This window comes from Chroococcidiopsis sp. [FACHB-1243], assembly GCF_014696895.1.
Taxonomy (GTDB): Bacteria; Cyanobacteriota; Cyanobacteriia; order Cyanobacteriales; family Chroococcidiopsidaceae; genus Chroococcidiopsis.
Genome location: NZ_JACJQX010000011.1, coordinates 57,672 through 115,342, shown reverse-complemented (window position 1 = coordinate 115,342; position 57,671 = coordinate 57,672). Strand labels below are relative to the sequence as shown.

Below are 57,671 nucleotides of genomic sequence, written 5' to 3'. Positions count from 1 at the left end.
ATCGATGCTGAAATTTGGAGTCACTTAATGCGATTACTACACACAATGCTTCGCGTCGGTAACTTGGAAGCATCTCTCAAGTTTTACTGCGAACTTTTGGGCATGAAGTTGCTGCGCCAGAAAGACTATCCAGGTGGTAAGTTTACCCTGGCTTTTGTAGGCTATGGTGACGAGGCAGACCACACCGTTCTCGAACTCACCCACAATTGGGACACAGAGAAGTACAACTTAGGTGATGCTTACGGTCATATCGCGATCGGCGTTGATGACATTTACGGCACTTGTGAAGAAATTAAAGCCCGTGGCGGTAAAGTAGTACGAGAACCAGGACCAATGAAGCACGGTTCTACAGTTATCGCTTTTGTGGAAGACCCCGACGGCTATAAGGTAGAGCTGATCCAACTCAGTTCTAGAGAATCTGCTACTCCCCACAAGGAGTTAGTGTCACAGTAGGTTGATTCAAAACTCAAAATTGTGACAAGGAGGACAAGGGAGACAAGGGAGCAGAGGAGAAAAACATTCTAACTCCCACTCTCCCACTCCCACTCTCCCGACTCCCGACTCCCGACTCCCGACTCCCAAAATAGGATAGGCTAATAGCGATCGCACCATCAGCACTAGATGGTATTTTCTTTCTAAATCTAAAATCGCCAATCTAAAATCTAAAATCGTTAAGATGCAGCCCACCGACCCTAACAAGTTCACCGAAGAAGCCTGGGAAGCGATCGTCAATTCTCAGGATTTGATGGTTCAACGTTTTCAGCAACAACAACTGGAGGTCGAACACCTCGCGATCGCACTTTTAGAACAACCAAAAGGGCTGGCTAATCGGATTCTGACTAAAGCTGGTGTCGATCCCGCAGCAATGAATCAGCAGCTTGAAGCTTTTGCCAAGCGACAGCCGAAAGTGGGTAAAAGCAGTCAGCTTTATTTGGGTCGAAATTTGGATCTGATGCTCGACCGGACAGATGCGATTAGAACGGATTGGCAAGACCAACACGTTTCAGTCGAACATCTGCTGATAGCGTTTGGGGAGGACGAACGGATCGGGCGTAGGGTGTGTAAAGGCTTCAATCTCGATACGGCAAAGCTAGAAGCGGCAATTAAGGCGATTCGTGGCAATCAAAAGGTCATAGACCGAACCCCTGAAGCACGCTACGAAGCTTTAGAAAAATTTGGGCGCGACCTGACGGAACAGGCAAAAGTTGGCAAGCTCGATCCCGTCATTGGTAGAGACGATGAGGTGCGGCGCGTGATTCAGGTATTGTCTCGCCGCACGAAGAATAATCCTGTTTTAATTGGCGAACCTGGTGTCGGGAAAACCGCGATCGCGGAAGGGTTAGCGCAAAGAATTATCAAAGGCGATGTCCCTGAATCTCTCAAAAACAGGCAGCTCATTACTCTCGACATGGGTAGCTTGATTGCTGGGGCAAAATATCGCGGCGAATTTGAAGACCGTTTGCGGGCTGTGTTACGGGAAGTCACCGAATCTAACGGGCAAATCGTCTTATTTATTGACGAATTACACACCGTTGTCGGTGCGGGTGGCACGACTCAAGGCGCAATGGATGCGGGAAACTTGCTCAAACCAATGCTGGCGCGGGGAGAGTTACGCTGTATTGGCGCGACGACTTTAGATGAGTACCGCAAGTATATTGAAAAAGACGCAGCCTTAGAACGCCGCTTCCAACAAGTCTTTGTCGATCAACCCTCGGTAGAAACGACAATTTCGATTCTCCGAGGCTTAAAAGAACGATACGAAGCACATCACAGCGTCAAAATTACTGATTCTGCTTTGGTTGCAGCAGCGACGCTTTCCCACCGCTACATCACCGATCGCTTTTTACCCGATAAGGCGATCGATCTCGTCGATGAAGCTGCTGCCCAACTGAAAATGGAGATCACTTCTAAGCCGACAGAACTAGAAATCATCGATCGCCGTTTAATGCAGCTAGAGATGGAAAAACTCTCGATCGCAGGTGAAGACCAACGCGCCGCCATTACCAAAGAACGCTTGGAACGGATCGAGCAAGAAATTTCTACATTAACGCAAAAACAACAGGAATTAAACTCTCAGTGGCAGGGTGAAAAACAGATCCTCGACGCGATCGGGGCTTTGAAAAAAGAAGAAGAATCTTTGCGGGTACAGATCGAACAGGCAGAACGCGCCTACGATCTCAACACGGCAGCGCGGCTGAAATACGGGCAACTAGAAGGAGTACAGCGCGATCGCGAAGCGAAAGAAACTTTACTAATAGAAATTCAAAGCCAGGGTTCTACACTGTTACGAGAAGAAGTCTCTGAGGCTGATATTGCCGAGATCGTTGCTAAGTGGACGGGTATTCCAATCAATCGCCTGTTAGAGTCAGAACGCCAGAAATTACTCCAACTCGAAAGCCACCTGCACGCTAGAGTCGTCGGTCAATCTGAAGCTGTATCGGCTGTAGCAGCAGCTATCCGCAGCGCTAGGGCGGGAATGAAAGATCCTGGTCGTCCCATCGGCTCTTTCTTGTTCATGGGTCCAACAGGGGTGGGTAAAACAGAATTAGCGCGGGCATTGGCGCAGTTTTTATTTGATTCGGACGATGCAATGGTGCGACTGGATATGTCCGAGTATATGGATAAATCTTCTGTGATGCGGCTAGTAGGATCGCCTCCAGGCTACGTTGCCTATGAGGAAGGAGGACAACTCTCAGAAGCAATCCGCCGCCGTCCCTACTCCGTGTTGTTGTTAGATGAGGTGGAAAAAGCTCACCCAGATGTCTTCAACATATTCCTGCAAGTGCTAGATGACGGGCGGATTACAGATTCTCAGGGCAGAACTGTTGATTTTCGCAATACGGTGATCGTCATGACGAGTAATATCGGTAGCGATCGCATTCTCAATTTGTCTGGAGATGATGCGAACTACGAACAGATACAACGACAAGTTTTAGAGGTATTGCGATCGCATTTCCGCCCCGAATTTCTCAACCGCATTGATGACCTGATTATTTTCCATCCCCTCGATCGCAGCCAACTGCGGCAAATCGTTGGCATTCAACTCAAACAATTTGAAAGATTACTCGACGAACAAAAAATTAGCATCGTGCTATCGTCAGCAGCTCAAGATTACTTGGTAGATATTGGCTACGACCCCGTATACGGCGCTCGTCCGCTCAAACGAGCCATCCAACGCCACCTACGAAATCCTTTGGCGACTAAATTATTAGAGGGGACTTTTACCGAAGGCGACACCATTCAAGTCGATTGTCAGGATGACGCTCTTTCTTTCCAGCGTCAACGCTCAGTTGTCACCTATTCGCCAGCTCTTTCTAAGCCTGATACAAATTAAGTCATAAACAATACTGAAATTTTCTCGTTGTTTTTAGTTAGCAATTTAGTGGCGATCGCCTCAGTGAATGCTTTTTAAATCGGGTATTCACTAAAAATTTGCTAATTGAGAACGACTTTTTTATGGCAATCTATGTTATCAAATATACTCCGTATTGCTTGACTTTTCACAGGAGAGATCTATTCCTGTCCTCCTGACTCACTTCAACTAGGATAAAAAAATTACTAAATCCAGGGAAAATTTAGGTGATTTTCGCTCCTTTAGTCACAAAATCAGATTTCAGTGTAAATTAAGATTTGTAACTGCTAGAGCAATTAGGAGTTAGTCTATAATCTGAGGCAACACTCGGCTGGCTGGCAGATCTGTACTAACTATTTAGTATTAGTTCACATTCATACCCAAGACTGAGAAATTATGTTTTTAGAGTAGGTGTAATGAAATACAGGCGAGAGGTTGAGACGGAGTAATTTTTTATAGTTAAAGTTTGCGTAGCAGCTAGTTATTTTTGTAAAAAAATGTATCAGTTGAAACATCTGCTAGGAGGATTGCTGAATGACTGAATCCGTGACAATTTCTCGCCCGTTTCCCAAGTCAAGACTACAGCAAGTCCATTGGTCTCCCTATTTACTGATTGGTATATTGGCTAATGCTGCCATTTGGTGTTCGGCTTTAGCGTATTTAAAGCTTAAAGCTCCAACCTATACGAGTGGATGGGCTGTTAACGTGCCAGGAACTGCTGCTCAAGCTAGAGTATCCCTTCCAGAGATCGGACAGACTTCTTTAGACAGCTCCTCTCCCTACAGCATTAGTACTCAAGATCCCAGACAGAATTATAAATTTCTCGCGGAAAGCGATGCCGTAATTCAGATTGCTGCTACTCAAATGGATATGACTCCTCAAGAGTTTGGCAAACCTAAAGTCAAGATTGGCGACAGTACTAGCATTATCGAATTTCAAATGACAGGAGACAATCCTGAAGAAGCACGGGACAAATCTTACGCTGTTTACAGAGCAATCCAGGCAAGAGTCAACGAACTCAGAGTCCAAGAATTCATTCAACGCGATGCCAGTTTCCAATCTGCTTTAAGTTCTTCCCAGCGCAAGCTAGAAATGGCTCAAAAGCGGCTTTCCGACTACAAAGCAATCTCTGGCTTGAACTCTAGCGATCAGCTCAAAGCTCTCTCTGACAATATTGAAGCTTTACGCAAACAACGAGCTGAAATTGTCGCTCAACAACAACAATCGAGTTCTCGCTTACAACAACTGGCAGCTAATCTAAACCTTTCGGAACAGGATGCTGCTAATGCCTTCGTGTTGCAAACAGATCAAATATTTCAGCAAAACTTAAAAAACTACAGTGAAACTAGCGCCAATTTGGTGACGCTGAGCGCCAGATTTTTACCCGATCATCCTACGATTATTGCAGAGCAAAATAAGCGCGACGCAGCAGCTAAAGCAATGCTTGTCCGTAGCGAGTCGTTACTCGGACGACCAGTCAGCCAAGATCTCATTCAACAACTCAACCTTAATACTAGTAACGGTTCGGCGCGAGAAAACCTCTTCCAAGCGCTCGTCGATGCTCAAGCCGAGAATCGCGGCTTGCAATCTCAAGCCAAAGAAACCGAACAGCAAATCTTGCAATTAGAAAACCGCCTCCGTACTTTATCACAGAAAGAAACGACTTTAGAAGCTCTCAGGCGCGAACTACAGGTATCTGAAGCAGTGTTCTCTTCTACTCTTGCCAACTTAGATATCATTAGGTCAAACGCCTTTGGTTCCTATCCCTTACTACAAATTGTGGCAGAACCGAACTTACCAAGATCTCCGAGTTCGCCGAAAAGGATGTTTATTTTACTTGGCGCAACGGGTGGTTCTTTATTTGTCAGCGCAGGTATACTCGCATTCTGGCTGCGACAAAGACGGATGACAATGCTAGAACTAGAACGCAAGACTCATCATCGGATTGTGGAGGGGTAAAGGGGAATTCGGAATTCGGAATTCGGAATTCGGAATTTGGAATTCGCAAGTTGCAATTAATATCGCTCGCTCCCTGCTCCCTGCTCCCTTAAGGAAAATCCCATGAGTGTTAAACCTCAAAACTTTGAGGAAAAATTGGTCTGGTACACCATAATTTTGACGTATCCCATTTATTTTCTGGGAGCGCAACTCGTTTGGATTCCAGCACTAGGATTTATCTTGGCAGGGTGTGTCTTTAAAAGATGGTGGTTCCAAACAAAGGACACACCAGAGTCAGAAAAAATTAGCATTCCGCTATCTGTATGGATCTGGATTGTTGGCATGTTATTCATAGAGCTAACAATCTTTATGTCCCATATGGAATTCGATCTAGGGATACCAAAGTTTATTTTTACCACGGTCAACAACTGGGCGCGAAGTTGGGCTTTAATGGCATTATTTCCTTTAGCTGGATGCCTAAAAATTCGTCCGCAAGTCATTTATCGAGCTGCTTGTATTCTTTGCTTGCAGAGCTTAATTTTAGCGACGCTCTGTTATTTTATGTATTTATTACGGATACCGAGCTTTTCTTATGTTTCTCCCCTAGTTGCATTTCGCGGTTCTGCTAGTTTTTATACTGTTAATTTATTTGATGTTGGTGGAGACTTTGGTGAAGCTCGACAATTTCGTTTGCGTTTGTTTGCTAACTTTGCGAATAATTTAGGTATTATTGGAAATATTTATTTCTTTTTATCTAGTCAAGAAGCCAATAAAAAATGGCGTTGGATTGGCACGATCGGAGGTGCGGCAATGGTCGTAGGTTCTGGTTCGCGATCGACAATTGTTTGTCTGGTTGCCGTGCCGATCGCCTCTTGGTTGTTGACTAATTTTGGTTGGTACATTCAACTGCTCGTAGGTCTACTCAGCGTTGCGATCGGCATGATTGCGCCTCAACTGATCGAGCTAATGCAAACAGCTTGGGATCGGGTAATTAGTGGCGTTCGTCGGAGTTCTGAAGTTGTTAGAAAACGCCTAGCTGAAGTGACGATGAATCGTTGGATGGAAGCACCAATTTGGGGTCATGGAGTTGTAGAAGAGAAAGGACCAAAATATACAGAACATATGCCGATCGGGACTCACAATCATTGGCCCGATTTATTATATTTGCATGGAGTTGTAGGTTTTCTTGCCTTTACATTTGCGATCGTCTGGGGTTTTGTCGAGCTAACTCTGAAAGCTAGGAAAAGCGCGATCGCTAAAACTGCGTTAAATATTTATTTGGTCTTACTAATTGCCACAGCTGCTGTAGATATTCAGTTGGCTTCCTATCTTTATTGGCAAGGGTTAATTCTAACGGGAATAGCTTTTAAGGAAGACGTACCAATTTTTGCCGATCGCCAAACAAGAACCCTCTCATTCAAGAGTTAAGACATGCCTACAATCTCAGTTATTGTACCTGCATACAATTCCCAAAATACTATTCTAGAAACAATTGCTTCGATTCAAAAACAAACTTTTACAGATTTTGAGTTAATTGTTATTGACGATGGGTCTAGCGATCGCACGCTCGAATTAATCCAAACCGTTCGAGACCCTCGGATTCAAGTAGCTTCCTATGAAAACGGTGGCGTATCAGTTGCCCGCAATCGTGGTATTTCTCTGTCTACTGGCGAATATATCACCTTTATCGATGCTGACGATCTGTGGACACCAGATAAATTAGAACTTCAATTAGCAGCATTACAGCAACATCCAGCCGCAGGAGTTGCCTATAGTTGGACGTGCTTCATGGATCGGCAAGGCAAGTTTTTTCATGACGATCGCCCCATATATTTTGAGGGTAATGTCTATGCAGAATTATTGAAAACTAATTTTCTCTTAAGTGGTTCAAATCCTTTGATTCGCCGAACTGCTTTAGCAGATGTTGGCGAATTCGATCCAAGCCTAACCCATGCAGAAGAATGGGATTTGTATCTCCGTTTAGCAGCTAAGTACGATTTTGTAGTCGTTCCTAAAACTCAAATTTTTTACCGTCAAACCGCTGGTTCGGCTTCTGCCAAAATTGAGGTGATGGAGAAAGATGCAATTCGAGTTATCGACCGAGCATTTCAATTAGCTCCCGCTCAGTTACAATATCTAAAAAATCAAAGCTTGGCTAATCTTTATCGCTATTTAGCCCACTTATATCTAACTAAAATTCCGGGTGCAGCAGCAGCAGGAGTGGCTTGGCACAAGTTGCGAATGGCTATTCAGTTACAACCTCGAATATTATTAAATAGAAAAGTTCAAACACTACTCGTAAAATTACTGCTGATTCAACTACTATCGCCTAAACTTGCTAATTATTTACTATTGAAAATTACTCGAATTCGCGCTAGCTCCCTTCAAGATAACACCGCCGCATAATTATATATTTAAATATATTTAAATAATTATATGCTTACATAACTGCGTCGTTCAGTAACTGTGTTTGCATAGTGGCGCTGTAGCAACGTAAGTATAATTTGTAAATTCCGCTTTTGTCTACAATTAAACTTCTAGCTATAGCTGGGTAATAAATTACTAGCTTTCTTTAAGATTGATGATGTTAGTGTAGGAAATAATAGCTACATCAACTATATATTGAATAGGAGACTATCCAGCGATCGCCTGCCCTGAATCTGATTCGAGCTGGAATCATGAAAAACAATTTATAAACTCAATGCCTATCCTATCAGCTATTTTATCTAGGCTACCTCAAAAACTTTCCAATCGATTCGTTCGCAATCTTAGCTGGTTAGGTTCGGCAGAAATTATTTCTCGGATTTTTCGCCTCGGATTGACAGTAATTTTAGCTCGTTTTTTGACTCCTTATGACTACGGCTTAGCGGCAATTGTTTCTACAGTCAATGAGTTTATGCGAGTTTTTATGGAGATCGGGGTAAGTGCCAAAATTATTCAATGCGATCGCCAAGAATTAGAGACTATTTGTAACTCTGGTTATTGGTTAAACTGGAGTATCTTTACAGGCTTATTTTTTGCTCAATGCCTACTTGCTTTTCCTATTGCTTGGTTTTATCGCGATCGCCTGACTCGCGAAATCGATTTAATTCTACCCATTTGTATTGCTGGTATACCCTATTTAATGTGGCCTTTTGCCGCTATCCAGTCTGCTTTAATCGTTCGCGAAAATCGACTTAGAGTGTGCGCGATCGCTGCTGTCGTTAGAAATCTCGCTAGTTATATGTTATCTGCTTTATTTGCCGTTCGCGGCTGGGGAATCTGGGCGTTCGTTTTACCTTGGGTTTTGGTGACTCCGCTGGAAATCATAATTTATCGTAAAAGTTACGCTTGGCATCCTACTGCTAAATTTACGACAAAAGCTTGGCGATCGATTTTAGATTTTGGTAAAAATATCTGTGGCGTGCAATTTCTCAAGGTGCTGAGAAATAACTTAGATTATTTAATAGTTGGTAGGTTCTTAGGTATTAAAGAATTAGGAATTTATTTTTTTGGGTTCAATGCCGGACTGGGAATTAGCCTGAGTATAGTCACAGCAATCAATACAGCGATTTTGCCACATCTATGTAAAGCTAAAGCTAGCATGTTGGAGTTAAGTAAATCTTATTACAGCGCACTTAAAATTATTAGCCTAATTATTTTTCCCTTAGTTCTTCTACAATCTAGCCTAGCTTATTGGTACGTACCAATTATTTTTGGTAGTCAGTGGATCGTTGCTATTCCCGTGCTGATATTAATTTGCTTGTCAGCAATTCCCAGACCCTTCGCCGATGCTGCTTCGCAATTATTAGTAGCTGTAGGCAAACCCAATTTAGATTTATATTGGAATCTAGCTTTTACGACTGTGTTTGCTCTCTCTTTGTTAATTGGAGTCCATTGGCAGGTTATCGGTGTTGCAGCAGCAGTTTTAATCGTTCACATGCTCTTCCTTCCCTTGTTTACGATTTGGACAAACCGCCATGTATTGCGTCACTCTTAATGGTTGATGGTTGATGGCTTCCAGAAACTACTAATTACCAATTACCAATTACCAATAAATAAATTCACCAAGCTCTGAAATATGAAATTAGTTACTGTCATCATTCCGGTTTATCAAGTTGAAAAATATATTGCAAAGACAATAAACTCTGTATTGGCACAAACCTACAAAAATTTTGAATTATTAATTGTTGACGATGGCTCCACCGATCGCAGTCACGAAATTTGCCAACAGTTTACCGATCCCCGGATTAGAATTATTCGCCAGCAAAATCAAGGGGTTGCAGCAGCTCGGAACACGGGAATTCGTCAAGCTCAAGGTGATTACATAGCACTTTTAGATGGAGACGATCTTTGGGTTTCCCACAAGCTAGAAAAACATGTCGAACATCTAGATAAATCGCCAAACGTGGGACTCAGTTTTAGTCGTTCAGCTTTTATTGACGAAGCAGATAAACCTTTGGGTATTTATCAAATGTCCAAATTAACAGATATTACACCTCTCGATCTGTTGTGTCGTACGCCAATTGGTAACGGTTCAGTTCCCACAATTCGTAAAGAATTGTTAGAAGCAATTAAGTTTGTCGATTCTAGATCGGGAGAAGTCTCTTATTTCGATTGCGATCGCAGCTTACACCCGTCAGAAGATGTAGAATGTTGGCTGCGAATGATGCTAAAAACAGATTGGCAACTTGAAGGATTAGCAGAAGCTTTAACTTTGTATCGCGTGAATCCCAAAGGATTTTCTGCCCAGTTGTATAAGAAACTAAGCTCTTGGGAAACTATGTTAGAGAAAGTACGTGCCTATACCTCACCAGAGATGATGGCTGAGTGGGAAAAACCAGCTATGGCTTATCAACTCCGACATCTAGCACGTCGAGCTGTCACTTTATCCGCAGGCTCCACTGCCGTTGAATTTTCTCACAAAGCTCTATCTACATATAGGTCAATTTTGTTTGAGGAACCACGGCGAACGGTGATGACTTTAGCAGCTGCGTATTTGCTGTGGTTATTGCCTAATTCTACTTATCACCAGATCCAATCTTTAGCACTTCAGATAACAGGCTCGAATCAAAAGCGGAAAATTCTCCAGGAATTAAGAGAATAGTGGTGCGTGGTGCGTGAGAAGAATTCGGAATTCGGAATTAATTCCGAATTGTGAATTGTCTTGCTCCCTCAGCTCTCTTTTCTCCCTCAGCTCTCTCAGCTCTTTTTACCCTGCTCCCTGCTCTCTGCTCCCTGCTCCCTTTCTTCACTGATAACCGAAAGGAGTCATATGAAACAAGTTTCTGTGGTAATTGCAGTTTTCCGTTGTGAGAAATATATCAGTGCCACAGTTCAGTCGGTGTTAGACCAGACTTACAAAAATTTAGAGATCTTGATTATTGATGACGAGTCTCCAGATCGATGTGTAGAAATTTGCCAGCAATTTACTGACCCCAGAATTCAGATTATTCGTCAACGCAACCGAGGCTTGGCTGGTGCGAGAAATACAGGTATTCGTCACGCAAAAGGAGAGTATATTGCTTTTTTAGACGGAGACGATTTGTGGTTGCCGCAAAAGTTAGAGAAACATATCGAGCATTTAAAAAACTCTCCTCATGTGGGAGTGAGTTTCAGTCGTTCGGCTTTAATTGATGAAACGGGACATCGCTTGGGGACTTATCTCATGCCGCAGCTAGAAAATATTTCCTCAGAGTGCCTGCTGTGCGATAATCCTGTAGGTAATGGTTCGGCGGCGGTGTTGCGTCGAGAAACTCTCGATGCGATCGCCTTTACCGATAATCTTCACGGAACTCCAGAAAAATTCCCAGAAATATTTTATTTCGACGAGCGCTTTCGCCAAGCAGAAGATGTTGAATGCTGGCTGCGGATTGCAAGCCAAACTCAGTGGCAATTTGCTGGCATTCCCGAGGCTCTCACTTTGTATCGCGTCAACTCTGGCGGACTCTCAGCCAACCTGCTCAAGCAACTAGAATATCTAGAACAAGTGATCGAAAAAACCCGCTCCTATGCACCGGAATTTATCTCTGAGTGGGAGAAACCTGCTAAAGCATATCACATGCGTTATTTGGCTCGTAGTGCCATCCGTTTCAAAGCAGGTGCAATCGCTGTAAAGCTCATGCACCGAGCCTTAGCAACTCACTGGGGTATTGTCTTGACAGATCCGCGTCGCACGCTGATGACGCTGGCTGCTGCTTATCTGTTATGGCTGCTTCCCACCTCGATTTATCGTCAGATTGAGGCTTTGACAGCTCAATCGATGGGAACTTGGCAAAAAAACCGCATCCACCGCGATCGCGAAATAGAAGTTGGAAGCTAATCAGTTATCAGTGAAGAAAGGGAGCAGAGAGCAGAGAGCAGGGAGTAGGGAGCAGGGTGAATGACTTCTGACTTACGACTTATAACTTACGACTTATCTTATGTTGTTACAAAGAACGTCACTAGAACGCATTAGAGCCTCTAATTTTAAGTACTATCTGATTATTGGCTTAACTCTTGCAATCGGCATTTTTCTGCGATTTTTCCTTTTGCAAGATAAGAGTTTATGGCTGGATGAAGGTGCTAGTTTATATTATTCTGACGGTACGAGCATTCAAGCTATTATTTCCACAATTGTTACTACAGATACTGGCGATCGCTTTCAGCCGTTTTATTATTTAGTATTACATTTTTGGCGACAATTATTCGGTAGTAGCGAATTTGCCGTTCGCTCCCTTTCTGCTTTACTGGGAATTGGCACGATCGTTATTTTGTGTACTACTGCATGGCAACTATACGGGAGGAGACACGCTCTATGGTTAACGCTCTTTTTATCGTTTAGTGCTTACGGAGTTTATTACAGCCAGCAAACGAGAGCGTATACTTTACTCTTATTTTTAGCATCTCTACAGTTATATTTCCTCAGTCAAATATTACCGCAAAAAAATGTTAGAGTTACGGCGATCGCGCAGGTGCTATTTTGTATAACTACAGCTGTCGGTCTATTCTGTAGTATTTTTATTGGAATTTATACTCTCGCTTTATGTATCGCTCACCTCCTAGTTTCTAAAAATATTAAGCGGTGGCTGCAATGGTGGCTACCTGTAGCAATTGCCTGTGTACCTGCGGCAATATTTTATCTAGCTTCTCCTGTAGCCACCGATCCGACAAAAGTTCACGTCACGCCATCGAATCAATCAGTTATTCAAAATATAGCTTTTGTTTTCTACGGCTTATTAGTTGGAGAAACTTACGGTCCACCAATCGAACAGATGCGGGGTGGCGATCGCCTGCAACTCATTTTCAATTATTTACCTGTTTTATTACTATTTGGATTAGTTGCTAGCATTATTATTATCGGACTTGTCAGAGGCTTAAAACTGCGATCGCCAGAATATAAACAATCTCGTCTAATTGATAGTTTTTTTCTGATTACCTTTTCAGCAGCTTTTATCATCGCACTTGCCTTTGCGATTGTGACTAAATTTAATTGGCTACCGCGACACTCTTTTTATATCTACATTCCCCTAGCGTTTCTATTACCAATTGCACTTAGATCTAGTTCTAGAAAAACAACAGCATGGAAAAATTTGTATCGTCTTGCGTTTATTGTGTTACTACTACTCAATTTATACGCAAACTATAACTATTATTTTGAACCCAGATATCAGCGGGAAAACTATCGTGAAATTGCTCAATATCTGAGCAAAAACAATAGCCAAGATACCAAATCCGTGCTTCTTTACGGCGTGCCTTACTTGCTACCTTATTATGGCGATACTCTAACAATAGATGGCTTAGGACTCGATACAACTAAATTAGCAGCAGAAGTCAGTCGCGTTACTAAAAATGCAAACACAGCAATTATTGCAATTAGCGACCAAGCTTTTTGGGAAAAGAAAAGAAATTTTGATTTAGAAAGCTCAATGGCTCAATCTTACAAACTAGAGTCTCATGTGCAACTAACTAATTTTGATATCTATCATTACGCGAAAAAGTAGTTTTTGATTCAGGGGAATGGGGAACAGTGAATCGTGAAGAGTTGTTGGTTGTTGGCGAGAGATGAGAAGCTTTTGACTTGCGACTTCTTCCTTGTTCCCTCGAAAGCCACAGCCTTGCTGGAAATTTCAAGATATTCAAAATATTTTATCAATTTGATAAGAAAAACTTGACACAACAATAAATCGATATTTGGCTATTCAGTAATTTTTTTCAGTCGGAAATTGATAAATTTTTATAAATATCAATACATCACAAATTGGCTATTTTGTAATTTAGATATTTATGGTTATATTTTCGACTCGTTTCGTAAACCAAGCGATCGATACAACCACTATAACGAAAGGGTTGCAAGCTAAATCACCTACTTAGTATTTTCGTTTGCCAGAAATAAAACTCCGCTTTAGCTGCATAAATACTGCACAAAAAAAATTTTTTCTTGACTCTACACCGATCGAAATGGTTTATTAATACGGTGCGTCAAGAGATAGCTTTTTGTTTTTTCGGCAATCAATAGCTCATCAACAACTGCTATCTCCTCTGGAAATTGAATCAAAAGGAAATATTTACATGCAACAAAACCTTCGGTTGCGTAACTGGAAGGACAAAGTTTTGCTGGCTTTTAGTGCCTTGATGATAGTATGTTGCCCCACAGCAGCACTAGCCGATCCTCCTGCTGGTAACTGGCAGCTCAAGTTTAGCGACGACTTCAACGGTTCTGGATTAGATACTGGTAAGTGGACTCCCTGTTTTTATTGGGCTCCCAATGGGTGTACGAATGGCGGCGCTGGCGATTTGCAATGGTTTAGCCCGAATAATGTATCAGTAGGAGGTGGAATCTTACGTTTGCGTGCAGAGCGAAAGCCGTCTAACGGTTTAAACTACACTTCTGGAATGATTGCATCTCACGATAAGTTTGCTTTTCAGTACGGTTACGTGGAGTTTCGCGCTAAAGTGCCTAAAGGCAATGGTTTCTGGCCCACACTATGGTTGTTATCACAAAACAAAAACTGGCCCCCAGAAATAGATGTTGCCGAATTTGTGGGTTCTAATACAAACAATGTCCACATGACGATCCACTATAAAAACGGTAGTGGCGCTCACGAATCATCATCTGGCTGGTGGGGTGGAATTGATTTTTCTGGCGGCTATCATACATATGGCTTGTTATGGGAAGCAGATAAACTTGTTTGGTACGTGGATGGTGTCGAACGGCGGCGTTATACCAATAGTGGCAATATCCCCGACGAAGCAATGTACGTTACAGCAACTCTTGCTCTCGGCAAAGCGTGGACTAATAGCCCTCCCGACAACTCTACGCCTTTACCAAACAATCTAGAAATCGATCATATTAAAGTTTGGCAACGTAATTAGATTGTCATTAGTCATTTGTCATTGGTAGTTGAGTGGTAATTGGTAATTGGTAATTGGTAATTGGTAATTGGTAATTGATAACTGGTCACTGGTCACTGGTCACTGATAACTGCTCCCTGCTCCCTGATAACTGACTTCCCATTCCCATTACAATAGAAAACGCAGAGCTTTGATTTTCCTTGTGTGGACAAGCCTTCAAATTTGTTGCTTAAGCTCAGTCGGCGTTTATTTGACGATTCAACAGCACGAGAGCAATTTATTCAAGCCTTAACTCAGCCGCAATCTTTTCCTCCCTGCATTATCTGGTGTCGGCAAAAGCCTGAATCTTTACCATTTGCAGTAACAACTGCAACTACATGGCAACCTGCTTTTGTAGATTGCGTATCACCTGGTGAAAAACCAGGACAGTTTCCTTTACATGAGGACGGTTATTACTATTGCTTGGATTTTTCCTCAATATTTGCTGCTTCAACCTTGCTAGCTATCTCTCAACCGATTTCATCTATTTTAGATATGTGTGCTGCACCAGGAGGAAAAGGAATTTTTGCCTGGAAAGCATTACAGCCAGAATTACTGATAAGCAATGAAGTTATTGGTAAGCGTCTGGGAATGCTAATTTCTAACTTAAAACGTTGTCAAATTAGCCCTGCTGCTGTCACCAATATCGATCCGCAGGTTTGGACTCAGCGCGTACCTCATGCTTGCAGTCTTGCAATTGTTGATGCTCCTTGTACCGGGCAATCTTTGCTAGCTAAAGGAGATAAAGCATTAGGATGCTTTCATCCAACTTTAATTAATAAAAATGCTAGTAGACAAAAGAGAATTATTGCTAACTCAGCGCAAGTTGTTGCCTCTCAAGGCTATCTTGCCTACATGACTTGCACTTATTCACTCGAAGAAAACGAGCAAGTGTGTGAGTGGTTTTTAGCTAAATTTCCGCAATTTCAACCCGTGAGTATTTCTCATTTAGAGCGCTACCAATCTCATTTAACCACTATTCCTTGTTATCGTCTATTCCCTCAAGATGGTATAGGTGCTGGAGCTTTCACTGCCTTGTTTCAAAATCAGGAAAACATGAGTCAATCAGAATTAAATAAACAACTATTAAGTTTAGAGCTGCTGCAACAACAACAGATCGTGCCTAAATTTATTGGTTAAATTTTTCTGCAATGATGGTTTGCATCGATCGCCCTGCTGCTGACCAGTTAAGACGAGTTTCATATTCGTGAAATGAACTATATGCTAGTTGTTTGTATTGGGCGTAGTTACTAAATAAATGGGCTATATACTCGCAATAGTCTTTAACATCAGCGTCTAAGGCAAATAGTTTTCCATTCACATTATCTTGAATAATACTAGGAATCCCGCCAACTTTAGTTGTCAGGCAAGGAACTCCAAATGAATTAGCTTCGCAAAGCACATTTCCATAAGTCTCAGCTCTGGATGGTAAAATGAGAAAGTGAGACTCGGAAATTAATTGATTTAAGCAATCGCTACCTTCAGGATCGGATTTTTTGATAAACCCAACATTAACCACGTAGTCTGGTAATGGTTCGTCAGTTATAGGCTGACAACCAACAACTGTTAACTCGACATCGATACCTAGTTGTTTGAGTTTTTTAGCAACTTTTAAAGCTATATCTCCTCCTTTACGATACCAACTGACTCCAAGAAACAATAACTTACATCGCTCTGCTGTTCTTGCTTCTACTAGGTTTTGAATGTCGTCAATCGTGCGATCGCATTCTATGTTAGCTCCATATGGTACGATTTCAACCTTACTGCGATCGATTTGATAGCTATTCATTGCTGCTTCCGCTGCCCAAGTAGAAGGAAAAACTACCATTTGTGCTTTACTGAGAGCCAGTCGGTCGAGCATTACGAGATTGTCGATCGTTTCTCGGCAAAGATTGCTAAAATCATCGTAAAAGTCAATGCAAGCTCCATAAGTATTTGTCGTCCATAAAACAATCGGTTGCTGGCATTCTACATAGGCGATCGTAGAAATATCTGGACAAACAACTAACTGAGAGTTACTATTTGACAATTTGGTATTAATTTGTCGAGCGTAATTCTTTTGCAAATCGATTGCAGCCCAATCGTAATAAGCTTTGGTAGACAAATATCTATACAAACGTCTTTTAAATTTAATCCCTAGAGAATACCGTTCTGTTAACGGACCAATATATTCAAAATTGGGGAACCGATCTTGGAGTGATTGGGCTTTATAGTAACTCGTGCCACTAAAACCGATTGCTTTTGGATGCCACTTATTGCTGTTGAAAATATCATAATGAGTCACAAAAGCTATGTTCATATTTAGTTCAGTTCAGCAAAATCTAGCAAATTATAGCAGAACTTGCTCAAAAAATTAGACTTGCTAGATTAAATCCATAATTAACTTTTTTGCTTCCTTGGCTGCCACAGTCCAGTTGAGCCGAATTTCATACTCATAAAAAGAAGAATTAGCTAAAGCTTTATACCGATCGTCATGCTCGAATACATGAGTTACGTAAGTGCAGTACTCGGATATATCTGTGTCTAGCTCGAAGACTTTTCCATTCACATCATCTTTAACAATTGTTTTGATTCCACCTACATTTGTAGTTAAACAGGGAACGCCAAAAGAGTTAGCTTCAATTAAAACATGAGGAGCGCAATCGGCGCGGGTAGGTAGGATCAGAAAATGCGAATCAGCTAAAATTCGATCGAGCGCAGTTCGACCATCTGCTGTTGATTTATTAATATAGCCAATAACTTTAACATAATTCGGTAAGGTTTCCGACTCAGGCGGATGACATCCTACTACAGTTAATTCTGTTGGTAAACCAGCCTCATTTAATGCTTTGGTTACTGCTAAAGCTACATCTCCACCCTTACGCAACCATTCCACAGCAAAAAATAACAGCTTGCAAGTTTTGTTATCCCTCGCTTCCACGATATTACTAATATCATCAAGGCTGCGATCGCATTCTATATTTGCACCCCAAGGAATCACTCTAACTTTTGATGGTTCGACACTGTAAGCGTCAATTGCAGTTTGAGCCGCCCAGTCAGAGGTATAGATAATCATCTCACAGCGATCGAGTGCTGCTTTTTCCACTGCCGTAATATTCTGAAAGTTTTCTCGGCAGAGATTACTGAGATAAGGATAAAAGTTTATCAGTGAATAAAGCGTCGCATCAGACCACAAAACTATCGGCAGATCGGAGTCAAGATATGAAATTGGCAGAGAATTTTCTGGACATAAGATGGCATCTGAATTGAATTGCGACATTTTCTGTATGGCTTGATTGGCATAATTGCGCAAAACAGCAGGATCGGTCCAGTGATAGTATTGCTTTTTCAGCACAGAAGTATATATTCGCCGTTTTACTCTAGTCGATAGCGTATTTTTTGCCTCTAAAGGTCCCAAGAGATTGAGTTGTACGTTTTGTTCTTCTAGAGTCCGTGCCAAGAAATAGCCTGCTGCACATAAACCTGATTGGTACTTCGGCCACTTTGCCTGGTTCAGGACATCATATGTAGTGAGGTAAGCTATTTTCATGACTTCAGGTATAAGTGGCTATGAGGTTTGAATTATTATGTATTGAATTTGACGATTCTTCGCAAAAAAGCTACTCTCCGAATTGTCCCATGCTAGCATTATCAATCATTCAAACTATTTAGTGATGAAGCAGACACGATCTATTGACGCTTGTTGACTTTTTCGGTTAAAAAAAGTTCCCTTATCGTTGCTACCTCAGTTTTGATCCATAAGACCATATTATGTATTTCAATATTTGACAATGCGAATGTTTACGCAAAATACCTCAATCTAGGTATGTCGAGAGGAAGACGATATTATGTGCTATCTGTAGCTAGCATGAGAACGAAATATAATTTGAGGACACTTAAGTAATATAAGACCCAGCCACGATACTTGCTGCGGAGCTTTTTTCACTGTAAGTTCAGTCCTATTCTCTGTCAGCAATCTCTACGTGAGAGCGAACACGTAAATAGTCATTCTGATACACGAAACAAACAACGCGCTCTATTTTGATGGTAATCCTGCATTACAAATTTGTACCCGAAGTATCTCGGGTCGAGAAGGAATAAATTGTTCTTTTTGATACTTGTTTTTTGTCGGTACAACCAGAACGGCGCTGACAACCTTCACAAATACCACCAGCTTACATATAAACTACTGAATTACGACATATTTCTATGAAATTGTTATCCCTTGGGGTGTTATTAAATAAACAAATATAAAGTTTTCCCAAGGCTTGACAACTAGATTGCACACCTAATAGTATACTATGGCAATTTCATGGCATGATTATCGGAATGATAGGAGAAATAAACTGGCTACTCAATATGTTTTGGATTGCAATGTCGGCAGATACAGCTATAACTAGTTGGTGTAACTGGTCAGTAGATCGTCAAGTGATAGTCTCAGTTTAAGGCTCGATTGAGGAGCTAATAAATCAATGCGGAAAGTTAATCTATTAAACTTGGATTTTGACAATTTAAGTATCAAAGAACTACTGAGGCAGCTAAAGTCAGGGGTTGTGTTTACGCCTAATGTAGATCATCTGATGAAGTTACAATGCGATCGCGAGTTTTTGCGAGCTTACGAGATAGCTGACTACAAACTATGTGATAGTCAAATATTGGTCTATGCCTCGCGATTTTTGGGTACGCCAATTAAAGAAAAAATTTCTGGTTCAGATTTTTTTCCTGCTTTCTGTACCTATCACAGAAACAATGAAAAAATCAAGATTTTCTTACTAGGTGGACAAAAAGAAACTGCGGCTAAGGCACAAGAAAAGGTCAATAAAAAAATAGGTAGAAATATAGTAGTTGCCGCTCATTCTCCCTCTTTGGGGTTTGACCGTAACGAACTAGAATGCGCGGAAATAGTGGAAATGATTAATCGCTCGGGAGCTACAGTATTAGCAATCGGGGTGGGAGCGCCAAAACAAGAAAAATGGATTTATCAGTATCGAAACAAGCTACCTAAGATTGATTTTTTTTTGGCTGTAGGTGCAACGATTGATTTTGAAGCAGGAAATGTCAAGCGAGCGCCGAAATGGATGAGCGAAGTAGGCTTTGAATGGTTGTATAGACTTTTGTTAGAACCTCATAGATTGTGGAAAAGATATTTAGTAGAAGATCTACCCTTCTTCTGGTTAATTATCAAGCAAAAGTTTAACATGTATACAATTCCCCATAGAGAGAAGCGGATCTATAAGTCAGGTAATTAATAGGATGAGATAATCTGTCTGAGGACTTTGGTTGAATTTGGTTGAAAGCTTTGTAGAGACACGATATTTCGCGCCTCTACGATGAGCTATCAACCTCACTGAAGAGAGATTTTCCTACTTCTCACTCATCACTTCTGCGGTCATTTTGGAATCAATTTGATATAGTCAAATGCTAGTTTATAACTGCTGCTTTGAGCATTTTTATCCACTACGGTAAATTTAAAAGATTTGTTACCAGAGGCATCAAAGGTAATGTTTCCTAAATCTAGCTCTACGTAATCAGAAGATGAAGCATAGAGGTCTTGAGGATTACCGCAGTTAGTACCACCAATTGACAGTTGAAATTTGCCTCTATTGTGATATCGTTTGACTCCAACCCTGACATTAAAAGTTCTGGCTTCTGGTACGTTGACTGTATAAGTGACAGAATCATCCACTTTATTCGAGTCAAGCATCGTTCCCATGTGATTGCTTAACTTAGCGTCTGCTTTGGCGTTCCCTAAAAATGTTACGTGAGCCACGTTGGATTTAGCTGCTACTTTCAGACCTTCAGCTTCAGAAATTATCGATGTGACCGCGCGTGTTGACGGACTATCTTTGTGTCGCCACACCTTAATGTAATCGACGTTGGAGTAACTGGGAAACGGAGTTGTCTCATCCGGTGGGGTATCAATCCAAGCCTTACCAAGGGCAAATGTTGCCATCACATACATTGCTTCCGCAGAAATGTGTTCTGTAGCCGTGTAGCGCCGCCGTTCCATACCATCGATATACCAAATGATTTCTTTAGGATTCCATTCCACTGCATATGTGTGGTAGTCGGCAGAAAAATCAGCCCCGGTATATGCCCAAGGAGAACTTTGGTGCTTGCTAGTCGGAGTGGAATAGTGGTAGGTCATATGCATGTTGTTGGGTTGGCTACCTAAATACTCAGCGATATCAATTTCTGGAGGCCACGCTCTACGCTGAGAAGCTAGCCAAAAGGTTGTCCAAAAACCCCGACCGTTGGGCATTTTTGCTCGCATTTCGGCATAACCATACTGAAAAGCAAACTTATCGTGCGAGGAAATCATTCCAGAGGTATATTCATAGCCATTCATTTTGCGTTTTTGGGTTCTCAAACGAAGAATGCCATTGTTTACAAATACATCATCTGGTTGATACCACTGCACGTCTCCACTACCACCATTCGTACAGCCATTATTACCCCACCAATAACAAGTACTCCATTTCTTTTTGTCGAGTTGCGTACCATTAAAATCATCGCTGAACACAAGCGCCCAACCATCGCCAACAGGGTCAGCTAAGACAGTAGTAGGACTGCACAGTACAGCTATGAGGCTCAATCCTTGCAGAATTTTTTTAGTATATTTAAGCAGATGAGGATATCGCTTCACAATATTTTTCCTATGAATAATTAGGGCGATGGTGGAATCTCAAGTGAATTCCAGATAGGTAAGTTATTTGCTGAAAAAAATTTGCACGAGCCAACCTATACTTCAAGCGAAATAGCTGAAGTTAGATAGTTGAAAGCTGGCATGTCAAATTTACGAAGATACTTGCGTAGCTATGGCTATTCGCTCAAGCACATAAATTAGAACAATAAATGTACGGATAGCTATTAATAAAAGGCTGTTTATTGCCACATAATCTATCAATTGACAGATCGATTTGAATACTTTCTGTTAGTTTGTGCTAGATGTTTTAATTACTCAAACGCTTTAGCGTCAGCAATCTATATATAAATTTAACAATTTCTTTATTGTGGCTCAATCGAGATTTTACGGAAAATTGTTAACAGAGAGTTTCTACTGAGAGGTGATATGAAATTTTATTGATTCTTTAAAAACTTTTGGCAAAGTGGTACCCTGCAATACCAAATTCACGTAATTTTTAAAAGAAACTTGCTAGCAACAAAGATTTACTTACATACTTGTAGTAACAAAAACAAATAACTCAATAAAAAATAAACGTTTAATAGTAACAATAGATCTGCGATCGCACCTGAAAATACGCACGACGTTCTTATATGTAGTAATATTACTGACAAAGACAAACTCATAGTTAGTGAGTAGCTAGTGGCTAGTAGCTCAACCGACAACCAACCCTAGCCCCTCTGGCTCAATCTTCATTCCTTAACTGCCATGCTGCGCCAAACGCTGCTCCTGCCCCCGCAATTAAACCCGTACTCATGCCTTGTAAAGTTTTCATGACAGAATTTTGAGTCAAACAGTCGCTCGTGACATTGTTAGCTTGCAAACACTGTTTGCTTTCCGCCCAACTTGACGTACCCCCTAAAATTACACCAGCTGCACTACAGGAAACAATCAGAAGTGTAAGACGCTTTGTTTTTCTATCCATAGATAGATGCTAAATTTTTTCTAGTAGATGATTTTTCTCCACTATCTTACTTGCTTGGCGGCTAGATGCAACAGCGAATTTACAGAAAACGGCAGGGGGGAGAGAAAGCACAGAAAAGATTCATCCTACTGGCGATCGCTAGTAGAGCGATTTTCAATTGGGTAATCCAGACGATCTGTAGGGGCGCACGGCTGTGCGCCCCTACAGATGTCACGCACGCAATCGAGAATTGCTATGAGATTAATTGACAACTAGATCTTTCCTAAATAAAGTAGTATTGAATTATTTAATGTGAAACAATTAATGGGTACAAAACACCTCGGCACACAACAGGAGGTTCTTGCCTTAGATACGCTAGTCAAGTTAGTTCGAGCGGCAGAATCGGTATCGAATCGGATTCATCGTCATTTGCTCGATGTCGATTTGACCGTAAGTCAGTTTGGGGTGCTAGAAGTACTTTATCACCTGGGACCTCTCCATCAGCGAGATTTAGCAGAGAAACTGCTCAAAAGCGGTGGTAACATGACTTTAGTGATCGATAATTTAGAAAAGCGGCAGCTGGTAAGACGGGAACGAGAAGTCGGCGATCGCCGTTGCATCAAGGTACATTTAACAGAAAAAGGTAGGCACCTGATCGGTGATATCTTTCCGACGCACGTTGCGGCTGTCGTTGAAGAAATGAGCGTTCTCACCCCAACAGAGCAAACAGAGTTGGGACGCATGTGCAAACGGCTAGGATTAGGAGCGAGAGATATCCCTGCGAGTAGGAGTATCCCCAGTCCCTAGTTCCTTGTTTTGAGATTGTTGAATAGCAAACAGTCTTTCTGGGGAGAGCAGTTAGAATAGAAATAGATAGAGCATAAGTTTGCCCTAATCGACGTATAAAATTCTTTGAACTCTCCCAAAGCTAGGTTTTGAACATTTTTTATGGAATCAAGTAGTAGTAATTCTGTCAGCCCTGGTGAGAAATCACCCCATAGGTTGGCAGAAATTGTAGGAACGGCGATCGCGGTGTTGACGCTCATCGTACCTCTACTGGCGATCGCTCACTACTCGTCAAATGACGTGCAGCTAGAGCAGCCCCTTTCCTATTCGCTACAAAGGACAGATAAATAAGAGTGGCTAGTGGCTAGTGGCTAGAGAATTTTAAATTTCTTACTACACCTCACATTTTTTATTTACTGGTCACTGGTCACTGATAACTGGTCACTGTCTAAGCCGTCCATATTAGCCTAAAATGCTACAGGTGAAGCGATCGATGCGCGATCGCTATTATCTGTCATCTTGGAGAATTATTGTGGACTTATCCCTCATTCCGGCTCAACCAAAGCCAGGTTTAATTAACGTTTTGATTGAAATTGTTGCTGGCAGCAAAAATAAGTACGAATACGACAAGGATCTGCAAGCTTTTGCTTTAGACAGAGTGTTATATTCGTCAGTGCAGTATCCCTACGATTACGGTTTTGTGCCTAATACCTTAGCCGATGATGGCGATCCACTAGATGGAATGGTATTAATAGACGAACCAACTTTTCCAGGCTGCATCATTGCCGCCAGACCAATTGGGATGCTAGAAATGATCGATGGTGGCGATCGCGATGAAAAAATTCTCTGCGTCCCCGATAAAGACCCGCGTTACGCAAACGTCAAATCTCTCAACGATATTGCGCCTCACCGTTTAGATGAAATTGCCGAATTCTTCCGCAGCTATAAAAATTTAGAAAAGAAGGTCACCGAAATTCGCGGTTGGCAAGATGTCGATCGCGTTATGCCTTTAGTAGAACAGTGTGTCAAAGCTGGTAGCGAAAAAGGTCGCGATTCAGACTCAGAAACTGTTTAAATTCCTAAATGTAGAGACGTTCGTGTAACGTCTCTATACTTAACCCAATTCCCGCCCATGCAACGCACATTTCTCCTCGCTAAAATCCACAATTGCACCCTAACGGGGGCAAATCTTAACTACGTGGGTAGTATTAGTATCGATCGCGCTTTGTTAGATGCTGCTGGAATATTACCCTACGAACAAGTGCAAGTCGTCAACGTAAATAATGGTGAAAGATTAATTACTTATGCGATCGCCGCACCGCCAAACTCTAGAAAAGTTGAGTTAAACGGTGCTGCGGCAAGATTGGGAGTGAGTGGCGATCGGGTGATTATTATGACCTACGCTCAATTAACTCCAGCAGAACTAGAAACTTTTTGTCCTACAGTTGTTTTAGTAGATAGTAAAAATCGATTGTTAGAAGTACGCCGCTACGACGATCTATTATTAGCTCAAGTTTAGTTTTAGCAGAATTATTTTACTGAGCGATCGCGCTAAGTTGTGAAGAAGTCACTTTGTTGCTTCGCACCTCAGTATAAAATTTTTTAATGTCTACCTATGGAAAACTGCATTGATATTTTGTGATTTATGTATAAGATGACTTTCTTTCCAATCGCGCTTTAGGTAGACTCATAAAGTCAGAAGATTTACACCAATTGGGGCGATCGCGGTTCTGGTGCGGTGAGGCGATCGAACAGGGAAATAGCAAGGGCATGGAGTTATGAAGAAACTAATCAAAGGGCTGCGGGATTTCAAGACCAACTACTTTTCAACTCATACGGAACTGTTTGAACAGCTTTCCCACGCACAAAAACCGAGGGTTTTATTTATCAGTTGTTCCGATTCGCGCGTCGATCCTAACTTAATTACTCAAACAGACATCGGAGAATTATTTGTCATCCGTAACGCTGGAAATATTATCCCACCCTATGGGGCAGCCAATGGTGGCGAAGGCGCAGCGGTAGAATATGCAATTCATGCCTTGGGAATTGAGCAAATTGTTGTTTGCGGACACTCCCATTGCGGCGCGATGAAAGGACTACTGCAATTAGATAAACTCCAGGAAGATATGCCATTAGTTCACGATTGGCTGAAGCACGCTGAAGCTACTAGACGACTGATAAAGGAAAACTATAAAACTTATCAGACAGAAGAATTATTAGAAATTGCGATCGCGGAAAATGTCTTAACCCAGATCGAGAACCTCAGAACTTATCCCGTCGTTCACTCCAGATTGTATCAAGGCAAGCTGAAAATTTATGGCTGGATCTATCACATCGAAACTGGAGAAGTCTTAGCTTACGACCCCGAAAGTCACTCTTATGTTCATCCTCAATCCCAGCTCGGCGAATACGACCCTCTAGATGGACCAGTTGCAGGCGAGTTTACAGTTAGTCACGCTCCACCTCCTCCCATTGCTTGCGATTTTCCCCATCGCCAGCACTATGAAGTTGTTAATAGCGCCGATAATGGAGGGTTACAAGGTTCTTCATCAATATCATGGCTAGCACCGGAACAAGCAGAGCGGATTTATCGGGGATCTAATGGTAGGAAATAACGTAGGGTGGGCATTGCCCACCCTACTACTAAAAAATGACAAATGACAAACAACAAATAACAATCTTATAGTTGACTGTAAGAGCGATCGCGAACTTGAATTGACTCAATTGCTTGAATAATTCGCGTCAGTTGTTGTGCCACTTCTCCACTGGCAAACATCGCCTCTGCTTGAGTGATTCCCGCACTAATATCGGCACAAATACTAGCACGCCATAAATAAAACCCACCATTCCAAATCGCAGACTGCATCATTTCTGAGGGTTTTCCTTGCAAGACCGATCGCATATCTGCTACTAAATGTTCGATCGCATCGCAGGGGACGTTGTGGCTGCTAAAACCATAATCGCGGGGTGAAAGGTGCAGGCGATCGATCGCAACTAGCCCCGATTCATCGGTTGTATTGGGTGTAGATAAACCAATAATATTCGTCCGTTCGCGGGGTAGATCGCAACTCCCCTCTAATCCTTTGACTGTCGTAAAGTTGTTTGTACCGCGTAAAGACAAGGCAACTTGAAACATATGTTCCGTGGGAGGATGGACGTATCCCGCCACAATCTGCGCCGCTCCTGCATAAGGACACCACATTAATTCCATTGTGGCAAAAGGCGGACGCTTGCCAATTTGATCGCGATATTCAAAAATTTTTTGAGCTAAAGGGAAATGTTGGGGTAAATAGACAAATCCTAAACCAGTATTCTCAAAAACTTGCTGAGTTCGGTCTAGAGATAGCTCAGTCCAATCAACTCCTAACCCTTGCCAGATCTCCACCAATGGCACGCCGTATTTAGTCGGCATTCGATCGCTACCGTGCATAATTGTAGGTTGCCCCGCAGCCGTAAGCAATAAGGCAGTGAGAGGACTTATCGGCGCAGTGCGATCGCGTCCATCGTAGGGAATACCCAAAACCATCACTCGACGGGAGCCACCGATAGGTTGTAGTTTTGGTCCCAGTTCGTCATAAACATCCAACATGCCTGCTAATTCTGCCCCTGTAGGACGTTTAATCCGGTGAGCAATCAGAAACGCACCAATCTGAGCAGGGGTTGCTTCCCCCAACAAAATCATTCGGGTTGCTGCGGCTGCTTCCGTGCGAGTTAAATCCTCTCCTGTATGATTACCGCTTCCCACTTTCCGCAGTAAATCCCTAAATGCGTTGCTCATGATGTAATTGCTCGATCGAAATTCTCAAATTTCTAGTACTTTTGCATTACTAAATTCTAAGAGACACTGCCAAGAGAGTGAGTAGTAGGTAGAAGTGGCTAGTGGCTAGTGGCTAGTGGCTAGAATTACTTGCTCTGCCCCTCTACCTCTCTGTCCTTCTGCTTCCTTGTCTCCCTTGTCTCCCTTGTCCCCCTTGTCCCCCTCATTTCCCCACGTCTCCCCTTCTTCTACACTCAGTTTAGGTGGTACGAGTTCTCGCACCAGTTGCCAAAAATATTGAATTGGTGGAATGCTGAGCCGATCTTGACTTGTCACCATCACGACTTGGCGCGATAAGCTAGACCCTGGTGCAAGAGAACCATTGCTGTCAGTGATAGCGATTGGACGAACGGCAAGGGTAGGATCGAGACGCGATTCTACTAGGGCAGATTGCGGTAACAAGGCAATCAGTTCTCCTTGTCGCGCTACTCCGCGAAAGGCATCGAGAGTATTCACTTCCAGCACGGCTTGGAGCGTAGCACCCAGGCGATCAAAACGCTCTTGGACTAAACGCTGCATCCCATAACCGTCTTTAAATACAACTTGGGGGTAGCGGATGAGTTCCAACCAGGGAATCTGCTCGTATTGTGCCAATGGATGATTTGCTCCCACCAAAACCTCAATGGGTTCATCGTATAGCACTTCCGTCACCATTTCTGGGCTGGTAGTTAAAAAACGATTATTCATGACGATCGCCAGATCTACCAGTCCATCTTTCAGGACTTTCAAAGCGCGATCGCTACCCAACGCCGTAACGCGCAGTTGGACATCAGGATAATTGTGACAGAATTTTTGTAGTACTGGAGGTAAATAGTGGGCGCACAAAGAATGGATTGCTGCAACACACAGTTCCGGTTGTTTTCCCGCCATCAAATCTGCTAGCTCTTCCGTAACGTAGCGCCATTCTTGGCAAATCTTACGGGCGCGGGGTAACAGTCTCTCTCCTGCCAACGTCAGCTTAGCCTGCGCTGTCCGATGAAATAGCTGAACTTCTAGGTCGGCTTCCAAGGCTTGAATTTGCCTGCTGATTGTCGATTGGGTAACTCCACATTTGCGAGCTGCTTGCTGAAAGCTACCTGATTCCGCGATCGCCAAAAAGGCTTGCAACTGTTCTAGCCGCATGATGATGTAGCCTGAATTACATTTAAGGCATCAATCTAAATTAACCGATCTTGGCTCCAGGTTTAGTAGAACTTGATACAGCTCAACAGCGATCGGTGAGTGGTGGGTTCAGCTTTCTGTTTGGGCGATGCTGTTGGTTTGAGAATGGCAGTTGGTGGGTAACTGCGGGTTAGCGGGCGATCTCACTGACTTTGATGCAGAAGTATGCCAATGTAAATATTGCATAAAGCTGCAACCAAAATAATAAGTGGTATTTCTATTCATTTTCTAAAAGTCAAAGTATCAAGTAAGATGTCTAGTTTTTATACTTTCTACCTTCACTATTAGGAGGGCAAGTTTTTTTAACTAACCTCAGTATTAATACGAAAAAATTCATTAATTTTTTTGTGAGTTCTTCTCACGACTCACTTTTTACCGATCGCTGTCAACTGTTTGCCATTTCCGTCAACTGTGCTTCGCTTAGTATTGAAATTCCTAGTTTTTGCGCCTTTTCTAATTTAGAACCAGCTTCTTCGCCCACGACGAGGAAATCTGTTTTCTGACTGACTGAATCTGTAACCTTACCTCCAGCCTTTTGAATCAATTCTTTTGCCTCATCCCGCTTCAGTGTGGGTAAAGTTCCAGTAATAACGAGAGTTTTACCTGCCAATGGTAAGGATGCATCGTTTTGTCGAGACTCCTCAACCGCTTCCCCAGCTAACTGCAAACCAGCTGCTTGCAGTCGAGCAATTAAAGACTGATTTGCTGGAATGTGGAACCAATCGTAGACTGAATGAGCAATTTCTGCCCCAATTCCGTAAACTGATTCAATATCTGTGGTTTTTGCTGTTGCTAACTGCTCGACGGTAAAAAACTTTTGTGTTAATACCTGAGCGTTGACGCTACCTACGTGACGAATACCTAAACCATATAATACCCGCGACCAAGGTTTAGTTTTAGAAGCGGCGATCGCCTGCACTAATTTTTCTACTGATTTCTGCCCCATGCGCTCTAACTGCATCAATTTTTCGGCATTCAGATTGTAGAGATCGGCAACAGAATGAACCACACCGCGATCGACTAATTGATGTACTAGCTTTTCCCCCATGCCATTAATATCTAAAGCATCTCGACTCACCCAGTGTTCCAAAGCTCCCTTGAGAATTGACGGACAGGAAGCATTGACGCAGCGCGTGACTGCCCCTTCTTTAATCACAGGTTGGCTACATGTCGGACAGTGGGTAGGCATTTGAAAAGGCTGAGTTCCGGCGGGGCGTAGTTCTGGCAATACCCGCACGACTTCAGGTATTATTTCCCCAGCCTTACGGACAATTGCCGTATCGCCGACGCGGATATCTAATTGAGCCACGCGATCGCTATTATGTAAAGTCGCGCGAGAAACCGTCGTTCCTGCCAACTGCACCGGACGCATAATAGCCATCGGAGTCAACGCCCCCGTTCTACCAACATTCACCGCAATTTCTTCGACGCGGGTAGGGGCTTCCTCGGCTGCATACTTCAAAGCGATCGCCCAACGGGGAAACTTTTGTGTAAATCCCAATTGCTCTTGGAGGGGTAGAGAATTTATCTTCACCACTACCCCATCTGTCATGTATAGTAAATTTAACCTTTCAGTATCCCAATAGCGATAATATTCGGCAACTTCCTGCACTGTAGGACATAACTTGCGATGGGGATTCACCTTAAACCCCATCTGCTGTAATAACTCTAAAGCTTCCCACTGCGTCTGATACACACTCGCATCATCTCTACCAGCAACGTGTAACGTATAAGCAAAAAAATCCAATCGCCGTTTATCGACAATGCGAGGATCGAGTTGGCGCAACGTCCCCGCCGCCGCATTACGAGGGTTAGCAAAGGGGGGTTCGCCCTTTTGCGATCGCTCTTGATTAATTTGCTCGAAGACATCTAAGGGTAAAAATGCCTCTCCCCTAACTTCTACCCTTGTGGGAGGATTTTCCACCTGCAACCGCAAAGGAATCGAACGAATTGTCTTGACATTCTGGGTAATATCTTCACCCATCACGCCATCACCCCTAGTTACCCCCCGCACGAGTAAACCATTTTCATAAGTTAAGGCGATCGCCGAGCCGTCAATTTTGAGTTCGCAAACATAAAGGGGAGTCGGGAGTCGGGAGTCGGGAGTCGGGAGTTGGGGGAGAAAAGCTTCCTTGTCCCCCTTGTCCCTCTTGTCTCCCTTGTCTCCCTTGTCTCCCTTGTCTCCCTTGTCTCCTTCTAATGCCTTCAACACAAAACCAGGCGCAGTACGCCGCCAGCGTTGTTCCCAAGCTTTCAATTCGTCAATGTTAAAGGCATTTTCCAGACTGTAAAGCGGGATGTTATGACGCACTGAGAAGAATTGGGTAGCAGGTTTTTCTCCCACCCGTTGCGTTGGACTATCAGGGGTGATTGAGTGCGGATATTGGGTTTCAAGTTCCTGTAATTCTCGATACAGTTGGTCGTAAACCGAATCTTCCATTATCGGGTTGTCTAGAACGTAGTAAGCATAGCTAGCGTTTTGCAATAACTGCTGCAATTCCCGTACTCGCTGTTCCACCAACATCTCCTTCTACATCGCACTTAGCCTTCTTTTCTAGGTTACTGAGTTTAATCGATATCGTCGCCTCTATGGAGGAATGATTTTAGTTTATTTGTACTATTTTACGCAATAAACTGTGGAAAATCTCACTAAATCTTGATTGTTTTTCCTGACAAGTTTAAATAAAGCAAATTTAATTACGTAAATTGAATTATATAGACACACAACCTAAAGATTGACTCGATCTGTTTATTTGATATTTATAGCAATTCCAGATCGTTCGCCGCAAACAATAAGTAGTTTTATCAAAGGGCATTGTCCGCCCTATATTGATATTTCACGCATTAAGTAGAACTGCTGTATTTCAGAATATCAATTATTTGAACTAATAAAAATAATTTTAATTTTTAGTTAAACAGGGCTTAATTATAAAACCGTATATTCACTGAGGTATAGCTAATTTAATGGTTGGTTGAATTACCAACCAGTCCTCCTGAGAATTAATAGCCAATTACCTATTACCAACTACCAATTACCACTTTGTCATGAGGAGTGAAAATATGTTGCGTCTTTCTCGCTTAATCGTGCTAGCATCAGCAGTTGTAGCGCTAGTTGGTGCAAATAAGGTGGATGCACAGCGATCGCCAGCAGATACTTTAACAGGTAAGCCACCAATTGTCATCGGACACAGAGGTGCAAGCGGCTATCGTCCAGAACATACTTTAGCAGCATATGAGTTAGCGATCGCCATGGGTGCAGACTATATCGAACCGGATTTGGTTTCTACTAAAGATGGCGTTTTGATTGCACGGCATGAAAATGATATTACTGGGACAACAGATGTCAGCGATCGCCCCGAATTTGCCGAGCGCAAGACGACTAAAACCATTGACGGTGTAGAATATACAGGATGGTTTACTGAAGATTTTACCTTAGCTGAAATTAAAACTCTTAAAGCTAAAGAAAGAATTCCCAAATTGCGTCCAGGTTCGGCACAATTTGACGGACTTTATGAAGTACCAACTTTGCAAGAAGTTATCGATCTAGCTAAACGCAAAAGTATTGAAACTGGAAGAGTCATCGGAATTTATCCTGAAACAAAACATCCTACTTACTTTGATTCTATCGATCTATCTTTGGAAGAGCCTTTAGCTAAAGTATTGCGAAAAAATAATTTGGATGATGCTGACGATCCAGTATTTATTCAATCTTTTGAAACTGCAAATCTAAAGCAATTAAACAAATTAGTCGATGTTCCACTGGTACAATTATTCGATGAAGCTGATGCCAAACCCTACGATTTTGTCGTCAGCGGCGATTCGCGTACCTATGGCGATTTGACATCTCCTAAAGAACTAGAAAAAATTGCCGAATATGCCGATGGAATTGGACCTTTTAAAAGATTAATTATTCCCAGTGAATCTGTGGATGAAAATGGAGATGGCAAACCAGATGATGTGAATGGCGACGGACAACTTAGCGAAGCTGATAGACGCTTGGCAGCAGAACCAACATCTTTAATAGATGACGCACATGCCGCAGGTTTACTCGTCCATCCGTATACTTTCCGCAACGAATCCTTCTTTTTAGCGATCGACTACGACAATAACCCAGAAGCCGAATACGAGCAATTTTTTCACTTGGGTATAGATGGCTTATTCAGCGACAACCCAGATACCGCTTTTGTCGTCCGCAACCGTGTTACTTGTGGAACGCAAAATCCAAAGTACAGCCAACAAAGTCGAAATCGCCGGGTTTGGAATCCTGGGGGTACGGGAAATTCTTGTTTGTAAAATGTCACGCCAAGACGCAGAGGCGCTAAGTGTCCTTTGCGTCTTTGCGTCTTGGTGCGATCTTTAAAGCGTGAAATAGAAAGTTGCACCCTCTCCCACCTTTCCTTCCGCCCAAATTTGCCCTCCGTGAAGGTGAACGATCCGCTGGACGGTGGCTAAGCCAATCCCCGTACCTGGAAATTCAGTAGGTGAATGCAAGCGCCCAAAAGCTACAAAGAGTTTACTAGCATAATTCATATTAAAGCCCGCACCGTTGTCGCGGACAAAATACACGACTTGACCGTTTTCTTGCCGCAAAGTACTAAATTCAATCCGAGGTTGGGTTTGATTCGCTGTATATTTCCAGGCATTATTCAGCAAATTCTCTAGCAGCACGCCCAACAATCTAGCATCTCCACTAACAATTATTTCTGGGGCGATCTCCCATTCAATTTGTCTTTCTGGTTGTGTTTCCTGAAGCTTGGCAGCGATTTCGGTGGCTAAATCGCTCAAATTGACTTCTGTGCGTTGCAAATCGCTACGGTTCACCCGCGATAAAGCTAGCAAACCATCTATGAGTTCGCCCATCTGTTTTGTATTACCGTGGATACGCTGGAGATAATCTCTACCGCGATCGTCTAGCTTGTCTGTGTAACGACTGAGTAATATCTGACTAAAGCCATCAATCTGTCGTAATGGCGCTCTCAGGTCGTGAGAAACTGAATAAGAAAATGCCTCTAATTCTTTGTTAACGACTTCAAGTTCGGCTGTGCGATCGCTAACGCGGCGTTCTAAGCTTTGATTTAATTCTCTAATTTCTTGCTCGGCTCGTCGGCGATCGCTAATATCAGTAAAGGCAACGATAGCATAGACAATATTGCCACAATCCTCTCGAATTGGCGTAGCACGGACTTCAAGGTGGATGACTTTACCATCTCGATGCAGCGATAAATCTTCAACAGTAACGGTTTCGCCTTTTAATGCCCGCATCATTGGTAATTCTTCAGTCGGGTAGGGGCGATCGCCACGGTAGACCTGATAAAATTCCACTAATTCATCTGATGTAGCATCTGAGATGATGTTGACGAGTAGGTGCTGTGCTGTCTGATTGGCATACGAGATTTTACTAGTTGAATCGTGAACAATTACGCCAACTGGTACGGCTTCTAAAAATTGATGCAATTGTCTTTCGCTAGCTGATAGGGCTGCATTCAAGTCTTGCATCTCGGCAAAAGACTTTTGCAATTCTACTGCCATACTGTTGAAGGATTTAGCTAGTTCGCCAATTTCATCCGAACGTCCGAGTTCTTCTACAGTTTTATCCCATTCTCCATTGGCGATATGTTTAGCACTAGTATTTAGGCGTTGAATTGGTTTGGCAATCCATCGAGTTGTGAAAATTCCAATTATGACTGCTACGAGTAAAGCCACAACACATAGTACAACTGTTGTCCGAGTCGTGGCGTAGATATCTTCCATGAAATCGGCTTCTGGAATCACCGCAACTATCAGCCAGTCAATCCCCCAACTATCTCGAAAAGGATGTATATCTACAAAATATCGTTGGCGATCTTGGCTAAATTCTAGCCGTTGTGGGCGATCGGTATTTATAAATTTGTGCGAGTTTGTAGTTAGATATCGTGCTGTAGATCGAACCAAGGAATTTTTACTTTCTGATGCTTTGAGGCGTTGCAATTTGCCTCCTTGCACGATAGAAAATGGCTGGTAATTATCTGAAGATGCTACCAGTAAGCCAGAGCGATCGAGGATAAAAATTTGTCCCGATTTACTAATTGGGATATTGTGTAGATAATTGCTAATTCTTGAGAGTTTTAAAGGAGTATCTAAGACTCCAAGTAAATTTCTGTTTTGGTCGTAAACTGGTAAGACTGCATCGATCGCCATCTCTTTCTGGTTAAACCAAATATAGATAGGACTCCAGGCAGCTTTACCCTTTTGAACTGCTTCTTGATACCAGGGGCGAGTTCTTGGATCGTAATATGGAGTGACTTGAACGAGTTTTCCTCGCTGTCCTTGATTGTTGACTGTATATGTATAATATTTGGGATTGGATGGCTTGTTTACAACTTCAATATGTAATCTGCCCTCTTTGAGGCGATCGATCCCGACATACTCTCCTTTTTGATTTCCCCAAGCTGTATAGGGAACGATCTCAAACGACTGCATTTGATTTAATAATAAGCTTTCAAATTCAGCTAAAGGTGCTGTTACTAGATTTTCTTCAATGACAGTTTGATTAACTTGATTGAGGAGATGTGGTGTTTGTAAATAAGTTTTTAGCTGTAGGTAAAGGCGTTTGGCAATCTGAGTTTGCAATCGTTCGGAAAGAGCGTTGACTGCCCTTTGCCCATTTTGAAACGAAAGATTCCCTACCAATCCTACTATTGCAATAACTTGCAACACAAAAGCAGTTAGAAGGAGATTTTGTAAAGAAGTCTTACCTAAGACTTGGGTAAGGAATTTATACAGAAAGCGCATAGAGTTCTAAGCTTGTTGCCCGATCGAAGCCGCGATCGCGCTGTGGCGATCCTCACTCACAATTGCATTGTTGACTTACTCTTCTCAGATTTACAATTAGTAACTAAAAGCTATTTACGGAAAATTAACTATTAATAATTATAGAAACAGAGATTTTCTTAATAAATATTTTATTACACTAATTAATATTAAATTAAGCAACCGCCTCTGTTTCCATACAATGGATATAGTCTTCATAGTGTCAAGCTTCTGCAACATTTTGTATACTAGGCAATGTCGCGCAAAGACATAGAGGCGCAAAGGACACTTCGCGGCTTTGCGTCTTGACACGATCGCAAATAAAAGATGTCATTTAGGTAAGAAATCGATTATCCTCTATCTAGCTACAATTTTGAGGAGATGGAGATGAGGATCTGGATCGCCTGCTTTTTCATCCTATTTGCGATCGCTCAGTTATTCGACTGGATGAAACACTTGTCTTTACCGTTGCCTATTTATATATTGGGAGGCTTGTTTTTAGCAATCGGTTCAAATTCTAACAAAAGCATTTTTGGTAAAGTTATTGACGATCTACTAGCTGGTGCTGGCTATCCTGGCGATCGATCTGGATCGGATAGCGATCGTATTTTAGATGAAACAAAATCGTAATCAGTTGTTAGTGACTAGTGGCTGGTGACTAGATACTAAGAATTCAGCTACGCACCACACACCACTTTCTGGCTCGTTACTCGCTGTCTCTATCAGTTTAAAAAACTCATAAAAATAGAAATATTTGTCATAAATGTAACTACAGTACCAATAATGACTCCTTTCATTCTGCCCCACTGTTGCGTGCGTTTTAACCACAAAATAATAGGAATTGCATAAAATAATTGCCATATTCCTAAATAGAATCCTACTAAAATTGTATTTGCCGCTAACAGAGGATTAAACATGCTAATCAAAAATGCTGCGACTTTTAATACTGTTAAAATAGCTAGATGAATTCCTAGTAGAAAAAATAATCCAGAGAGGATTTTTTGAAATTCTTGTTGATTGAATCTTTTTTTTGTTTTCATTGTTATTAATACTCTTTAGCTATATTTTCATCTTTGCCTACAACAGACTCTTAACAACTTAATATACCTGAAATCGAATTGCCAAATGGGATTATTCTACCACCCAATTGAACGATATTAATCCAGCGCGCTTTGCGATCGCGCGTTCAAGAAATCGCATCAAAATTTGTTGATTGGGCAACAGACATTGAATCTCGCCTCATTAGCAACAGCGTTTAGCAAGAAAATCTGAAAAATCTCGTTTTCAGTATTTTGACTTTTAACTTTTAACTTTTGACTTCCTTATTTCCCCAAATTCCGTTTTAGCTTTTCCAACTCATCATCCGTTTCCCAACGGCGAAAAGCTGCATCCAAATCGTCTGCACCACTGGAGAAGCTGCGACTTTGATTCCAGCCAGCCGTATCAAAGCGTTGAGAAGACTGAGTAGCGCGGTTAGCTTGTACTTGCGCGGCTTTTGCTTCTACCTCCTGACGGCGTTGCTGTACTTTTTTAAGTAATTCTTTAGCTTGATTAATTCGTTCCTTAATTCCTTGCATTTGTCCCCAGCGTTGATTTCCTTCGCGCAATAACGCTGCTTCTCGCTGCTGTGCTGGTTCTGCTAAGTCAAGCCGATTAGCCACTTTTGCCTTCTCAATCCGAATGTGCCATTTTTGAATTTCTTGCGCTGTAGTGAGAATTTCATCCTGCGATCGCTTTTCTTGTAACTGGAGTTCTGCAATTAACTTTAAAGTATCTTCCTCTTGTTGCCGCAACTGTTCTGATAGCGCTTCTATTTCTAGATGGGGATTGTTCCGCAAGAATTCTTCTAAACGGCTTTCTAAAAAACGGCTGAAATCGTCAAATAAACCCACTGTGAGAACTCCAATTAATAAATGTAGGGTGGGCATTGCCCACCCTACTGTCTATGCTAATACTGTCAACTCAGTGGAAGTACGTCGAGAACGCACCTCCAAGTAAACCAGCAGTGCGTTGACATCCGCTGGATTTACGCCACCAATTCGTGCTGCTTGTCCAATCGTCAGCGGTCTAACTTTAGCAAGTTTTTCCCGCGCTTCTTTCGAGAGGGTGTCAATTGCCCCATAATCTAAATCTGGCGGTAAGGGGCGATTTGCTTGACGGGCGATTTGGTCGATTTGATTTTGCTGGCGTTGTAAATAGCCAGAATACTTAATTTCAATCTCCGCTGCTGTTTTTTCTACCGGACTCAGATCGGTATTGCCCAATCCGTGAGTTTCTAAATTGGTGTAATGGAAACCAGGACGACGCAACAAATCAGCTAGAGTAATCGAACCTTTAATTGCTTGTTGAGTCGCAGAGGCGATCGCAATGCCGATCTCATCGTGTTCTTTCAGCCGTGTCGTATGCAACCGTTCTTTTTCAGCGGCAATATTTGTCTGCTTGCATGTAAACAATTCCCAACGGCGATCGTCAATTAAGCCGATTTTCCTACCTATGGGAGTCAAACGGCGATCGGCGTTATCCGATCGCAACAATAACCGATATTCCGAACGACTGGTCAGCATCCGATATGGTTCGCGTAAGTCTTTGGTACACAAGTCATCAACTAACGTGCCGATATAACTCTGTTCGCGGGGAAATACGATAGATTCTTGGTGACGGACAAATCGTGCTGCATTTACCCCAGCGACAAAACCTTGGGCGGCGGCTTCTTCGTAACCCGTCGTACCGTTAATTTGTCCCGCACAGAATAAGCCTTCAATTTTCTTCGTCATCAGCGTGGGATAGCACTGCGTTGCGGGTAGATAATCGTATTCCACCGCATAAGCAGGACGCAGCATAGCACAGTTTTCTAAACCAGGTAGCGATCGCAGCATTTGCAACTGAATTGCTTCTGGTAGTCCTGTGGAAAATCCTTGAATATAAAGTTCGGGAATATCTCGTCCTTCTGGTTCGATAAAGATTTGGTGGCTTTCCTTGTCGGCAAACCGGACGATCTTATCTTCGATACTAGGACAATAGCGCGGTCCCTTCGCATCCACCCAGCCGCCATACACGGGCGACATGTGTAAGTTTTCTCGAATAATTCTATGGGTTTCTGCTGTCGTGCGAGTAAGGTAACAAGGTACTTGTTCCCGTTCTACCCACACTTCAGGATCGAAACTAAACCAGCCTACTTGCTCATCTCCTGGCTGAATTTCTAAATTACTATAATCTACCGATCTCTTGTCTACTCTGGCAGGAGTTCCCGTCTTCAGCCGTCCGGTTTCAAAACCCAGCCTATTTAAAGTATCCGTCAATCCTTCTGCGGCAAATTCTCCGGCGCGTCCGGCGGGCATAGATTTATTTCCTACCCAGATCCGTCCGCCGAGGAACGTGCCTGTTGTCAGTACAACAGCTTTGCACTCAAACGCTACGCCGAAGTAAGTTTCTACCCCGACAACTTCATCGTTTGCACCCAGGACTAAATCTGTCACCATCCCTTCGCGGATCGTCAGATTTTCTTGGTTCTCTACGATGCGCTTCATCACAGCCGCATATTCCCGCTTATCCGTCTGCGCCCGCAACGCCCACACAGCAGGTCCTCTAGAGGCATTCAGTATCCGCTTTTGCAGATACGTGCGGTCTGCGATTTTGCCAATTTCTCCACCCAAAGCATCCACCTCATGAACGAGTTGGGATTTAGCGGGACCTCCTACTGCTGGATTGCAAGGTTGCCAAGCAATTTTATCGAGATTCAGCGTCAGCAGCAAAGTTTTACAACCCAGACGTGCCGCAGCTAGGGCAGCTTCACAACCAGAATGTCCTGCACCGACGACAATAACATCATAGGCATCGAGAAATTGAACGGAAGTAGGCGATCGCATGGTCTTGCTTGACTTGAAAGCAGTAGTTACCGATCCTCATTGTAACCGTTTCGCCTGTCTCCGAAATTTTGGCGATCGCTTCACATTCTATTTGTAGACTATCCAGCAGTTTTACTGAGGAGGTTTGCCAAGATAATACTCTAATTTAGATGTGAATAGCTCGGAATCTGAGAAAAATTCTTTTATGTCTGGTGTTTTCAATCTTTTCTATCGTAAATGGTTGGGTAAATTAGAATACTTACTCGTAGCAATTTCTATTCTTAGCTTTATTGCTTCTTTCTCGGGCGATCGTATTTTTACTATTTCAACTCCTATTTTTTTATTTCTATCTCTGCACGCTAATATATCCAAACACAAGCAGCCGTATGAAAGTCGTCAGCCACAAGATCGATTTTTTCAATTAGAACAGCTTGTCCTATCTCGCGATGCCAATCTTGCTGACATCCAAGCGACATTATCCGAAATTGATAAGCTATATTTAGATTTCTCTCAAATTCAACAACGATTTATTATTATTGAAGACTTTTTAAAACCATACAGACTTGATACTCAAAACTTAAATCTACAGCAACTTTTGAACGGTTTGGAAGCAAATATTAAAAGAACAGAACGACAATACAATCAGGGTAAAATACTAGAATTACAGCTAATTTTACAAGAACAAATTACTCATATAGAAGAACAATTATCATCCAATCTCGAAAACCATACGCCAGCCTCCGACAACCTTCAAGAGTTGATGCAGCAGATTCAAGATTTAAGCGATCGGGTAGCAAGTTACTCAAATGTTCAAGCCGAAGATCGAGTCCAACAGTCGCAAATTAATGAAAAAATTCAAAAGTTAGAGCGACAGTTTAATGGTTTACCATTCATTGAATTCTTAAATCGGATAGCACAATTAGAAGAACTGAACGAACAAGTTAAAAATAGCTTGACAGAATCTAAGCGTGTCACAAAATCTCTGAAAGGAGAGGTTGAATCGGTCAGTCAAAAACTCCAATGTATAATTGCAACAGCCTCAACTGCACAAACTGAAAATTGCGATCGCCAGCCATCTTCAGAACTAAAAGAAAGCTACGAGCAAAATGCAGAGATGACTCAGCGTCTTGCTAAAGAAGTTAGCTCTTTACGCAAACAAACGCAGGCAATTTTGAGTAGTTTATCAGCTAGAATTACTCAACTACGTATAGAAATTGATAAGCAGCAACGCCATTCTGAGAATTCAGCTACCATTCCCTCAGTTAATACAGATGAATTAGCAACCTGGGCGGGAGAAATTGGCGATCGCCTTCCCAAGTAAGTGTACGTTGTAGGGGCGCACAGCCGTGCGCCCCACAATTTGTAGTAGTGCGAGATTTCATTGTCACCAGGGATTGTAGATTGTTGACAATCTACAATTATCAATTTATCATTCTTCCTAGTGCTAACTCTCTGAGGTACGAAGTGGTGGAACGCGGACACTCGAACCTGGCAATCGTCGCAAAAAGTTTGGACATTCAAGCAGCTGAGGCGATTCGAGAACAAATTCTCAGTGGTGGATTTCCACCTGGTTCCCGCCTGCTAGAAATCCCCTTATCAGAACAACTCAATCTCAGTCGAGGAACGATCCGTTCTGCATTACAACAGCTGACTTACGAGGGTTTGGTGGTACAAATTCCTTACAAAGGTTGTGCTGTGTTGGAACTGAGTTCTCAAGATGCTTGGGAACTATATACGCTACGCAGTGCATTAGAAGGTTTAGCCGCCAAATTAGCTGCTGCTGCAATGACAGCCGATAAAGCTGAGATTTTAAAGAGTGGTTTAAAACAACTGATTGAGGCAACAAAAAGCGATCGCCGTAGTAAAGTTGCAGATGCAGACTTTGCCTTACATCAAGCGATCGTTCAGCTATCAGAACATCAGAGATTGCAACAACAGTATCAAATTGTCGGACAACAAATTCGTTTGTATATTGCCTCTTGTAATACTCTGATTCCCGATGTCGAAGAAATTATCGAGCAACATAGGTTATTAATTGAAGCAATTTGTTCTGGAAATACAGCTATTGCCGAACGAATTGCTAAGGAACATAATGCCGATGGGAAAGAATTAATCAAACATTTAGAAAAAGTAGAAATCAAAAAATTTAAAACATAAAAATTATCTATAGTCTTGTTCTGGCATAATGCAAAGATTAGATATTAGGAGCCACCATGACAATCGATTTAAACAACTATGAAGTCTTAACCTTTGACTGTTACGGTACGATGATTGATTGGGAAACTGGAGTTTTAACAGCGATCGCCCCCATTCTTTCTAACCATAATATACAACTAACCAACGAACAAATCTTCGATGCTTTTGGTGAAATCGAAAATGAAATAGAAGCAGGCGAGTATATTAAATATCGGCAAGTACTGAGAAATGTTGTAGAAAAAATGGGCGATCGCTTCAACTTTATCCCAAATTCCACAGAAGTAGATGCACTAGCTAATTCTTTAACTAGTTGGCAACCCTTTTCTGATAGTATTGAGGCGTTAAAAGTCTTAAAACAGAAATTTAAACTAGCTGTAATTTCTAACGTGGATGACGATCTCTTTACCGAGACAGTAAAATATTTGCAAACTAATTTTGATTATATTATTACAGCAGAACAAGTAAAAAGTTATAAACCTACTCACAATAATTTCCACGTAGCCTTTGAGAGAATCGGCTTACCCAAAGAAAAAATCTTGCACGTCGCAGCTAGCGTGTATCACGATATTGTACCCGCTAAAACTTTAGGTATGACTGCGGTGTGGGTAAATCGGCGCGGAGTTAAGCAAGATTCTGGTGCAGATTTGGAAGTACCAGATTTAACAACTTTGGCTAGTATCGTTAGTTAGAATTAAAATCTTATATTCGTATGTGTTGATATCACCATCCCGAACAAATTCCTGAAACAACTCCAAAAATAGCTGCTAAAATTGCCTCTTTTAAAGCTTTCCAAGCGGAACGACCGAGTAGAATTGAGATAAACATACAGCTAACTGAAAAGATCGCTATGAAACTGAGTAGTCCTAAAACTATAGCAATAGATTGAGGAAGACTAGTTGATAACTTTGCGCAATCTTCTTCGCGCCTTTGCGTCTAACGCTTCGCTTCGCCTTCGGCTGATGCGTGACACAAATCTTATCTGTGAAAGCAACTCAGTCTAAATTTAATTTTAGACAGTTTTTATGTGCAAACTATACAAAGAGCGATCGCGCTGATACTCTTCGCGTGAAATAGCATAGTACAACAAGTCCAATCCTTCTTTATTTACGCGCTGAACAAATCTCATCCCTACCCTTTCCATTACCCGCACCGAAGCAACATTTTCAACATCAGTATTAGTAATAATCCGCTGAAATTTATGTTCAGTAAATCCATATTGAATCATAGCTATTGCAGCTTCTGTTGCTAGTCCTTGACCCCAATATTGAGGTGATAAGCCATAAAGTAATTGTAATTCTGGTGGATTGTCGTAGAAGAATCGGAAACCACAGAAACCAATTAAGTTTGAATTTTCTTTAAAAAAAATACTCCACTGACCAAAACGGTGTTGTTCAAAACACTTAGTATTATTGTCAATTTCTGTGGCAACCCACTCGCGCGACATAATGTTATCATCGCACAAGTATTTTCTAACTTGAGGCTCGATAAAAATGCGGTGCAGATCATCTAGATCTGCTACTGCATAGGGACGGAGTTTGAGGCGAGATGTATGAATTTCTATAAGAGGAAACATACTTACTATTAGTCCGCGTAGGCAGACTTGGTTTGTGTAGTCGCGAATTGTATTCGCCTAATATTCAATTACTTACTACACTTATATCGAACAAACTTCGGCAATAGTTTAAGATATGTATCGCCAACGAAAATTCAAACCTTAGTATCTTGCCTCAACCACTTTTCAACGGTTATCGGGTGATAGCTAGCTAATAAATCAAATAAATCTTCTGGTAACGACGATTCTAATACCAAAAAACGCAATTCCGCTCTTAAAAACTCTTCTGTGACGGCGCGATCGAATAACTGTAATAGCGGATCGTAATAGCCTTCAACATTTAATAAACCTTGGAGTTTTTGATGCAATCCCAACTGCGCCCAGGTGAGAATCTCGCAAAATTCTTCCAACGTACCATATCCCCTCGGCTAATTCTGTCATTAAAGCTTTGCGATCGTGCATGGAATCGACGACATGTAGTTGCGTCAGTCCGTTGTGGGCAATTTCCTTGTCAACCAAAAACTTGGGAATGAACCCAATTACCTCACCACCTGCGGCTAAAGCGGCATCGGCTACCATACCCATTAAATCTACATTATTGTTTATTAAAGCAGAGATGTTAAGATCCAGCGTTAGGGTTCTGGGGTAAATACCATGCCAGGAATTGGCAATAAAATCAAGTTTGGTACGGATGGTTGGCGCGGTATCATTGCTGATGAGTTTACATTTGAACGCTTAGCGTTAGTTGCACCGATCGCCGCTCAAGTTTTAGCACGAACGTACGGCAATACTACAGGTAGTAATACGATAATTGTGGGCTACGATCGCCGCTTCATGTCAGAAGATTTTGCCCGCGCCACAGCCCAAGCCGTGACAGCGGTAGGGTTTGACGTACTGTTATCAGAAACTTACGCACCAACTCCAGCTTTTAGTCTAGCGGCAAAACAGCACAACGCTCTGGGCGCTTTAGTCATTACTGCTAGCCACAACCCAGGTAGCTATTCAGGCTTGAAAGTTAAAGGCGCTTTTGGCGGATCTGTCCCGCCAGAGGTGACAAAGAATATTGAATCTTTATTAGATTATCCACCCCCTACCAGTGCTAATTCTGGGAAAATGACAACATTCAATCCTTGGACTAGCTACTGTGACACTCTACGGGCAAAAGTCGATCTCGATCGCATTCGTTCGTATATTACTCAAGGTAAACTCACAGTCTTTGCTGATGTGATGCATGGTGCAGCCGCAGGAGGACTAGCACAGATATTAGAAGTCCCAGTCAACGAACTTAACAGCGATCGCGATCCGTTATTTGGTGGCGGTGCGCCAGAACCATTACCAAAATACCTTTCCCGTTTATTTGAAACTATCCGTACCCACAGTGCTGAAAAAGGTAATTTGGCTGTAGGTTTAGTATTTGATGGCGATAGCGATCGGATTGCGGCTGTAGACGGACAAGGTAATTTTCTTAGTTCCCAAGTCCTGATTCCCATTTTGATCGAACATCTAGCCGTGAATCGCGGTATGAAAGGCGAACTCGTCAAAACTGTCAGCGGTTCTGACTTAATGCCCCGCGTTGCAGCTTTACACCAAATTCCAGTTTCCGAAACTCCGGTGGGATACAAATATATTGCCGATCGCATGTTAGAAACTCAAGTCTTACTTGGGGGTGAAGAGTCAGGCGGGATCGGTTATGGAACCCACATTCCCGAACGAGATGCTTTACTTTCTGCTCTTTATGTGCTGGAAGCCGTCGTGCAATCTGGACTAGATTTAAGCGCCCTCTACCAGCAACTCCAGTCAAAAACTAACTTTCACTCTGCTTACGATCGCATCGATCTACCCTTAGCAAGTATGGAAGTGCGATCGCGTCTCTTGGATCAGTTGCAATCTCAGCCCCTTAAAGAAATTGCTGGAAAAGCCGTAGTCAATTGTCAAGCTATTGACGGCTACAAATTCCGCTTGGATGATGATAGCTGGCTGATGATTCGCTTTAGCGGTACTGAACCTGTCTTGCGCTTATACTGCGAAGCACCAACAATTGAACAGGTGCATCAAACCCTCAATTGGGCAAAGGATTGGGCGGAAAGCTAGGGGACAAGGGGGACAAGGGAGACAAGGGGGATTTTAGATTGAATTTGAAATCTAAAATCCAAAATTGATTCACAGGACACTCTTGACTCTTGATTCTTCAATTTAAAATTCCTTGGCTGGTCTTCGTTACTTTTCCATGAAAGCGATCGCAGGATACCTCCGCAGTTTGTTCAAGCGAGAATTTGTCTTTCCAGGTTTGAAAACCGCTCTATTTGTAGGCACGATCTTGTTTACGATTAATCATGGTGGAGCATTGCTACGTGGAGAAATGGATCGAGAACGCTGGATATCTGGACTGCTGACTTACATAATGCCTTATTGCGTCAACGTCCACGGTCAATACATAGCTCGCCGTAGGCTATAGACGGATAAAAGTAAATGAATCCAAAATCCAAAATCCAAAATTTAAAATCCCTAGTAGTTGCAACTGGCAATCCAGGTAAGTTAAAGGAAATGCAAGCTTACCTGACCGATTTAGACTGGGAATTGACCCTCAAACCGCCGGATTTGGAAGTTGAAGAAACGGGGGCTACTTTTGTCGCCAACGCTTGCTTAAAAGCTTCTCAGGTAGCAAAAGCAACTGGAAAATGGGCGATCGCTGACGATTCTGGTTTACAAGTCGATGCTTTAGGTGGCGCTCCTGGGATCTACTCTGCCCGTTATGCTAAAACCGATGCAGAGAGGATCGAACGGGTTTTACAGGAATTAGGAGACGCGACAAATAGACAGGCGCAATTTGTCTGCGCGATCGCGATCGCCCGTCCCGATGGCGCGATCGTCCTGCAAGCCGAAGGCATTTGTCGCGGTGAAATTTTGACTGCACCACGGGGGATAGGAGGCTTTGGCTACGATCCGATTTTCTACGTTCCCGATCGGCAAATGACATTTGCCGAAATGCCACCCCAACTGAAACACGAAATCAGCCATCGCGGACGAGCCTTTCAAGCCCTGATTCCCCAGTTGCAAGAAGTGATGCGTGGATAGTGACTAGCGGCTGACTCAATTCTTGTCACTGGTTCCACTAGTCACTAGTCACTGATAACTAGCCTAAACTGCCTCCAGATTCTTTTCACCTGTCCGAATGCGGACAACTTCTTCTACAGGGCTGATAAAGATCTTGCCATCGCCAATCTCTCCAGTACGGGCGGCGGCGATGATTTTGTCTACTACCATGTCTACCTGTGCGTCTTCGATGACGATCTCTACTTTGAGTTTTTGCAGAAACTCTACCGTGTACTCGGAACCGCGATAGCGTTCTGTTTGTCCTTTTTGTCGTCCAAAGCCTCGGACTTCTGAAACCGTCATGCCCACAATACCAGCATTAACGAGGGCAATTTTCACTTCATCGAGTTTAAAGGGTCGGATAATTGCTTCTACCTTTTTCAATTTTCTCACTCCCGTTTGTTTATCGTTTTATATTGGTGTGTTTTACTGCTGTGATTCACCAAATGAAAATTATCTCTTAGTTTGAGTGCGATCGCACTGTTTGAATTACTGCGTAGATTGCCTCCATCCTGTTTTTCTACACTCGATCGATCCCAAATGCAATAGCTGGAACTTATTTGTAGTATCATTCCCTCTTGTGAAGTATCGTATTGATTAATACATTTTTTAGAAGAAGGCAGTCAGTGCGATCGCTCAACGATTGGATGTTAGAGGGCGAACCAGGAGAAATCCAGTACTAAATGCTGTCACAACTACGATTGAAACTGCGATCGCCAATCCCCAGCCATTCATTCGAGTAGCGTCCGATTGGGAACGGTGATGGTGATTATCTGCTTCCACTGCTTCAACTGCTACAAATTCTGAAGCATGTCCGCCGCCAGTTTTCATTGTCACACCACCTTGGTGTCCGGCACGACCAGACGGCGGGCGCTTTGGTTTGACTCGATCCTCTCGTTCGGGGCGATCGTTTTCTATTTGGTTCGCCACAGTCGTATCAACCACTTGTTGTAGATAGGAAACGTGCTGTACGACTTTTTCAATTTCTTGGCGGAGGTGTTGATTTTGTCTGGCTAGCTGCTGATTTTGCGACTTGAGAGCGTCAATTGTCTCCTGGGTAGCTTGCAACTCCAATGCCAATTCCCGATAGACCGAAAGTGGCACAGAGGGCATATAGTTAGGAGAATTTGTTGGATGATGATGAGCAGAGCTGGAGCTAGATCGCATGGTTAGCGCCGTCAAAAGAAATATTCGCCACCAGTTTAGCCAGATTTTGCTACTTTCACAGCTAATTTGTAATATTTATCAGTTATTAGAAAGCAGGGAGCAGGGGGAACAGAGCAGAGGAAGCAGGGGAGCAGAGGGGCAGAGGAGATTCAACAATTTCCGACTTACGACTTACGACTTACGACTTACGACCTACGACTTACAACTTCATCTTGTATATCGATGCTTGACTCCTACGGGGAAGTACTCTGGATCTTCCGTGGGGGCAAGGGAGATTTGGGGGATTTGATATTCAGGGGGAACGTAATTGGCAAATTCGCTGTTGAGTCGGAGCAATTGCGCGTGAATTGAGGTGGCGATCGCATTTCTCTTTGCTTCATTTCCCTCTACCCCTGGTGCTAACTCTACCACTATAGAGAAGAAACGGTTTCGATCGGCATCTTCCTTCACTTCCATCACGAATTTACCCGTCACCCATTCTCGAATCTGCGGTTGTTCTAAGCCAACGATGACATTTTCGGGATAGATATTTGCGCCAAAGTAAGAAAGAATAAAGTTAGAACGCCCAAACACGTAGACGAAAGGTAGAGCATGGATGCCTCCCGTTCCTTGTTGCTGTAAAGTGACGATCGGGTCGAATCCGTGCGATCGCAAAAATTCCAGCATGGCATCGTAAGTAATAATTCCACCTGTATCGGCAATGTGATATCGCACGAGGGGAATGCCATTATCGCCCGAAAACAGTAGCGTGCCGTCTTGCACTTCAAAAAAGCGGCTGAGCGGGTCGTATTGTACTAAGGTAGGTAAGCGCGATTCTCCAAATAAGCTACGGGCTACTTCTGGATGAGCTGCTAAAAATCGGCGGATGCAGATACTCAAAGGCGTTTCATTTCCTAACACGCCAGCATCAGCCGTACCGTAGAGTGAAGCAGAATCATAGCAGGGATTGTTTGCTCCCACTCGCTCCCCTACTAAACTCCGCCACTCTTCGCTGAAGACTTCTCCTGCTAGGACTAATTTGATTTGGTAGCGCTGCCACTCTATGCCGTTAGCTTTGCCAGTATCAATGACATCTTTGAGAAAGGGCGGATATCCCAGCAATACTACTTGCTCGAATAAACTACCCAGTTCTTGCACGACACGGCAGATTTCTGTTTTGTTATTCCCTGGAGTTACAACAGTGATGGGATAACCCTTACTTGCCAAGTGGCGACAGCAATCAGTTGTAAACATCCCACCTACCCAAGTTCCCAACGTAAAACAGACAACAGCTAGAGTGGGGCGGGTATCAGCAGAAAAGCTATCGTGAAATATTTGTTCAAAGCGCGTGGCAATTTGCAGTTCGTCAGTCAGGTAGCGCAACCAATACGTTGGTTTCCCCGTAGAACCCGATGATGCTGCTACCATATCGCATCTTTCTAGTTGTCCGTGCCGACAAAAATTTGGCAGGGAATGACAACGTAGGTAGTTGTCTTTTGTCAGTAGCGGCAGTTGTTGAAAGTCTGCCACAGTTTGAATTGCTGTTGGCTCGATTCCCCGTGCCGTCAAAAAAGTTTTGTAGGCTGGTACAGTTGCAGCCACATCGCGAAATAACTCTAAGGCAGCAGCTTGAGGAGAAACTTGTTGATACTTGCTTAGTTTGGTTGCTAGAGGTGTAGTGAAAAACTCTTGCAGGGCTGTTAATACGCGATCGCTTTGTTCTTGCTGCATTACCTGTGATTGTTTTCGACCAACCGGATTGGAACGATCTTATCAAGACTATTGCAACAAAGTCGATTTACTTAAACCACTTTGTTATTTCATTCTTCTTGTTTTTTTGCTGATTGCTTTTCTCGGCGATCGTGTTGTTACTCACTAAAATCTCTACAATGTTAAGTAAGGTAAAGCTGTTGTTTAGAGATTGAGAGTTAGGAAAACAATAATGATATTCGGATTTGGTAAAAAAATCGCTATGCCTTCTCCCCAGGAGGCTTTACCCGGACGGTCGCAAGCAATGCCCGTACCTCAGACTCACTACACAAATGGAAATCCTCTCAAGCCGCCATATCCTGCTGGTATGGAGACAGCAATGTTCGGTATGGGCTGTTTCTGGGGTGCAGAACGCAAGTTTTGGCAGTTAGATGGCGTTTTTATCACTGCTGTTGGCTACGCGGCTGGCTATACGCCCAACCCCACTTATAAAGAAGTTTGTTCGGGGATGACAGGTCACAATGAAGTTGTGTTTGTCGTCTACGATCCCAAAGTCATTAGTTACGAACAATTGCTGAAAGTTTTCTGGGAAAACCACGACCCAACTCAGGGTATGCGACAAGGAAACGATGTCGGAACCCAATACCGTTCGGGAGTTTACGTCTACTCTGAAGAACAGAAACAATTAGCAATAGCAGCGCGAGATGCCTATCAGCAAGCCTTGACTCAGGCAGGATATGGCAAGATAACTACTGAAATTATTGATGCTCCCGAATTTTATTGGGCAGAGGAATATCATCAGCAATATCTGGCAAAGAATCCTGGCGGGTATTGTGGTTTAGGGGGTACGAACGTTGCTTGTCCAGTGGGATTGATGGCAGGTTAGTATCAAAAAGGGTGCGTTAGTCACGCACCCTACCATGAAGAAGATTTATAAAAATACCTAAAAATCAAGTTAATAATTACTCAACTAATTTTATTCTTCTTGACGCGATCGCAATAAATTATCTTTAAAGTTTCACTCCGATAACACATAAAGTTTTTCTTAAAATTTTCTAACGCGCCTCTCTACCTTCTATGTCTTTGTTCGTAAAGCTTTTTACCATCAAGCAATCTATCGCGAGTTAGATGAGAATTTTTTTTATTCTCATTTGAATTGCAATAGTAAAAGCTTTGCATTGTCTGAATTTCTCTTTAATTCAGACAGACCTTGCTGCACGAATAAATATTTCAAATCTAACTAAAGAGCTATTTTATATCTACTGAAAACACATCTATCTTTGGATGTTTAACAAAAATTAACAAACTCGTATATGATAAGGGAGGTTTGCTTAAAATGTCCTCGAGTTTGGCTTGTCTACTTCTACGTTTGCTAAGGATTCTACTCTGACATGGTTGCATCAATTCCGAACCCCTTACAACAAAGTGCTTTAAACCAAAGTGAAACGCGATTGAATATTAGTTATTCATATACATATAAGGGGATTGTAATTGCCTTAACGATTATCGTGACTTGGATAGTTAGCTTATGCCTTCTCCTCTCAAGTCATCTAGAAAAACTGGGAATCTGGGGAATTCTATTAGCAATAGTTTGGCAAACATTTTTGTATACAGGCTTATTTATTACAGCCCATGATGCCATGCATGGACTAGTCGCTCCAAATCATCTCCAAATAAATCGCTGGTTTGGTAGATTAGCAGTTAATTTATATGCTTTATTTCTTTATAGTCGATTGCTACAAAAACACTGGGCGCATCACCGACATCCAGCCAGTCAACTCGATCCCGATTTTCACAACGGCAAGCAGAAAAACTTTTTTGCCTGGTACTTGTATTTTATTGGAAACTATTGGAGTTGGCGACAAATCATTGGATTAACACTCCTTTTTCATGGTGCAAATGTATTATTAAATATATCTAGAGTCCACCTCATTTTATTTTGGGCGTTACCAGCAATTCTCAGTTCGGTACAGTTGTTTTACTTTGGTACGTTCTTAACTCACAGAGAACCAAGAGCAGGCTACGAAAATATTCATCGCGCCCAATCAACTCATATAGTGCCTTTCTGGTCGTTTCTTGCTTGCTACCACTTTGGATATCACGAAGAACATCACGAATATCCCCAAGTTCCTTGGTGGAAATTACCAGAAGTCTATAGGATGAAGAAAGGAAGCAGGGAGCAGTGAATAGTGACGACAACCAACAACCAACAACGAATGACAAATGACAAATGACAAACGTAGCAATGACAATTGCGGGATCGGATAGCGGCGGCGGGGCTGGAATTCAAGCAGATCTGAAAACTTTCGCCTTCCATTGCGTACACGGTACAAGTGCGATTACTTGTATCACGGCTCAAAATACTTTGGGTGTTATGCGAGTTGATGCTTTACCTGCTGCTGCTGTTGTTGCTCAAATTCAAGCGGTGGTTGAGGATATCGGGGTTCAAGGTGTAAAAACCGGGATGTTGCTCAACCGGGAAATTATTACAGCTGTATCCCAGCAAGTTGAGAGCTTAAGTATAGATAAATTGGTTGTCGATCCCGTGATGGTGTCGCGCACGGGAGTGCAGTTAATAGACGATGCAGCAGTAACAAGCTTGCGATCGCAACTCATCCCTCTAGCAACTATAGTCACCCCTAACCGTTACGAAGCGCAGATCTTAAGTGGGAAAGAAATTCATAGCTTAGATGACATGAAAGCTGCGGCTGAGGACATTTTTCGCAGGACGGGAGCAAAGGCTGTGTTAGTCAAGGGTGGAGGAATGTTAGGAGAGGCGCGCGGCGTTGATATTTGGTTTGATGGCGATCGCTTGGAGATCATCACGACAACCCAAGTCGATACAAAGAACACTCACGGTACGGGTTGTACCCTAGCCGCCGCGATCGCCGCCAATCTCGCTTTGGGGAAAGAGCCATTGATAGCTGTACGACAAGCAAAAGAATACGTTACCACAGCCTTGAAACACGCCCTCAACATTGGCAAAGGACAAGGACCTGTCGGGCATTTCTTTCCTCTAAAGGAGAATTGGTAAGTCGTAGGTCGTAAGTCGTAAGTCGTAAGTCGGAAATTGTTGAATCTCCTCTGCCCCTCTGCTCCCCTGCTTCCTCTGCTCTGTTCCCCCTGCTCCCTTTCTTCACCGACAACTGACAACTGATAACTGACAACTGACCTTACAATGAGTGTAGAGTGAAAACCTCATATATGCCTAACAACCGTTCAGGAGTCTTTATCGGCGGTTTTTTATTAGGTGCTGCCGTCGGCACTTTAACTGGAATGTTAATCGCCCCACGTAGCGGACGAGAAGCGCGACAATTGTTGAAAAAATCTGCTAATGCTATCCCAGAACTAGCAGAAGATTTATCAACTAGCGTGCAACTCCAGGCAGACCGTCTTTCAGGATCGGCATTACGTAGTTGGGATGATACATTAGAACGATTGCGAGAGGCGATCGCGGCTGGGGTAGAAGCCAGTCAGCAAGAGCGTCAAGCCATCAAACGGCAAAATAATGAGATTACTTCCGATTCCCGTACTGCTTATACAGATCGCCCGTAGTGCCACTGCGATCGATCCGCTGTTTTGGCTCGGACTGTCACTACTGCTAGTTGCTATTAGCCTCACAGCAGTTTTGGTGGCAGCCGTGCCAGCTTTTCACGAATTAGCACGGGCAGCTCGCAGTGCCGAGAAACTTTTTGATACGCTCAAACGAGATTTGCCTCCAACTTTAGAAGCCATTCGCTTGACAGGGTTAGAAATTAGCGATTTGACCGATGATGTGAGCGATGGGATAAAAAGTGCGGCACAAATTGCCAAACAAGTCGATCGCAGTTTAGATCGAGCCAAGGAACAAGCAAGAAGCGTTGAGGTGAATACTCGCAGCGTCTTCACAGGTGTAAAAGCAGCCTGGAAAAATTTCACCCGTAGCACCCCTAATCGCCATAGTCGCGATCGCCTCCCAGCAGAACCGAGGCAGCCATTACCCACATACTTCAACAATAATTCAGATAGCGGCTTCGACAACGATACAGTCATCCCAGAAGAAAATCGTCTCAAATCACCCCCTTTTTATTTCGATGACGAAGAGGATTGAGTTGTAAGTCGTAAGTCGTAAGTCGTAAATCGTAAGCCGTAAGTAACTGCTCCCTGCTCCCTGCTCTTGATAGAGTCATAATGATATCTGAATAGTTTGTGAATTGAAGCAAAATAATTAACTATGGCGAAAGCAACTTGGAATGGAGCTGTATTAGCTGAAAGCTCCAAAACAGAGATCGTTGAGGGCAACCACTACTTCCCTCTCGATGCGATCGACAAGCAGTATTTTCAAGAATCTTCCACCCATACGACTTGCCCTTGGAAAGGAACTGCCAGTTACTACAACATTGTCGTTGACGGACAAGTCAACAAAGATGCTGCTTGGTACTATCCCACAGCTAAAGAGAAGGCAAAAAATATTGAGGGTTACATTGCCTTCTGGCGTGGAGTAAAAGTCGAATCATAGTCAGTCATTGGTCATTAGTCATCAGAGGTGAAAGGTGAGAGATGAGAGAAATTAGTTATCAATTACTAAGTTCTTTTACTCTTACCTTCTGTCTCCTATCTGCGGACGATCGCCGATCCTATCAGGATTTCTCGATCGTCTAGTAGCACCAGTTCTCTATCAGTACAAATGACAAATGACAAATGACGTAGGGCGTAGACACCCGAAGGGTGGCTTCTCGAAGAATAGCCCTTCCCGAAGGGTATGACAAATGACTACCTAGCCCGAGCTTTTTTTGCCTGCTTAACCAGTACGGGTCTGGGTTTTTTCTTTTTGTATTTCGGGTCTTCCACCATACGAGACATGGGAGGACGGCAAGTTTCACAATACAGAGGTCTAGGACCATAACTCTCCCGTTCCGTGGGTTGACTGCATTGCTGGCAGATGAATTTATATAACCGAGTATGAATTGTACGTTCGTGGGCGCGGACTGTGTACTCTCGAACAAAAACCTTTTTGGATGGCATGACAAACAAAACCTAGCTATGGTGTATCCAATATGCTAACTAGAAAGGAGTTTAATACTGAAAAAAATGCCTCTTCATAGACAACTTCAACACTTAATCGAAAACTTAATTGCTCTGAAAGAGCTTTACCACACCCAGCTCGTAGAGTCTGAGAAACAGGTAGCTCGCTTCAAAGAGCAATTGTCGCATGTCAACGGGTTACTAGTAGCACAGTTGGTAGAAAATCAACAGTTTGTACAAAGCCTAGTCGATATGCGATCGCAATGTCATGCTCAACTAGAAGCGAACCAACGCCAAGCAGCCCATGCCAGAGAACAAATAACTCACGTTAATGCTCTCCTCGCAGACCAAGTGAGCTTACCTCCAATGCAACATGCATTTGAGCTGCCAACGACTGCTTTTGAAGAACAGCCACGGCAAACCCTATCTGGTATAACTGCACCCGAACCCGAATCATTCTCCCAGCCTCTATCCGACCTTACCCCACCACAGCCCCAACTAGAAGCCGACCTTACCCCACCACAGCCCCAAACAGAAGCCGACCTTACCCCACCACAGCCCCAACTAGAAGCCGACCTTACCCCACCACAGCCCCAAACAGAAGCCGAACTTACCCCACCACAGCCCCAACCAGAAGTTGCCGAAACACCTCTGGAGGTAGAAGAGACAAGCGAGGATACTGCCAGATCTCCCTCAGCTATTAAAACTCCAATGAGAGCAGAATATCAAAATCTGACGAAAATTCAAGCAGTGGAAAAGCTGTTGCGGGAAAACCAGGGCAAGATTCTAACTGTGGAGTATATCATCTGGTCATTGTATGGTGACATGGATGCAGAAGCGGTCAAAGCAGAAAAACCCAGGATCTATGATACCCTCGGACAAGGTATGGATAAAGGGATTTGGGAAAAAGTTCCAGATCAAGCAGCTTGCTATACCTACAAGTTGAGCCTAGTAGAACCTACAGCAGATTCCGAATCTGCCACTACTAACACCTCCCGCTTACCCATGAGTTCTCGTCGGCGACCGTCGCGGCGTGGTAAAAGCGATGAGATGCTGCCTCGCTACAATCATCTCAGTCTGACTGCGGCTGTAGAAGTGGTGGTGAACGAGTATCCTGGTGAAGTGATTACCACTGAGAAAGTTGCCAAAGTGCTATATGGTGATGACATTGACGGACGCGCCTTAGTCAAAGCTAAAGACCGGATTGGAAAAACCCTCTGGGGAGGAGCAACCCAAGGACGATGGCAGCGCATTCCAGGTAGACTGGGCTGTTATACGCTGAGTTTGAAAACTTTGAAAAAGGGTTAGTTGTTGGTTGACGGTTAATGGTTGATGGCTATTGGTTGCTATTCTCCCTTGTCCCCCTTGTCCCCCTTCCCGACTCTTGTACGGGCGCACAGCTGTGCGCCCGTACCGACTCTCGAAAAATTCTGGGTTAAGATGTATTGTCCATCTGCGATCGCCTAGCAATTGACTCTATCCTCACCTATGAAAACTCAACTCATCGTCATCACTACTGTTTTGACTGCTTTGCAGCTTGCGCCTCCGGTTCGTGCTGGAGATCTGGAACATACTAGACAACTTCTGGCAACAAAACAGTGCGAAGGATGCGATCTTAGTGGTGAGGGTCTGGTCTTAGCTAATTTAAGTCAGGCGAATCTGCGGGGGGCGAATTTAAGTGGTGCTAATTTGAGTCGGGCGAATTTGAGCGAGGCTGACTTAAGCGGTGCAAACCTTAGTGGTGCTTCTCTGTATGGCGCAAATCTGAGTGGTGCTAAGTTGGAGCAAACAGATTTGAGTGGAGCCGATCTGCGCGATGCCTATTTAGCTAATGTAGACTTGAAGACAGCTAATCTTAGCGGTACTAGCTTGCAGGGGGCGATCGCTATTCCTACCCAAGCAGCAAAGCCTGAAGAGTTTTATCGTTGGGGCATTACTCAAGGACAAAAAGGCGACCCCAAAGGCGCAATTGGCTATTTCAATCAAGCTCTTAGCTTAAACGACAAATACGCCCCAGCTTACATGGCGCGAGGTATTGCTCGCTACCAGCTGCTAGACCGACCGGGAGCGATGCAGGATGCTCAACGCGCCAAATGGTTATTTTTACGGCAGAGAAATAATGAAGGCTATGACACCGCCCAAGCCTTTGTAAACCAACTGCAAGCACCGCAAACAGAAACACCTAAGAGCAAACCCAATTTCTTTAACTTCCTTGGTGGCGTAACTTCAGTTTTATTAAGGTTTTTGTTATAGCCTAACTAAGAGGGAGTAGGGAGCGCACGAGCGCACGAGCGCACGAGCAGTTAATTCCGACTTACGACTTACGACTTACGACTTACCCATATGTCTCTATCCAGCAAATTGTGGCAAACTAATCAAGATTTAGCTCAAGCTTGTCTAAATCATCCATTTGTCCAGGGTATAGCTGATGGAACCTTGGAGCGAGAAAAGTTTGCTTACTATGTCGGGCAAGATGCATTTTTCCTTGAAGCCTTTGCCCGTGCCTACAGTATTGCTGCTGCTAAAGCACCAGATTGGGAAGGATTTCATTTGTTTCACGGCTTAGCTGGAGGCGTACTGCAAGAACTTCAGCTTCATGCAGGGTATGCAGCCACATGGGGAGTCAATATTAATTCTGTCGAACCAGGTACAGCCACTCGTCGCTATATCGATTTTTTGTCGGCTACTGCTTGGAGTCAAGATGTGGGGTTAACCGCTGTGGCAATGTCACCTTGTATGAGACTTTATGCTTATTTGGGACAGAAGTTGGCAACTAAGGGTATTCTCACACATCAATACAGCGATTGGATTCGTACCTACAACAGCCCAGAATTTGAACAGCTAGCGCAACAACTCGAAAAATTGAGCGATCGCTACACGAGCAACTCCGATATTGTACAAAAAACTTATCGCTATGCTATGTTGTGCGAACGAGATTTCTTTCAAGCGGCTTGGGAATTGGGCGATCGACCATAACAATCGTTCGTTGGGTTTTCTTGCCACTGCTAGAGTGATATGCTGTGCGATGAAGTTCTTACTTTGACTCAATGAGTAAGTTCAACCTGCGTCCGTGGCATAGTATTCGAGCTGTTATCCAATGGCAACGCAGATGTAGGAAAGCAGGAAAACAGAGCGCGGCAAAGATTTTAATTTTGTCAGCACTAGCTTTAATAGTATTGTTGGGTACTGTATTCAGCTTCATACTAGGTGAACCAAGCACTCAAGGCAACTCCACACGAGCAGAGCAATCCCCCAGTCTTGCAATTGCCGACGCGACTAACACAAAATTAGTGAGAGAACCAGCACAATCGCAAGTGTTGTATCGAGATATTTATCTGCGCCAGCAACCTAACCGAATTATTTTCGGTAATGACAAGCTCAAACTAGAATTCGATCGCGCTACTGGACAATGGCTGGTCTTGGCTGCCGATGGAATTGCAGGTAATCTGATTGCGGCAGCAGACATTGCTCGGAACATTGATTTTCAGATTGATGGCAATTGGGCGATCGCGCAACATGGCGCTAAGTTATTGCATTATGAAACGGCGATCGATCGCTTCAGAAAGAGCGTGACGCTGAATTTATCTTTTGGCGTTGTACCGCGTCCGCATCAAACAGATTCTTCTGATGAATTTGAATTAACTGCTGCTTACACGCTTTTTCCCGACCGAGGAAGTTTAGCGCGATCGGCAACACTACGCCGAAATTTTAGCAGCGATCGCGCTTTGGCAAAACAGGTCAGAAAGCTAGAAGGTTTTCGCTTTGGACTCCCTGGAGTAGGAATTGAAAATCCCGATCTCTGTGTCGTGGATGTTCCCGGTTCCTTTTTGCCTCAAACTTATGTCGCACCCCAAACTCCATACAAAAACCTAGTTAACCAATCCATTCAGTTGCATCGCGCCCCTGATGCTGGACTGGGAATTCTAACGATGACCAACAAACAAAGGCAGATGACCTTAGCAAGTTGGATGGAGACATCGGGCGAAGTGGCGTATAACTCAACTATTCGTGGTGACGGACGCAAATTGAGTTTCTGGCATGAAAACTTACGTGCCTATCGCTTGCCAGAACAGTATACTGTCACATCTGACATTCACCATGTCGAATTAACGACTCAAGCGTTACCTGCGGCTCTAGCTCAATATCGACAAATGCTTGCCCACACGCTACCGTTAGCTACCAATACTCCACAATGGGCGCGGGAAATGGTGCTGTTAGAAGTCTATCCTCCCTACTTTCCAGAGGGTTTCAAAGGCATTACTAAAAAATTATCCTTTTATCGTAATATCGGCTTTAACACCATCTACCTCATGCCGCACTGGGTTGGTGGCTACGCACCAATCGATCTTTACCAAGTCGAGCC

General features: G+C 43.1%; 56 protein-coding genes and 1 pseudogene (1 of these 57 only partly in view). 38 read left to right on the top strand and 19 right to left on the bottom strand.

Annotated elements, in window-relative coordinates; genetic code table 11:
* Positions 1 to 27 precede the first annotated feature (27 nt).
* Entirely contained in the window at positions 28 to 453 is a 426-nt protein-coding gene (gene gloA / locus H6G17_RS10505) for a lactoylglutathione lyase (protein ID WP_192156831.1), read from the top strand.
* Positions 454 to 459: 6 nt separating this feature from the next.
* On the opposite strand, the gene H6G17_RS10500 is transcribed toward gloA, so the two are convergent.
* Positions 460 to 654, bottom strand: a complete 195-nt coding sequence (locus tag H6G17_RS10500) for a hypothetical protein (protein ID WP_192156930.1) — start codon at positions 652 to 654, stop codon at positions 460 to 462.
* A 22-nt stretch (positions 655 to 676) separates the two neighbouring features.
* Between H6G17_RS10500 and clpB the strand changes: the two genes are divergently transcribed.
* The 10 genes from clpB (at position 677) to H6G17_RS10450 (ending at position 15,781) form a co-directional block, all read left to right on the top strand.
* Complete coding sequence (gene clpB, locus H6G17_RS10495; protein WP_192156829.1) at positions 677 to 3,334, top strand: ATP-dependent chaperone ClpB; 2,658 nt, start codon at positions 677 to 679, stop codon at positions 3,332 to 3,334.
* 552 nt (positions 3,335 to 3,886) lie between these two features.
* Positions 3,887 to 5,311, top strand: a complete 1,425-nt coding sequence (locus H6G17_RS10490; protein ID WP_192156827.1) for a hypothetical protein — start codon at positions 3,887 to 3,889, stop codon at positions 5,309 to 5,311.
* 102 nt (positions 5,312 to 5,413) lie between these two features.
* On the top strand, positions 5,414 to 6,718 hold the full coding sequence (locus H6G17_RS10485) for an O-antigen ligase family protein (RefSeq protein ID WP_192156825.1): 1,305 nt from the start codon (positions 5,414 to 5,416) through the stop codon (positions 6,716 to 6,718).
* A gap of 3 nt (positions 6,719 to 6,721) precedes the next feature.
* A complete protein-coding gene (locus H6G17_RS10480; RefSeq protein WP_192156823.1) occupies positions 6,722 to 7,696 on the top strand; it encodes a glycosyltransferase in 975 nt (324 codons plus the stop codon).
* A gap of 295 nt (positions 7,697 to 7,991) precedes the next feature.
* The gene (locus tag H6G17_RS10475; protein ID WP_192156821.1) at positions 7,992 to 9,269 is read left to right on the top strand and encodes a lipopolysaccharide biosynthesis protein; all 1,278 of its coding nucleotides are present in this window, start codon (positions 7,992 to 7,994) and stop codon (positions 9,267 to 9,269) included.
* Between the two features lie 81 nt (positions 9,270 to 9,350).
* Positions 9,351 to 10,376, top strand: a complete 1,026-nt coding sequence (locus tag H6G17_RS10470) for a glycosyltransferase family 2 protein (protein ID WP_192156820.1) — start codon at positions 9,351 to 9,353, stop codon at positions 10,374 to 10,376.
* Positions 10,377 to 10,544: 168 nt separating this feature from the next.
* Positions 10,545 to 11,591, top strand: a complete 1,047-nt coding sequence (locus H6G17_RS10465) for a glycosyltransferase family 2 protein (protein ID WP_192156818.1) — start codon at positions 10,545 to 10,547, stop codon at positions 11,589 to 11,591.
* A gap of 100 nt (positions 11,592 to 11,691) precedes the next feature.
* Positions 11,692 to 13,251: a glycosyltransferase family 39 protein gene (locus tag H6G17_RS10460; RefSeq protein ID WP_192156816.1), complete on the top strand. Its 1,560-nt coding sequence runs from the start codon at positions 11,692 to 11,694 to the stop codon at positions 13,249 to 13,251.
* A gap of 568 nt (positions 13,252 to 13,819) precedes the next feature.
* Positions 13,820 to 14,623 (top strand): glycoside hydrolase family 16 protein, encoded by an 804-nt coding sequence (locus tag H6G17_RS10455; protein ID WP_015154812.1) that lies wholly within the window; start codon positions 13,820 to 13,822, stop codon positions 14,621 to 14,623.
* 183 nt (positions 14,624 to 14,806) lie between these two features.
* Positions 14,807 to 15,781: an RsmB/NOP family class I SAM-dependent RNA methyltransferase gene (locus H6G17_RS10450; RefSeq protein WP_192156814.1), complete on the top strand. Its 975-nt coding sequence runs from the start codon at positions 14,807 to 14,809 to the stop codon at positions 15,779 to 15,781.
* Here the strand turns inward: H6G17_RS10450 and H6G17_RS10445 are convergent.
* Positions 15,771 to 16,940, bottom strand: coding sequence for a glycosyltransferase family 4 protein (locus H6G17_RS10445; RefSeq protein ID WP_192156812.1), 1,170 nt, complete (start codon positions 16,938 to 16,940; stop codon positions 15,771 to 15,773). The genes H6G17_RS10450 and H6G17_RS10445 overlap by 11 nt on opposite strands.
* A 63-nt stretch (positions 16,941 to 17,003) precedes the next feature.
* Positions 17,004 to 18,170, bottom strand: a complete 1,167-nt coding sequence (locus tag H6G17_RS10440) for a glycosyltransferase family 4 protein (protein ID WP_192156810.1) — start codon at positions 18,168 to 18,170, stop codon at positions 17,004 to 17,006.
* Between the two features lie 922 nt (positions 18,171 to 19,092).
* On the opposite strand from H6G17_RS10440, the gene H6G17_RS10435 reads away from it, so the two are divergent.
* Complete coding sequence (locus H6G17_RS10435) at positions 19,093 to 19,869, top strand: WecB/TagA/CpsF family glycosyltransferase (RefSeq protein ID WP_192156808.1); 777 nt, start codon at positions 19,093 to 19,095, stop codon at positions 19,867 to 19,869.
* Between the two features lie 140 nt (positions 19,870 to 20,009).
* Here the strand turns inward: H6G17_RS10435 and H6G17_RS10430 are convergent, their stop codons facing one another.
* Positions 20,010 to 21,266, bottom strand: a complete 1,257-nt coding sequence (locus H6G17_RS10430; protein WP_192156806.1) for a glycoside hydrolase family 16 protein — start codon at positions 21,264 to 21,266, stop codon at positions 20,010 to 20,012.
* A gap of 724 nt (positions 21,267 to 21,990) precedes the next feature.
* On the bottom strand, positions 21,991 to 22,230 hold the full coding sequence (locus H6G17_RS10425) for a hypothetical protein (protein WP_015154818.1): 240 nt from the start codon (positions 22,228 to 22,230) through the stop codon (positions 21,991 to 21,993).
* A 65-nt stretch (positions 22,231 to 22,295) separates the two neighbouring features.
* Between H6G17_RS10425 and H6G17_RS33130 the strand changes: the two genes are divergently transcribed.
* From H6G17_RS33130 to panD, 5 genes are all read left to right on the top strand, one after another.
* Entirely contained in the window at positions 22,296 to 22,478 is a 183-nt protein-coding gene (locus H6G17_RS33130; RefSeq protein ID WP_206757154.1) for a hypothetical protein, read from the top strand.
* Positions 22,479 to 22,533: 55 nt separating this feature from the next.
* Positions 22,534 to 23,016: a MarR family transcriptional regulator gene (locus H6G17_RS10420; protein ID WP_192156804.1), complete on the top strand. Its 483-nt coding sequence runs from the start codon at positions 22,534 to 22,536 to the stop codon at positions 23,014 to 23,016.
* Between the two features lie 141 nt (positions 23,017 to 23,157).
* The gene (locus H6G17_RS10415; protein WP_192156802.1) at positions 23,158 to 23,346 is read left to right on the top strand and encodes a hypothetical protein; all 189 of its coding nucleotides are present in this window, start codon (positions 23,158 to 23,160) and stop codon (positions 23,344 to 23,346) included.
* A 181-nt stretch (positions 23,347 to 23,527) separates the two neighbouring features.
* Positions 23,528 to 24,070: an inorganic diphosphatase gene (locus H6G17_RS10410; protein ID WP_192156924.1), complete on the top strand. Its 543-nt coding sequence runs from the start codon at positions 23,528 to 23,530 to the stop codon at positions 24,068 to 24,070.
* Positions 24,071 to 24,127: 57 nt separating this feature from the next.
* On the top strand, positions 24,128 to 24,514 hold the full coding sequence (panD, locus tag H6G17_RS10405; protein ID WP_192156800.1) for an aspartate 1-decarboxylase: 387 nt from the start codon (positions 24,128 to 24,130) through the stop codon (positions 24,512 to 24,514).
* A 124-nt stretch (positions 24,515 to 24,638) separates the two neighbouring features.
* On the opposite strand, the gene H6G17_RS34020 is transcribed toward panD, so the two are convergent.
* On the bottom strand, positions 24,639 to 24,767 hold the full coding sequence (locus tag H6G17_RS34020; protein ID WP_277875972.1) for a hypothetical protein: 129 nt from the start codon (positions 24,765 to 24,767) through the stop codon (positions 24,639 to 24,641).
* Positions 24,768 to 24,773: 6 nt separating this feature from the next.
* Between H6G17_RS34020 and H6G17_RS10400 the strand changes: the two genes are divergently transcribed.
* Positions 24,774 to 25,610: a carbonic anhydrase gene (locus H6G17_RS10400; RefSeq protein ID WP_192156798.1), complete on the top strand. Its 837-nt coding sequence runs from the start codon at positions 24,774 to 24,776 to the stop codon at positions 25,608 to 25,610.
* A gap of 65 nt (positions 25,611 to 25,675) precedes the next feature.
* Here H6G17_RS10400 and H6G17_RS10395 read toward each other — a convergent pair whose 3' ends face one another.
* Positions 25,676 to 26,773 carry an anthranilate phosphoribosyltransferase family protein gene (locus H6G17_RS10395; protein WP_192156796.1) on the bottom strand — a complete coding sequence of 366 codons (1,098 nt, stop codon included), beginning with the start codon at positions 26,771 to 26,773 and terminating at the stop codon, positions 25,676 to 25,678.
* Positions 26,774 to 26,878: 105 nt separating this feature from the next.
* Positions 26,879 to 27,934, bottom strand: a complete 1,056-nt coding sequence (locus H6G17_RS10390) for a LysR family transcriptional regulator (protein WP_192156794.1) — start codon at positions 27,932 to 27,934, stop codon at positions 26,879 to 26,881.
* A 50-nt stretch (positions 27,935 to 27,984) separates the two neighbouring features.
* Here H6G17_RS10390 and H6G17_RS34015 point away from each other — a divergent pair, with 50 nt between their 5' ends.
* Positions 27,985 to 28,107, top strand: coding sequence for a hypothetical protein (locus tag H6G17_RS34015; protein ID WP_277875971.1), 123 nt, complete (start codon positions 27,985 to 27,987; stop codon positions 28,105 to 28,107).
* Positions 28,108 to 28,358: 251 nt separating this feature from the next.
* On the opposite strand, the gene ligA is transcribed toward H6G17_RS34015, so the two are convergent.
* On the bottom strand, positions 28,359 to 30,497 hold the full coding sequence (ligA, locus tag H6G17_RS10385) for an NAD-dependent DNA ligase LigA (protein ID WP_192156792.1): 2,139 nt from the start codon (positions 30,495 to 30,497) through the stop codon (positions 28,359 to 28,361).
* 536 nt (positions 30,498 to 31,033) lie between these two features.
* Between ligA and H6G17_RS10380 the strand changes: the two genes are divergently transcribed.
* Positions 31,034 to 32,266: a glycerophosphodiester phosphodiesterase gene (locus tag H6G17_RS10380; RefSeq protein ID WP_192156922.1), complete on the top strand. Its 1,233-nt coding sequence runs from the start codon at positions 31,034 to 31,036 to the stop codon at positions 32,264 to 32,266.
* Positions 32,267 to 32,329: 63 nt separating this feature from the next.
* Here H6G17_RS10380 and H6G17_RS10375 read toward each other — a convergent pair whose 3' ends face one another.
* A complete protein-coding gene (locus tag H6G17_RS10375; RefSeq protein ID WP_192156790.1) occupies positions 32,330 to 34,744 on the bottom strand; it encodes an ATP-binding protein in 2,415 nt (804 codons plus the stop codon).
* A 405-nt stretch (positions 34,745 to 35,149) separates the two neighbouring features.
* Here H6G17_RS10375 and H6G17_RS10370 point away from each other — a divergent pair, with 405 nt between their 5' ends.
* Positions 35,150 to 35,392, top strand: coding sequence for a hypothetical protein (locus tag H6G17_RS10370; protein WP_192156928.1), 243 nt, complete (start codon positions 35,150 to 35,152; stop codon positions 35,390 to 35,392).
* 92 nt (positions 35,393 to 35,484) lie between these two features.
* Here the strand turns inward: H6G17_RS10370 and H6G17_RS10365 are convergent, their stop codons facing one another.
* The 3 genes from H6G17_RS10365 to mnmG form a co-directional block, all read right to left on the bottom strand.
* Positions 35,485 to 35,802, bottom strand: coding sequence for a hypothetical protein (locus tag H6G17_RS10365; protein WP_192156788.1), 318 nt, complete (start codon positions 35,800 to 35,802; stop codon positions 35,485 to 35,487).
* 282 nt (positions 35,803 to 36,084) lie between these two features.
* Entirely contained in the window at positions 36,085 to 36,690 is a 606-nt protein-coding gene (locus tag H6G17_RS10360; RefSeq protein ID WP_192156786.1) for a TIGR04376 family protein, read from the bottom strand.
* Positions 36,691 to 36,705: 15 nt separating this feature from the next.
* Positions 36,706 to 38,628 carry a tRNA uridine-5-carboxymethylaminomethyl(34) synthesis enzyme MnmG gene (mnmG, locus tag H6G17_RS10355; protein WP_192156784.1) on the bottom strand — a complete coding sequence of 641 codons (1,923 nt, stop codon included), beginning with the start codon at positions 38,626 to 38,628 and terminating at the stop codon, positions 36,706 to 36,708.
* 184 nt (positions 38,629 to 38,812) lie between these two features.
* On the opposite strand from mnmG, the gene H6G17_RS10350 reads away from it, so the two are divergent.
* From H6G17_RS10350 to H6G17_RS10340, 3 genes are all read left to right on the top strand, one after another.
* Complete coding sequence (locus tag H6G17_RS10350; RefSeq protein WP_192156782.1) at positions 38,813 to 39,928, top strand: hypothetical protein; 1,116 nt, start codon at positions 38,813 to 38,815, stop codon at positions 39,926 to 39,928.
* Positions 39,929 to 40,011: 83 nt separating this feature from the next.
* Positions 40,012 to 40,764 carry a GntR family transcriptional regulator gene (locus tag H6G17_RS10345; RefSeq protein ID WP_242038328.1) on the top strand — a complete coding sequence of 251 codons (753 nt, stop codon included), beginning with the start codon at positions 40,012 to 40,014 and terminating at the stop codon, positions 40,762 to 40,764.
* Between the two features lie 56 nt (positions 40,765 to 40,820).
* Positions 40,821 to 41,492: a haloacid dehalogenase type II gene (locus tag H6G17_RS10340; protein WP_192156779.1), complete on the top strand. Its 672-nt coding sequence runs from the start codon at positions 40,821 to 40,823 to the stop codon at positions 41,490 to 41,492.
* A gap of 320 nt (positions 41,493 to 41,812) precedes the next feature.
* Here H6G17_RS10340 and H6G17_RS10335 read toward each other — a convergent pair whose 3' ends face one another.
* Both H6G17_RS10335 and H6G17_RS33410 read right to left on the bottom strand, forming a co-directional pair.
* The gene (locus H6G17_RS10335; protein WP_192156777.1) at positions 41,813 to 42,376 is read right to left on the bottom strand and encodes a GNAT family N-acetyltransferase; all 564 of its coding nucleotides are present in this window, start codon (positions 42,374 to 42,376) and stop codon (positions 41,813 to 41,815) included.
* A gap of 134 nt (positions 42,377 to 42,510) precedes the next feature.
* A pseudogene (locus tag H6G17_RS33410) lies at positions 42,511 to 42,952 on the bottom strand (TIGR00730 family Rossman fold protein); the annotation flags it as partial.
* 57 nt (positions 42,953 to 43,009) lie between these two features.
* On the opposite strand from H6G17_RS33410, the gene H6G17_RS10325 reads away from it, so the two are divergent.
* The 3 genes from H6G17_RS10325 (at position 43,010) to rdgB (ending at position 45,430) form a co-directional block, all read left to right on the top strand.
* Positions 43,010 to 44,446, top strand: a complete 1,437-nt coding sequence (locus tag H6G17_RS10325; RefSeq protein ID WP_192156775.1) for a phosphoglucomutase/phosphomannomutase family protein — start codon at positions 43,010 to 43,012, stop codon at positions 44,444 to 44,446.
* A gap of 136 nt (positions 44,447 to 44,582) precedes the next feature.
* Positions 44,583 to 44,810, top strand: a complete 228-nt coding sequence (gene nrtS / locus H6G17_RS10320; protein WP_106544174.1) for a nitrate/nitrite transporter NrtS — start codon at positions 44,583 to 44,585, stop codon at positions 44,808 to 44,810.
* Between the two features lie 14 nt (positions 44,811 to 44,824).
* A complete protein-coding gene (gene rdgB, locus H6G17_RS10315; protein WP_192156773.1) occupies positions 44,825 to 45,430 on the top strand; it encodes an RdgB/HAM1 family non-canonical purine NTP pyrophosphatase in 606 nt (201 codons plus the stop codon).
* A gap of 63 nt (positions 45,431 to 45,493) precedes the next feature.
* On the opposite strand, the gene H6G17_RS10310 is transcribed toward rdgB, so the two are convergent.
* The 3 genes from H6G17_RS10310 to H6G17_RS10300 all read right to left on the bottom strand — a co-directional run bounded on the left by H6G17_RS10310 (position 45,494) and on the right by H6G17_RS10300 (position 48,325).
* A complete protein-coding gene (locus H6G17_RS10310) occupies positions 45,494 to 45,832 on the bottom strand; it encodes a P-II family nitrogen regulator (RefSeq protein ID WP_039717719.1) in 339 nt (112 codons plus the stop codon).
* Positions 45,833 to 46,084: 252 nt separating this feature from the next.
* Positions 46,085 to 46,561, bottom strand: a complete 477-nt coding sequence (locus H6G17_RS10305) for a hypothetical protein (RefSeq protein WP_206757153.1) — start codon at positions 46,559 to 46,561, stop codon at positions 46,085 to 46,087.
* Positions 46,562 to 46,822: 261 nt separating this feature from the next.
* Positions 46,823 to 48,325, bottom strand: coding sequence for a phenylacetate--CoA ligase family protein (locus tag H6G17_RS10300; RefSeq protein WP_192156765.1), 1,503 nt, complete (start codon positions 48,323 to 48,325; stop codon positions 46,823 to 46,825).
* 208 nt (positions 48,326 to 48,533) lie between these two features.
* Between H6G17_RS10300 and msrA the strand changes: the two genes are divergently transcribed.
* The 6 genes from msrA (at position 48,534) to H6G17_RS10270 (ending at position 52,802) form a co-directional block, all read left to right on the top strand.
* Positions 48,534 to 49,190: a peptide-methionine (S)-S-oxide reductase MsrA gene (gene msrA / locus H6G17_RS10295; RefSeq protein ID WP_192156918.1), complete on the top strand. Its 657-nt coding sequence runs from the start codon at positions 48,534 to 48,536 to the stop codon at positions 49,188 to 49,190.
* A 505-nt stretch (positions 49,191 to 49,695) separates the two neighbouring features.
* On the top strand, positions 49,696 to 50,490 hold the full coding sequence (crtW, locus tag H6G17_RS10290) for a beta-carotene ketolase CrtW (protein WP_192156763.1): 795 nt from the start codon (positions 49,696 to 49,698) through the stop codon (positions 50,488 to 50,490).
* A gap of 44 nt (positions 50,491 to 50,534) precedes the next feature.
* Complete coding sequence (gene thiD, locus H6G17_RS10285; protein ID WP_242038327.1) at positions 50,535 to 51,338, top strand: bifunctional hydroxymethylpyrimidine kinase/phosphomethylpyrimidine kinase; 804 nt, start codon at positions 50,535 to 50,537, stop codon at positions 51,336 to 51,338.
* Positions 51,339 to 51,508: 170 nt separating this feature from the next.
* Positions 51,509 to 51,859 (top strand): YtxH domain-containing protein, encoded by a 351-nt coding sequence (locus tag H6G17_RS10280; protein WP_039716885.1) that lies wholly within the window; start codon positions 51,509 to 51,511, stop codon positions 51,857 to 51,859.
* Positions 51,813 to 52,394, top strand: a complete 582-nt coding sequence (locus H6G17_RS10275) for a DUF948 domain-containing protein (protein WP_192156761.1) — start codon at positions 51,813 to 51,815, stop codon at positions 52,392 to 52,394. The genes H6G17_RS10280 and H6G17_RS10275 overlap by 47 nt, the downstream gene beginning before the upstream one ends.
* 123 nt (positions 52,395 to 52,517) lie before the next feature.
* Positions 52,518 to 52,802: a DUF427 domain-containing protein gene (locus H6G17_RS10270; protein ID WP_192156759.1), complete on the top strand. Its 285-nt coding sequence runs from the start codon at positions 52,518 to 52,520 to the stop codon at positions 52,800 to 52,802.
* A 254-nt stretch (positions 52,803 to 53,056) separates the two neighbouring features.
* On the opposite strand, the gene H6G17_RS10265 is transcribed toward H6G17_RS10270, so the two are convergent.
* Positions 53,057 to 53,308 carry a hypothetical protein gene (locus H6G17_RS10265; RefSeq protein ID WP_015154855.1) on the bottom strand — a complete coding sequence of 84 codons (252 nt, stop codon included), beginning with the start codon at positions 53,306 to 53,308 and terminating at the stop codon, positions 53,057 to 53,059.
* Between the two features lie 66 nt (positions 53,309 to 53,374).
* Here H6G17_RS10265 and H6G17_RS10260 point away from each other — a divergent pair, with 66 nt between their 5' ends.
* From H6G17_RS10260 to H6G17_RS10245, 5 genes are all read left to right on the top strand, one after another.
* On the top strand, positions 53,375 to 54,616 hold the full coding sequence (locus H6G17_RS10260; RefSeq protein ID WP_192156757.1) for a hypothetical protein: 1,242 nt from the start codon (positions 53,375 to 53,377) through the stop codon (positions 54,614 to 54,616).
* Positions 54,617 to 54,640: 24 nt separating this feature from the next.
* On the top strand, positions 54,641 to 54,775 hold the full coding sequence (locus H6G17_RS34010) for a hypothetical protein (RefSeq protein ID WP_277875969.1): 135 nt from the start codon (positions 54,641 to 54,643) through the stop codon (positions 54,773 to 54,775).
* A gap of 21 nt (positions 54,776 to 54,796) precedes the next feature.
* Positions 54,797 to 55,561, top strand: coding sequence for a pentapeptide repeat-containing protein (locus H6G17_RS10255; protein ID WP_192156755.1), 765 nt, complete (start codon positions 54,797 to 54,799; stop codon positions 55,559 to 55,561).
* A 90-nt stretch (positions 55,562 to 55,651) separates the two neighbouring features.
* The gene (locus H6G17_RS10250; RefSeq protein WP_192156754.1) at positions 55,652 to 56,284 is read left to right on the top strand and encodes a TenA family protein; all 633 of its coding nucleotides are present in this window, start codon (positions 55,652 to 55,654) and stop codon (positions 56,282 to 56,284) included.
* Positions 56,285 to 56,355: 71 nt separating this feature from the next.
* Positions 56,356 to 57,671, top strand: partial view of an alpha-amylase family glycosyl hydrolase gene (locus H6G17_RS10245; protein WP_192156753.1) — the 5' portion only. The gene runs 1,153 nt beyond the window's last position; 1,316 of the gene's 2,469 nt are visible here — the first part of the coding sequence; the start codon lies at positions 56,356 to 56,358; the stop codon falls past the right edge of the window.

Coding starts and splice junctions, on each gene's coding strand:
- gloA (WP_192156831.1), top strand. CDS start 28: ATGCGATTACTACACACAATGCTTCGCGTCGGTAACTTGGAAGCATCT.
- clpB (WP_192156829.1), top strand. CDS start 677: ATGCAGCCCACCGACCCTAACAAGTTCACCGAAGAAGCCTGGGAAGCG.
- H6G17_RS10490 (WP_192156827.1), top strand. CDS start 3,887: ATGACTGAATCCGTGACAATTTCTCGCCCGTTTCCCAAGTCAAGACTA.
- H6G17_RS10485 (WP_192156825.1), top strand. CDS start 5,414: ATGAGTGTTAAACCTCAAAACTTTGAGGAAAAATTGGTCTGGTACACC.
- H6G17_RS10480 (WP_192156823.1), top strand. CDS start 6,722: ATGCCTACAATCTCAGTTATTGTACCTGCATACAATTCCCAAAATACT.
- H6G17_RS10475 (WP_192156821.1), top strand. CDS start 7,992: ATGCCTATCCTATCAGCTATTTTATCTAGGCTACCTCAAAAACTTTCC.
- H6G17_RS10470 (WP_192156820.1), top strand. CDS start 9,351: ATGAAATTAGTTACTGTCATCATTCCGGTTTATCAAGTTGAAAAATAT.
- H6G17_RS10465 (WP_192156818.1), top strand. CDS start 10,545: ATGAAACAAGTTTCTGTGGTAATTGCAGTTTTCCGTTGTGAGAAATAT.
- H6G17_RS10460 (WP_192156816.1), top strand. CDS start 11,692: ATGTTGTTACAAAGAACGTCACTAGAACGCATTAGAGCCTCTAATTTT.
- H6G17_RS10455 (WP_015154812.1), top strand. CDS start 13,820: ATGCAACAAAACCTTCGGTTGCGTAACTGGAAGGACAAAGTTTTGCTG.
- H6G17_RS10445 (WP_192156812.1), bottom strand. CDS start 16,940: ATGAACATAGCTTTTGTGACTCATTATGATATTTTCAACAGCAATAAG.
- H6G17_RS10440 (WP_192156810.1), bottom strand. CDS start 18,170: ATGAAAATAGCTTACCTCACTACATATGATGTCCTGAACCAGGCAAAG.
- H6G17_RS10435 (WP_192156808.1), top strand. CDS start 19,093: ATGCGGAAAGTTAATCTATTAAACTTGGATTTTGACAATTTAAGTATC.
- H6G17_RS10425 (WP_015154818.1), bottom strand. CDS start 22,230: ATGGATAGAAAAACAAAGCGTCTTACACTTCTGATTGTTTCCTGTAGT.
- H6G17_RS33130 (WP_206757154.1), top strand. CDS start 22,296: ATGCAACAGCGAATTTACAGAAAACGGCAGGGGGGAGAGAAAGCACAG.
- H6G17_RS10420 (WP_192156804.1), top strand. CDS start 22,534: ATGGGTACAAAACACCTCGGCACACAACAGGAGGTTCTTGCCTTAGAT.
- H6G17_RS10415 (WP_192156802.1), top strand. CDS start 23,158: ATGGAATCAAGTAGTAGTAATTCTGTCAGCCCTGGTGAGAAATCACCC.
- panD (WP_192156800.1), top strand. CDS start 24,128: ATGCAACGCACATTTCTCCTCGCTAAAATCCACAATTGCACCCTAACG.
- H6G17_RS34020 (WP_277875972.1), bottom strand. CDS start 24,767: ATGCCCTTGCTATTTCCCTGTTCGATCGCCTCACCGCACCAGAACCGC.
- H6G17_RS10400 (WP_192156798.1), top strand. CDS start 24,774: ATGAAGAAACTAATCAAAGGGCTGCGGGATTTCAAGACCAACTACTTT.
- H6G17_RS10395 (WP_192156796.1), bottom strand. CDS start 26,773: ATGAGCAACGCATTTAGGGATTTACTGCGGAAAGTGGGAAGCGGTAAT.
- H6G17_RS10390 (WP_192156794.1), bottom strand. CDS start 27,934: ATGCGGCTAGAACAGTTGCAAGCCTTTTTGGCGATCGCGGAATCAGGT.
- ligA (WP_192156792.1), bottom strand. CDS start 30,497: ATGTTGGTGGAACAGCGAGTACGGGAATTGCAGCAGTTATTGCAAAAC.
- H6G17_RS10380 (WP_192156922.1), top strand. CDS start 31,034: ATGTTGCGTCTTTCTCGCTTAATCGTGCTAGCATCAGCAGTTGTAGCG.
- H6G17_RS10375 (WP_192156790.1), bottom strand. CDS start 34,744: ATGCGCTTTCTGTATAAATTCCTTACCCAAGTCTTAGGTAAGACTTCT.
- H6G17_RS10370 (WP_192156928.1), top strand. CDS start 35,150: ATGAGGATCTGGATCGCCTGCTTTTTCATCCTATTTGCGATCGCTCAG.
- H6G17_RS10365 (WP_192156788.1), bottom strand. CDS start 35,802: ATGAAAACAAAAAAAAGATTCAATCAACAAGAATTTCAAAAAATCCTC.
- H6G17_RS10360 (WP_192156786.1), bottom strand. CDS start 36,690: ATGCCCACCCTACATTTATTAATTGGAGTTCTCACAGTGGGTTTATTT.
- mnmG (WP_192156784.1), bottom strand. CDS start 38,628: ATGCGATCGCCTACTTCCGTTCAATTTCTCGATGCCTATGATGTTATT.
- H6G17_RS10350 (WP_192156782.1), top strand. CDS start 38,813: ATGTCTGGTGTTTTCAATCTTTTCTATCGTAAATGGTTGGGTAAATTA.
- H6G17_RS10340 (WP_192156779.1), top strand. CDS start 40,821: ATGACAATCGATTTAAACAACTATGAAGTCTTAACCTTTGACTGTTAC.
- H6G17_RS10335 (WP_192156777.1), bottom strand. CDS start 42,376: ATGTTTCCTCTTATAGAAATTCATACATCTCGCCTCAAACTCCGTCCC.
- H6G17_RS10325 (WP_192156775.1), top strand. CDS start 43,010: ATGCCAGGAATTGGCAATAAAATCAAGTTTGGTACGGATGGTTGGCGC.
- nrtS (WP_106544174.1), top strand. CDS start 44,583: ATGAAAGCGATCGCAGGATACCTCCGCAGTTTGTTCAAGCGAGAATTT.
- rdgB (WP_192156773.1), top strand. CDS start 44,825: ATGAATCCAAAATCCAAAATCCAAAATTTAAAATCCCTAGTAGTTGCA.
- H6G17_RS10305 (WP_206757153.1), bottom strand. CDS start 46,561: ATGCCCTCTGTGCCACTTTCGGTCTATCGGGAATTGGCATTGGAGTTG.
- H6G17_RS10300 (WP_192156765.1), bottom strand. CDS start 48,325: ATGCAGCAAGAACAAAGCGATCGCGTATTAACAGCCCTGCAAGAGTTT.
- crtW (WP_192156763.1), top strand. CDS start 49,696: ATGGTTGCATCAATTCCGAACCCCTTACAACAAAGTGCTTTAAACCAA.
- thiD (WP_242038327.1), top strand. CDS start 50,535: ATGACAAACGTAGCAATGACAATTGCGGGATCGGATAGCGGCGGCGGG.
- H6G17_RS10280 (WP_039716885.1), top strand. CDS start 51,509: ATGCCTAACAACCGTTCAGGAGTCTTTATCGGCGGTTTTTTATTAGGT.
- H6G17_RS10275 (WP_192156761.1), top strand. CDS start 51,813: ATGAGATTACTTCCGATTCCCGTACTGCTTATACAGATCGCCCGTAGT.
- H6G17_RS10270 (WP_192156759.1), top strand. CDS start 52,518: ATGGCGAAAGCAACTTGGAATGGAGCTGTATTAGCTGAAAGCTCCAAA.
- H6G17_RS10265 (WP_015154855.1), bottom strand. CDS start 53,308: ATGCCATCCAAAAAGGTTTTTGTTCGAGAGTACACAGTCCGCGCCCAC.
- H6G17_RS10260 (WP_192156757.1), top strand. CDS start 53,375: ATGCCTCTTCATAGACAACTTCAACACTTAATCGAAAACTTAATTGCT.
- H6G17_RS34010 (WP_277875969.1), top strand. CDS start 54,641: ATGGCTATTGGTTGCTATTCTCCCTTGTCCCCCTTGTCCCCCTTCCCG.
- H6G17_RS10255 (WP_192156755.1), top strand. CDS start 54,797: ATGAAAACTCAACTCATCGTCATCACTACTGTTTTGACTGCTTTGCAG.
- H6G17_RS10250 (WP_192156754.1), top strand. CDS start 55,652: ATGTCTCTATCCAGCAAATTGTGGCAAACTAATCAAGATTTAGCTCAA.